53 protein-coding genes and 1 pseudogene (1 of these 54 running past the window's edge) are annotated in these 57,671 nt (G+C 62.7%); 10 read left to right on the forward strand and 44 right to left on the reverse strand.

Annotated elements, in window-relative coordinates; genetic code table 11:
• From ACK6AU_RS08565 to ACK6AU_RS08745, 37 genes and pseudogenes are all read right to left on the reverse strand, one after another.
• Positions 1-458: pseudogene (locus ACK6AU_RS08565) on the reverse strand (flagellar hook-length control protein FliK); the annotation flags it as partial.
• 97 nt (positions 459-555) lie between these two features.
• On the reverse strand, positions 556-900 hold the full coding sequence (locus ACK6AU_RS08570) for an Hpt domain-containing protein (protein WP_185700713.1): 345 nt from the start codon (positions 898-900) through the stop codon (positions 556-558).
• Between the two features lie 30 nt (positions 901-930).
• Positions 931-2,637, reverse strand: a complete 1,707-nt coding sequence (locus ACK6AU_RS08575; RefSeq protein ID WP_185700714.1) for a fused response regulator/phosphatase — start codon at positions 2,635-2,637, stop codon at positions 931-933.
• Between the two features lie 5 nt (positions 2,638-2,642).
• On the reverse strand, positions 2,643-2,948 hold the full coding sequence (locus tag ACK6AU_RS08580) for an STAS domain-containing protein (protein ID WP_022643029.1): 306 nt from the start codon (positions 2,946-2,948) through the stop codon (positions 2,643-2,645).
• Between the two features lie 87 nt (positions 2,949-3,035).
• Positions 3,036-3,485, reverse strand: a complete 450-nt coding sequence (fliJ, locus tag ACK6AU_RS08585; RefSeq protein WP_409298824.1) for a flagellar export protein FliJ — start codon at positions 3,483-3,485, stop codon at positions 3,036-3,038.
• 6 nt (positions 3,486-3,491) lie between these two features.
• Positions 3,492-4,850 carry a flagellar protein export ATPase FliI gene (gene fliI / locus ACK6AU_RS08590; RefSeq protein WP_185700716.1) on the reverse strand — a complete coding sequence of 453 codons (1,359 nt, stop codon included), beginning with the start codon at positions 4,848-4,850 and terminating at the stop codon, positions 3,492-3,494.
• Positions 4,840-5,688: a flagellar assembly protein FliH gene (gene fliH / locus ACK6AU_RS08595; RefSeq protein ID WP_185700717.1), complete on the reverse strand. Its 849-nt coding sequence runs from the start codon at positions 5,686-5,688 to the stop codon at positions 4,840-4,842. The genes fliI and fliH overlap by 11 nt, the downstream gene beginning before the upstream one ends.
• Positions 5,689-5,697: 9 nt before the next feature.
• A complete protein-coding gene (gene fliG, locus ACK6AU_RS08600; RefSeq protein ID WP_011059975.1) occupies positions 5,698-6,717 on the reverse strand; it encodes a flagellar motor switch protein FliG in 1,020 nt (339 codons plus the stop codon).
• Complete coding sequence (gene fliF / locus ACK6AU_RS08605; protein WP_409298826.1) at positions 6,710-8,500, reverse strand: flagellar basal-body MS-ring/collar protein FliF; 1,791 nt, start codon at positions 8,498-8,500, stop codon at positions 6,710-6,712. The genes fliG and fliF overlap by 8 nt, the downstream gene beginning before the upstream one ends.
• Positions 8,501-8,515: 15 nt before the next feature.
• Positions 8,516-8,842: a flagellar hook-basal body complex protein FliE gene (gene fliE, locus ACK6AU_RS08610; RefSeq protein ID WP_031321153.1), complete on the reverse strand. Its 327-nt coding sequence runs from the start codon at positions 8,840-8,842 to the stop codon at positions 8,516-8,518.
• Between the two features lie 128 nt (positions 8,843-8,970).
• Positions 8,971-10,377, reverse strand: a complete 1,407-nt coding sequence (locus ACK6AU_RS08615; protein ID WP_185700718.1) for a sigma-54 dependent transcriptional regulator — start codon at positions 10,375-10,377, stop codon at positions 8,971-8,973.
• Entirely contained in the window at positions 10,377-11,594 is a 1,218-nt protein-coding gene (locus ACK6AU_RS08620; RefSeq protein ID WP_409298829.1) for a sensor histidine kinase, read from the reverse strand. The genes ACK6AU_RS08615 and ACK6AU_RS08620 overlap by 1 nt, the downstream gene beginning before the upstream one ends.
• A 109-nt stretch (positions 11,595-11,703) precedes the next feature.
• Positions 11,704-13,179, reverse strand: a complete 1,476-nt coding sequence (locus ACK6AU_RS08625; RefSeq protein WP_185700719.1) for a sigma-54 dependent transcriptional regulator — start codon at positions 13,177-13,179, stop codon at positions 11,704-11,706.
• A 175-nt stretch (positions 13,180-13,354) separates the two neighbouring features.
• Positions 13,355-13,651 (reverse strand): flagellar protein FliT, encoded by a 297-nt coding sequence (locus ACK6AU_RS08630; protein ID WP_185700720.1) that lies wholly within the window; start codon positions 13,649-13,651, stop codon positions 13,355-13,357.
• Between the two features lie 11 nt (positions 13,652-13,662).
• Complete coding sequence (gene fliS, locus ACK6AU_RS08635) at positions 13,663-14,058, reverse strand: flagellar export chaperone FliS (RefSeq protein WP_185700721.1); 396 nt, start codon at positions 14,056-14,058, stop codon at positions 13,663-13,665.
• Between the two features lie 128 nt (positions 14,059-14,186).
• A complete protein-coding gene (gene fliD, locus ACK6AU_RS08640; RefSeq protein ID WP_185700722.1) occupies positions 14,187-15,644 on the reverse strand; it encodes a flagellar filament capping protein FliD in 1,458 nt (485 codons plus the stop codon).
• Positions 15,645-15,725: 81 nt separating this feature from the next.
• Positions 15,726-16,112, reverse strand: a complete 387-nt coding sequence (locus tag ACK6AU_RS08645; RefSeq protein ID WP_185700723.1) for a flagellar protein FlaG — start codon at positions 16,110-16,112, stop codon at positions 15,726-15,728.
• Positions 16,113-16,185: 73 nt separating this feature from the next.
• Complete coding sequence (locus ACK6AU_RS08650; RefSeq protein ID WP_409298833.1) at positions 16,186-17,037, reverse strand: flagellin domain-containing protein; 852 nt, start codon at positions 17,035-17,037, stop codon at positions 16,186-16,188.
• Between the two features lie 227 nt (positions 17,038-17,264).
• On the reverse strand, positions 17,265-17,534 hold the full coding sequence (locus tag ACK6AU_RS08655; protein WP_185700725.1) for a hypothetical protein: 270 nt from the start codon (positions 17,532-17,534) through the stop codon (positions 17,265-17,267).
• Positions 17,531-18,820: a motility associated factor glycosyltransferase family protein gene (locus ACK6AU_RS08660; protein WP_185700726.1), complete on the reverse strand. Its 1,290-nt coding sequence runs from the start codon at positions 18,818-18,820 to the stop codon at positions 17,531-17,533. The genes ACK6AU_RS08655 and ACK6AU_RS08660 overlap by 4 nt, the downstream gene beginning before the upstream one ends.
• A gap of 80 nt (positions 18,821-18,900) precedes the next feature.
• Complete coding sequence (locus tag ACK6AU_RS08665; RefSeq protein WP_185700727.1) at positions 18,901-19,827, reverse strand: ketoacyl-ACP synthase III; 927 nt, start codon at positions 19,825-19,827, stop codon at positions 18,901-18,903.
• A gap of 351 nt (positions 19,828-20,178) precedes the next feature.
• Positions 20,179-23,115: a TIGR00180 family glycosyltransferase gene (locus ACK6AU_RS08670; RefSeq protein ID WP_409298836.1), complete on the reverse strand. Its 2,937-nt coding sequence runs from the start codon at positions 23,113-23,115 to the stop codon at positions 20,179-20,181.
• Positions 23,116-23,162: 47 nt separating this feature from the next.
• Positions 23,163-23,900, reverse strand: coding sequence for a cephalosporin hydroxylase family protein (locus ACK6AU_RS08675; RefSeq protein ID WP_185700729.1), 738 nt, complete (start codon positions 23,898-23,900; stop codon positions 23,163-23,165).
• Between the two features lie 20 nt (positions 23,901-23,920).
• On the reverse strand, positions 23,921-24,991 hold the full coding sequence (locus tag ACK6AU_RS08680) for a class I SAM-dependent methyltransferase (protein ID WP_185700730.1): 1,071 nt from the start codon (positions 24,989-24,991) through the stop codon (positions 23,921-23,923).
• Entirely contained in the window at positions 24,981-25,838 is an 858-nt protein-coding gene (locus ACK6AU_RS08685) for an NAD(P)-dependent oxidoreductase (protein WP_185700744.1), read from the reverse strand. The genes ACK6AU_RS08680 and ACK6AU_RS08685 overlap by 11 nt, the downstream gene beginning before the upstream one ends.
• Positions 25,839-25,843: 5 nt before the next feature.
• Positions 25,844-27,070, reverse strand: coding sequence for a class I SAM-dependent methyltransferase (locus ACK6AU_RS08690; protein ID WP_185700731.1), 1,227 nt, complete (start codon positions 27,068-27,070; stop codon positions 25,844-25,846).
• On the reverse strand, positions 27,067-27,627 hold the full coding sequence (locus ACK6AU_RS08695) for a dTDP-4-dehydrorhamnose 3,5-epimerase family protein (protein WP_185700732.1): 561 nt from the start codon (positions 27,625-27,627) through the stop codon (positions 27,067-27,069). The genes ACK6AU_RS08690 and ACK6AU_RS08695 overlap by 4 nt, the downstream gene beginning before the upstream one ends.
• The gene (gene rfbG, locus ACK6AU_RS08700; RefSeq protein ID WP_185700733.1) at positions 27,624-28,706 is read right to left on the reverse strand and encodes a CDP-glucose 4,6-dehydratase; all 1,083 of its coding nucleotides are present in this window, start codon (positions 28,704-28,706) and stop codon (positions 27,624-27,626) included. The genes ACK6AU_RS08695 and rfbG overlap by 4 nt, the downstream gene beginning before the upstream one ends.
• Complete coding sequence (gene rfbF / locus ACK6AU_RS08705) at positions 28,688-29,461, reverse strand: glucose-1-phosphate cytidylyltransferase (protein WP_185700734.1); 774 nt, start codon at positions 29,459-29,461, stop codon at positions 28,688-28,690. Before rfbF ends, rfbG begins: the two co-directional genes overlap by 19 nt.
• A gap of 304 nt (positions 29,462-29,765) precedes the next feature.
• Positions 29,766-33,335, reverse strand: a complete 3,570-nt coding sequence (locus tag ACK6AU_RS08710; protein WP_409298840.1) for a glycosyltransferase — start codon at positions 33,333-33,335, stop codon at positions 29,766-29,768.
• Between the two features lie 120 nt (positions 33,336-33,455).
• The gene (locus ACK6AU_RS08715) at positions 33,456-35,018 is read right to left on the reverse strand and encodes a flagellar hook-associated protein 3 (RefSeq protein ID WP_409298842.1); all 1,563 of its coding nucleotides are present in this window, start codon (positions 35,016-35,018) and stop codon (positions 33,456-33,458) included.
• 13 nt (positions 35,019-35,031) lie between these two features.
• The gene (gene flgK / locus ACK6AU_RS08720; RefSeq protein WP_185700737.1) at positions 35,032-37,077 is read right to left on the reverse strand and encodes a flagellar hook-associated protein FlgK; all 2,046 of its coding nucleotides are present in this window, start codon (positions 37,075-37,077) and stop codon (positions 35,032-35,034) included.
• Positions 37,078-37,087: 10 nt separating this feature from the next.
• Positions 37,088-38,353 (reverse strand): flagellar assembly peptidoglycan hydrolase FlgJ, encoded by a 1,266-nt coding sequence (gene flgJ, locus ACK6AU_RS08725; RefSeq protein WP_185700738.1) that lies wholly within the window; start codon positions 38,351-38,353, stop codon positions 37,088-37,090.
• Between the two features lie 9 nt (positions 38,354-38,362).
• Positions 38,363-39,472, reverse strand: a complete 1,110-nt coding sequence (locus tag ACK6AU_RS08730) for a flagellar basal body P-ring protein FlgI (protein WP_185700739.1) — start codon at positions 39,470-39,472, stop codon at positions 38,363-38,365.
• Between the two features lie 7 nt (positions 39,473-39,479).
• Entirely contained in the window at positions 39,480-40,175 is a 696-nt protein-coding gene (gene flgH / locus ACK6AU_RS08735; protein WP_152896948.1) for a flagellar basal body L-ring protein FlgH, read from the reverse strand.
• Positions 40,176-40,232: 57 nt separating this feature from the next.
• Positions 40,233-41,018, reverse strand: a complete 786-nt coding sequence (flgG, locus tag ACK6AU_RS08740) for a flagellar basal-body rod protein FlgG (RefSeq protein WP_185700740.1) — start codon at positions 41,016-41,018, stop codon at positions 40,233-40,235.
• A gap of 45 nt (positions 41,019-41,063) precedes the next feature.
• Entirely contained in the window at positions 41,064-41,804 is a 741-nt protein-coding gene (locus tag ACK6AU_RS08745; RefSeq protein WP_185700741.1) for a flagellar basal body rod protein FlgF, read from the reverse strand.
• A 325-nt stretch (positions 41,805-42,129) separates the two neighbouring features.
• On the opposite strand from ACK6AU_RS08745, the gene ACK6AU_RS08750 reads away from it, so the two are divergent.
• Together ACK6AU_RS08750 and ACK6AU_RS08755 are read left to right on the forward strand one after the other, a co-directional pair.
• Positions 42,130-42,996, forward strand: a complete 867-nt coding sequence (locus tag ACK6AU_RS08750; RefSeq protein ID WP_409298846.1) for a hypothetical protein — start codon at positions 42,130-42,132, stop codon at positions 42,994-42,996.
• Complete coding sequence (locus ACK6AU_RS08755) at positions 42,993-43,715, forward strand: TylF/MycF/NovP-related O-methyltransferase (RefSeq protein ID WP_103324857.1); 723 nt, start codon at positions 42,993-42,995, stop codon at positions 43,713-43,715. The genes ACK6AU_RS08750 and ACK6AU_RS08755 overlap by 4 nt, the downstream gene beginning before the upstream one ends.
• Before the next feature lie 45 nt (positions 43,716-43,760).
• Here the strand turns inward: ACK6AU_RS08755 and ACK6AU_RS08760 are convergent, their stop codons facing one another.
• On the reverse strand, positions 43,761-45,323 hold the full coding sequence (locus ACK6AU_RS08760) for a sigma-54-dependent transcriptional regulator (RefSeq protein WP_185701947.1): 1,563 nt from the start codon (positions 45,321-45,323) through the stop codon (positions 43,761-43,763).
• A 306-nt stretch (positions 45,324-45,629) separates the two neighbouring features.
• Here ACK6AU_RS08760 and phhA point away from each other — a divergent pair, with 306 nt between their 5' ends.
• From phhA to ACK6AU_RS08790, 6 genes are all read left to right on the forward strand, one after another.
• The gene (gene phhA, locus ACK6AU_RS08765) at positions 45,630-46,421 is read left to right on the forward strand and encodes a phenylalanine 4-monooxygenase (RefSeq protein ID WP_185701946.1); all 792 of its coding nucleotides are present in this window, start codon (positions 45,630-45,632) and stop codon (positions 46,419-46,421) included.
• 210 nt (positions 46,422-46,631) lie between these two features.
• A complete protein-coding gene (locus ACK6AU_RS08770) occupies positions 46,632-46,988 on the forward strand; it encodes a 4a-hydroxytetrahydrobiopterin dehydratase (RefSeq protein WP_007930096.1) in 357 nt (118 codons plus the stop codon).
• Complete coding sequence (locus ACK6AU_RS08775) at positions 46,988-48,178, forward strand: amino acid aminotransferase (protein WP_185701945.1); 1,191 nt, start codon at positions 46,988-46,990, stop codon at positions 48,176-48,178. The genes ACK6AU_RS08770 and ACK6AU_RS08775 overlap by 1 nt, the downstream gene beginning before the upstream one ends.
• Positions 48,179-48,370: 192 nt before the next feature.
• Positions 48,371-48,502, forward strand: a complete 132-nt coding sequence (locus ACK6AU_RS08780) for a hypothetical protein (protein ID WP_260498120.1) — start codon at positions 48,371-48,373, stop codon at positions 48,500-48,502.
• 77 nt (positions 48,503-48,579) lie between these two features.
• On the forward strand, positions 48,580-48,762 hold the full coding sequence (locus ACK6AU_RS08785) for a hypothetical protein (RefSeq protein WP_185701944.1): 183 nt from the start codon (positions 48,580-48,582) through the stop codon (positions 48,760-48,762).
• A gap of 107 nt (positions 48,763-48,869) precedes the next feature.
• Positions 48,870-50,069 carry an MFS transporter gene (locus ACK6AU_RS08790; protein ID WP_409298850.1) on the forward strand — a complete coding sequence of 400 codons (1,200 nt, stop codon included), beginning with the start codon at positions 48,870-48,872 and terminating at the stop codon, positions 50,067-50,069.
• Here the strand turns inward: ACK6AU_RS08790 and arfB are convergent.
• Together arfB and ACK6AU_RS08800 are read right to left on the reverse strand one after the other, a co-directional pair.
• Positions 50,066-50,479 (reverse strand): alternative ribosome rescue aminoacyl-tRNA hydrolase ArfB, encoded by a 414-nt coding sequence (gene arfB, locus ACK6AU_RS08795; protein ID WP_185701942.1) that lies wholly within the window; start codon positions 50,477-50,479, stop codon positions 50,066-50,068. The genes ACK6AU_RS08790 and arfB overlap by 4 nt on opposite strands.
• A gap of 114 nt (positions 50,480-50,593) precedes the next feature.
• Positions 50,594-52,015, reverse strand: coding sequence for an amino acid permease (locus tag ACK6AU_RS08800; protein WP_409298853.1), 1,422 nt, complete (start codon positions 52,013-52,015; stop codon positions 50,594-50,596).
• A gap of 1,023 nt (positions 52,016-53,038) precedes the next feature.
• On the opposite strand from ACK6AU_RS08800, the gene ACK6AU_RS08805 reads away from it, so the two are divergent.
• Together ACK6AU_RS08805 and ACK6AU_RS08810 are read left to right on the forward strand one after the other, a co-directional pair.
• Entirely contained in the window at positions 53,039-53,176 is a 138-nt protein-coding gene (locus ACK6AU_RS08805; RefSeq protein ID WP_022643000.1) for a hypothetical protein, read from the forward strand.
• 63 nt (positions 53,177-53,239) lie between these two features.
• Positions 53,240-54,205: a leucyl aminopeptidase gene (locus tag ACK6AU_RS08810; RefSeq protein ID WP_185701940.1), complete on the forward strand. Its 966-nt coding sequence runs from the start codon at positions 53,240-53,242 to the stop codon at positions 54,203-54,205.
• A gap of 68 nt (positions 54,206-54,273) precedes the next feature.
• On the opposite strand, the gene rluB is transcribed toward ACK6AU_RS08810, so the two are convergent.
• The 4 genes from rluB to ACK6AU_RS08830 all read right to left on the reverse strand — a co-directional run.
• Complete coding sequence (rluB, locus tag ACK6AU_RS08815; protein WP_185701939.1) at positions 54,274-55,455, reverse strand: 23S rRNA pseudouridine(2605) synthase RluB; 1,182 nt, start codon at positions 55,453-55,455, stop codon at positions 54,274-54,276.
• A gap of 177 nt (positions 55,456-55,632) precedes the next feature.
• Entirely contained in the window at positions 55,633-56,628 is a 996-nt protein-coding gene (gene scpB / locus ACK6AU_RS08820) for an SMC-Scp complex subunit ScpB (RefSeq protein WP_409298856.1), read from the reverse strand.
• 12 nt (positions 56,629-56,640) lie between these two features.
• A complete protein-coding gene (locus ACK6AU_RS08825) occupies positions 56,641-57,339 on the reverse strand; it encodes a ScpA family protein (protein ID WP_185701948.1) in 699 nt (232 codons plus the stop codon).
• A 120-nt stretch (positions 57,340-57,459) separates the two neighbouring features.
• Positions 57,460-57,671 carry the final stretch of an L-threonylcarbamoyladenylate synthase gene (locus ACK6AU_RS08830; protein WP_185701937.1) on the reverse strand. 418 nt of this gene lie beyond the right edge of the window, so the window shows 212 of its 630 coding nt (coding positions 419-630); the start codon falls outside the window, past its right edge; its stop codon occupies positions 57,460-57,462.

A 57,671-nucleotide genomic window follows, 5' to 3' on the forward strand; every position in this document is an offset into this window, starting at 1 on the left:
CGCGCTGGCTCGCCCGCGCCCGCAGGCGGGCCTGGCACCGGGCTCGGGTCCAGCGGCGGTTGTGCGCTGGGCGGCGCTTCAGCCTGGGCGGTGTGGGCCGGCTTGGCATCATCGCTGGCCGCGGGGTTGTCGGCGCCAGTCGGTTTGTCGGCAGGCAAGGATTTGCCGCTATCGGCAACCGCTGGTTGCGGCGCGGCAGATTGATCGCTACCGACCTCCTGCTTCTGCGCGACGCCGGCGCCCTGGTCGCGCACCGGCTGCGAAGCGTTATCGGCGACGGCCTGGAACTTGCCCTGGGGCTTGCCTTGGGATTCCTTGGCATAGAGCTGGGCGAAGCTGGGCGCCTTGTCCCCAGGCTGGGCGACGTTTGCCAAAGGGCTGACAGGGACCGCTGGCGTCTTGGCCTGAGGGCTGGCCTGGGCGGTGGCCTGAAGAAGCGAATTGGGGGTAACAGCCATGGAACAGCCTCCGCTGCACTGAAATCATAGGTACAGTACGAGACTTCAATGCAAGGGCTGGGCCAGTTTCACCAGGCCACCAGTAAAAACACCGGCATCAGCAATGAAAGCGCTGCAACTCCTGCTCACACAGCTGCCGGACAATGGCGAACTCGCCGTCGATGGCGCCCACCAGCTCGCGCACGTCATCATCGCCCGAACGGGCGGCACGCAACTCCAGTTGATGGCACAGTTCGGCCAGGCGAATGGCGCCCATGTTGCTGCTGCTGCCCTTGAGGCTATGGGCGGTGGCCACCAGTTGGATGCTGTCCGCGGATTTGTGCAGCAAGCGCACTCGCTCCTCGGAATCGCAGACGAAGGTATCCAGCAGGACGGGATACTCGTCCTCCATGACTTCCTGCAATGCGTTGAGCACAGTGTGGTCCAGATGGATCTCAGCCACTTGTTCACTCCTTGATCAAGAACCGGGAAATTATGCCAGAGCCTCCCAGGAAAACTCCACGCAGACGCTACGTCCGTCGTCCGCCCACTGTGCCTGGCGGCTCATCTGCCGAATGAGGCTGACCCCGCGTCCGGACAGGCGCCCGATATCGCTGGGCCGGGCCATCACCGCCGCCACGTCGAAACCTTCGCCGCTGTCCTCGACCCGCACGGTCAGGCGCCCTCCGGTCTCCAGCGGCTCGACCCGCAGGTGGACGCGGACGAAGCCGTCGCGCAGCTCGTCCAGGCGGCAAGTGCGCTCCCGATAGTAGCGGGTGAAACCCTCGGCATCGCGCTTGAGCCGTGAGTCGAGCTTGAGTACGCCATGCTCCAGGGCGTTGGAGTAAAGCTCGGCGAGCACACTGTACAAGGCTCCGCTCTGGGAGCGCAGGCCGTGCACCTCCAGCAATAGCTGCAACAGGTAAGGCAAGGGATTGAAGCGCTTGAGAGTCTGGGCCCGGAACTCGAAACTCACCGACCAGTCCAGCGGGCACGACTGGCCGCTGTCGGAATACACCAGGGCTGGCGGCGCCAGTTCGGCCAGCTCCGGCAGGCTGACCTCGACCATACTCAGGTCATCCCGGGCCTGACCGCCGAAATCCTCCAGGGCCTGGCGGACCTCGTCGAGCAAATGCTGCGGGTGCCGGTTGGCGCCAAAGACCTGCTGCAAGCGCTGCACACCGAACAGCTCCTCGGCGGCATTGCAGGTATCGATCACCCCGTCGGAGAGCAAGAACACCCGATCGCCCGGCGCCATGGCAAACACCTCGGTACGATCCTCGAAGACCTCGGCGCTCAGCACCCCCAGCGGCAGGTGGCGGGACACCAGGGGCGTACGCCCGCCACTGGCGCATGCATAGAGATAACCCTCGGGCATGCCGCCGTTCCAGACCTCCAGGGAGCGCCGCTGGACACTCAGGCAGACCATGGTGGCGCAGCAGAACATGTCCACCGGCAGGATGCGCTTGAGCTTGGCGTTCATCTCCCGCAGGGTTTCCGGCAGGCCATAACCCTTGGCGGTCATGCCATAGAACACCTCGGCCAGGGGCATGGCGCCCACCGCCGCCGGCAGGCCGTGACCGGTGAAATCGCCGAGCAGCACATGCATGTCCCCGGCGGGGGTATAGGCGGCCAGCAGCAGGTCGCCATTGAACAGGGCATAGGGCGATTGCAGGTAGCGGATGTTCGGTGCATCCAGGCAACCGGAATGGGCGACCTTGTCGAACACCGCCTTGGCCACTCGCTGCTCGTTGAGCAGGTAGTCATGGTGACGGGTGATCTGGTCGCGCTGGCGCAGCACCGTGTCCTGCAAGCGCCGCAGGCGGTCCATGGCGTTGATCTTGGCGGCCAGGATCACCGGGTTGTAGGGTTTCGCCAGAAAATCGTCACCCCCGGCCTCCAGGCAACGAGCCAGCGCCTCCCCTTCGCTCAGGGACGTCAGGAAGATGATCGGCACCAGGGCCTCTCCAGCCAGGTCGCGAATCCGCCGAGCGGCCTCGAACCCGTCCATCACCGGCATCATCGCATCCATCAGCACGATCTGCGGACGCTCGCGCTGGAACAGTTCCAGCGCCTCGACCCCATTGCTCGCCGCCAGCACCTGATGCCCCTGGCGCCGGACGATACTGGACAGCAGCAGGCGATCGGCCGCGCCATCTTCGGCGATCAGCACGCACAAGGACTCGGTCATCGACCGCATACCGCTCAACTGATATCGAACAGCTTGTCGAAATTGGAGATGGCGAGGATCTTGCGCACGTCCGAATTGCTGTTGATCACCCGGACATCGGCATTGTCGCCACCGGCGTGGTCCCGCAGCAGCAACAGCATGCCCAAGGCCGAACTATCGAGATAGGTGGCTTCCTTGAGATCCACCACGATGGACTCCGGCGTCTTGTTGAGCCGTTCGTAGGATTCACGAAACTCCTGGTGCCGCCCGAAATCGAAACGACCCTTGATGGAAATCGTGAGCTTCTGCCCGTCCGGGGATATTTCTGTAACGACCGACATGAGACTGCTTCCTTGTCATTGACGACGTCTAGAAGGTGTAGCACCCACTAAGCGGTCGAACAACCTGCCGGGAAAAAATCCGTCGTATCAGTAGGGGGATTGCCGGGGCAAGCGCTGGGACAGCTCGTCCAGCAACTTCTGCTCGCGCTTGTCTTCCAGGGCCCGGGCCTCGTCGAGGTAGCGCTGCACCAGTTTGCGCAGGCCTTCGACGCGGGCATAGGCCTGTTGCCAGGTCTCGCGGGCGCGGTCGAGATTGTTCTGGTGCCAGGCCAGGCTCTGGCGCTGCTGGCCCACGGCAGTGTCCAGCTGGCTGAGGAAAAACTGATAGTTCAGCAGCCAATGGCCGGAAACCCCACGCTTGCCGCGTTCGACCCATTGCTCCTGGTAGTCGTTACGAAAACGCTCCAGGTCGCCCAGCTTGCTCTCCGCGACCCGCACCTGGCCGTTAAAGTATTCCAGGCGCTGGGCGGCGGTGCGCTCGGCGCTTTCCGCCATGTCCACCACTGGCGCCAGGCGCGCCGCGCGGCTATCGGCCATGATCGATTACCCGCCCGCGATCTGGGAGAACAGCATCTCCAGATGGGTCTGGCTATGGCCCAGGCTGACGTTGTCGTTCAGTCCCTGGCGCAGGTAGGTCACCATCGCCGGATGCAGGGAAATCGCGGTATCGGTATCGCGGTCGCCACCGGCGACGTAGGCCCCGACGCTGATCAGGTCGCGCGCCTGCTGGTAACGCGACCACAGTTGCTTGAAGTACTGGGCCCGTCCCATGTTTTCAGGGCTGATCACCGCCGGCATGACCCGGCTGATGGAAGCCTCGATATCGATCGCCGGGTAATGCCCCTCCTCGGCCAGACGCCGGGACAGCACGATATGCCCGTCGAGCACGCCTCGCGCCGAGTCGGCGATCGGGTCCTGCTGGTCGTCGCCTTCGGACAGCACGGTATAGAACGCGGTGATCGAGCCCCCACCGGCCTCGGCATTGCCCGCGCGCTCCACCAGCTTGGGCAGCTTGGCGAACACCGACGGCGGATAACCCTTGGTCGCCGGTGGCTCGCCGATCGCCAGGGCGATTTCCCGCTGGGCCTGGGCGAAACGGGTCAAGGAATCCATCAGCAACAGGACATTCTTGCCCTTGTCGCGAAAGTATTCGGCGATCCGCGTGCAGTACATCGCGGCCCGCAGGCGCATCAGCGGCGCGTCGTCGGCTGGCGAAGCCACCACCACCGAGCGCTTGAGCCCTTCCTCGCCGAGGATATGCTCGATGAACTCCTTGACCTCGCGGCCCCGCTCGCCGATCAGCCCGACCACGATGATGTCGGCCTCGGTGAAGCGGGTCATCATCCCCAGCAGCACACTCTTGCCCACGCCGGTACCGGCGAAGAGGCCCAGGCGCTGGCCGCGACCCACCGTCAATAAACCGTTGATGCTGCGAATGCCCACATCCAGTGGCTGGCTGATGGGATCGCGGTTGAGTGGGTTGATGGTGGGACCATCCATGGGCACCCAGTCTTCGGCGCGCATGCCGCCCTTGCCATCCAGCGCCCGGCCAGCCCCGTCCAGTACCCGGCCAAGCATGCTCATGCCCATGGGCAGGCGCCCGGTATCGGCCAAAGGCACCACGCGGGCGCCCGGGGCGATCCCGGCGACGCTGCCCACCGGCATCAGGAAGACCTTGCTCCCGGAGAAGCCCATGACCTCGGCTTCGACCTGGACCGGATGGTAGCTGTCATCGTTGATCACCAGGCAGCGGGTGCCCATGGCGGCCCGCAGGCCTTCGGCCTCCAGGGTCAGGCCGACCATGCGCAGCAGGCGCCCTTCGAGGATCGGCTGGGCCGGCAGTGCGATCGCCTCGGCGTAGCCACCCAGGCGCTTGCCGAAGCTGGTGCGCTCAAGACGCATGGTCGGGGCCTGCGGGCTCGGGTTGCCCGGCATCCGGGGCGACGTCAGGATCGACTTCCGCAGCCTGCGGCAGGTCCGGAGTGCGCGGACCGAGCTCCAGGCTCAGGTCCGCCGATGCCGGATGCAGCGATTGTTCGTGCAATTGATCGAAGAGCTGGCCCATGGCCTGGGTGATCCGGGTCTCGACGCTGGCGTCGATGCGACTGTGCTCGGTCTCGACCCGGCAACCGCCCGGCAACAGGGACTCGTCCTCGACGATGCGCCAGCTTTCTTCATGCCGGTCGCGCAGGCTCTTGACCTGCTCGAAATCCTGCGGGTTGATGTAGAGCCGCACGTTGCCAACACCCAGGGGCAGCAACTTCAGGGCCTCGCGCATCACGTGCTCGATCTGGCTGGAGTCCATCGCCAGTTCGCGCTGGATCACCTGGTGGGCGATATGCCTGACCAGGTCCACCAGGGTTTTCTCGATCTGGGTGTCTTGCTCGGCGATCGGTTCGAACAGGTTGCCCATCAACCGCTCGAGCGCCTGCAATTTGGCGTTCAGCGCGACTTCGGCTTCCTGGCGGACCTTGAGCGTGGTGCTGTGGAAGCCCTCCCGCTCACCGGTGGCGAAACCTTCGTTATAGGCTTCCTGGCGAATGCTTTCGAGTTCCTCGAGGGTCAGTGGCTGGACTTCCTCCAGCGGCACTTCCTCGATTTCTTCCTCGACCTCCTCTGGCTCCGGTTCCGGCTCGGGCTCGGGTTCCGGATCGAAGCTGGGCAACGCCCAGACGTCGAAACCCTCGACGTCCCGAGCACGGATCAGGCCGCTCTGGGTTTCATCACTGCTGGACGACATAAAGCGACCTTAGATCATTTCTTCGCCGCCCTTCCCACCGAGAACGATCTCTCCGGCTTCGGCCATACGGCGGGCAATGGTGAGGATTTCCTTCTGCGCGGTCTCCACGTCGCTGACGCGTACCGGGCCCTTGGCTTCCAGGTCGTCGCGCAGCAGCTCGGCGGCACGCTTGGACATGTTCTTGAAGATCTTTTCCTTGACCCCTTCGTCCGACCCCTTGAGGGCCAGCACCAGTACGTCGGAAGACACCTCGCGCAACAGCGCCTGGATACCGCGGTCGTCGACGTCGGCCAGGTTGTTGAAGACGAACATCAGGTCCTCGATCTGGCCGGACAGGTCCTCGTCCACTTCGCGGATCGAATCCATCAGCTGGCCTTCGATCGAGCTGTCGAGGAAGTTCATGATGTCGGCCGCACGCTTGATACCGCCCAGGGTGGTACGCGAAGCGTTGGAGTTGCCGGAGAACTGCTTCTCGAGGATCTGGTTCAGCTCTTTGAGGGCCGCGGGTTGCACGGTATTGAGCGAGGAAACGCGCAGGATGATATCCAGGCGCGCCTTATGGTCGAAATTGCCCAGCACCTCGCCCGCCTGGTCCGGATCCAGGTAGGCCACCACGATGGCCTGGATCTGCGGGTGCTCGTAGCGGATCACATCGGCCACGGCCCGCGGCTCCATCCACTTCAAGCTGTCCAGGCCACTGGTGTTGCCGCCCAGCAGGATACGGTCGATCAGGCCGTTGGCCTTGTCCTCGCCCAGGGCCTGGGTGAGCATCTTGCGCACATAGTCGTCGGAGCCCACGCCGAGGCTGGTCTGGTCGCCGACGATGTCGACGAACTCGCTCATCACCTGCTCGACCTGCTCGCGGTGCACGTTGCCCATCTGGGCCATGGCCACGCCTACCCGCTGGACCTCCTTGGGCCCCATGTGGCGCAGCACCTGCGCGGCATCGGTGGAACCCAGGGACAGCAGCAGGATCGCGGCCTTGTCGACCCGGGTCAGTTTGGCGGTAGCGGCTCGGTTATCACTCATCTGCGTTAATCCACTCTTTCACGACCTGGGCCACACGACCCGGATCTTCTGCCACCAGACTCTTGATTGCATTCAACTGAGCGTCATAACCCTCGCTCGGGCTAGGCAGCAGGATGCTTTGCGGACCACCCAGGCTGACCCGGTCGTTGGCCAGTTCGCCATCCAGGCCGCCCATGCCGCCCAGTTCGACGTCGCTGCCCAGGCCTGCCAGTTGCTTGCCCTTGCCGCCGCCGGTGATGTTGTTGAGCACCGGACGCAAGACCCCGAACACCAGCACCAGGATGAACAGCACGCCCAGCACTTGCTTGACGATGTCCCAGAACCAGGGCTGCGAGTAGAACGGAATATCGGCAACCACCTCCCCGCGGTCGGCGGAGAATGGCACGTTGATCACGCTGACGCTGTCGCCACGGCTGGCATCGAAGCCCACGGCGTCCTGGACCAGGCGAGTGAAGCGCGCCAATTCGTCGGCGCTCCACGGCGCACGGGTGGTTTCCCCATTGGCCGGGTTGACCTTGACCTGATCGTCCACCACCACGGCCACCGACAGGCGGCTCAGGCGACCTTGCTGCTGCTTGGTATGGCTGATGGAACGGTCGAGCTCGAAGTTCTTGGTGGATTGTTGACGCTTGTCCGACGGATACGGCGCCAACATCGGCTGGCCGGTGGCCGGGTCCATCACCTGCTGGCCATTGGCGTCCAGCAAAGGCTGGCCTGGCTGCACCATGCCTGCCGAGGCGGTGGCGCCACCGGTGGTCTGCGGAGCCGAAGCGGGCGACGGTGGCTGGTTGCTCAAGGCACCGGGCACGCCTTGCGGGCCATTGCTGCTGGAGCGCTGCTCGTTGACCGACTGTTCGCTGCGCAGGGCCGGCTGGTCTGGGTTGAACTGTTCGGAAGTGGACTCCACCGCACTGAAGTCGACATCGGCCGAGACTTCGGCCTTGTAGCGATCATTGCCCAGCACCGGTTGCAGGATGTTGTGCACCCGCTGGGTCAGCATGCTTTCCAGGCGGCGACTGTAGTCGAACTGCTTGCCAGCCATGGTCAGCGCGGAGTTTTCCGCCTGGTCGGACAGCAAGTTGCCCTTCTGGTCGACCACGGTGACCTGGGACTTGCTCAATTCCGGGACGCTGGTAGCCACCAGGTTGACGATGGCCATGACCTGGCCAGGCTCCAGGGAACGGCCGGCATACAACTCGACCAAAACCGAGGCGCTGGGCTTGCGTTCGTCACGGACGAATACCGAGCTTTTGGGAATCGCCAGGTGCACCCGGGCACCCTTGACGTTGTTCAGGCTGGAGATGGTCCGAGCCAGCTCGCCCTCCAGGCCACGACGATAACGGGTGGCCTCCATGAACTGGCTGGTACCCAGGCCTTGTTCTTTATCGAGGATCTCGAAGCCGACGTTGCCATCGCCCGGCGCCACGCCAGCGGCGGCCAGCTTCAGGCGCGCCCGGGGCAGGTCGTCGGCCTTGACCAGGAGAGCGCCGGAGTTGGGCTCGACGGTGTAGGGAATGTCGGCAGAGGCCAGGGTATCCATGACCTGCTTGGCATCCATCCCCGCCAGGCTGCCATACAGCGGCCGATAATCGGGCTGCTGGGACCACAACACCACGGCGAAGCCAATCGCCACGCTGGCGGCCAGGCCCACCAACAGGCCAACCTGACGCAACATGGTCATCTGGGACAGGTTTTCCAGGAACGACAAACCGAACAGCGGCGGTTTCCCGTCTACCGGCGGTGTGGTCTTGGCCGGTACGTTATCGGCGACTGCTTCTGCCATGACTCAATCTCGTCCTTAAACCGGCATCTGCATGATGTCTTGATACGCTTGAACCAGCTTGTTACGCACCTGGGTCAAGGCTTGAAAAGACACGCTGGCCTTTTGCGAGGAAATCATCACGTCCGTCAGATCGACGCCGCTCTTGCCGATCTCGAAGGCGCTGGCCAACTGATTGGACGCCTGCTGGGTGTCGTTGACCTTGTTCACGGCCTGGCCAAGCAGATCAGCGAAGCTGCTACCGCTGACCTGTGCTACTGCGGCGGATTTTGGCTGCGACATGGCGTCCATTTGCATGGCCCGCATATCCAGCATCAACCGATTAAATTCAATACCTTGGCTCATGGTCTACTCTCTCTGACGACCCGCATTTTTTTGACGCTCACTCCGCGGTTAGTGAGGTGTTAGCAACAAGGGTGCCAGCTCCATGGCCCATCCCCACAAAAGCCATCCCGGGCCTTGCAGGTCACTCTTCAAGTAGCGAACAGATAAGCCTCGACATCCATCCCGGCGTCACGCATCTGCGCCAATTTGTAACGCAAGGTGCGCGGACTGATGCCCAGGCGCTCCGCTGCTTCCTTACGCCGCCCGCGCTCGGAGCGCAGGGTATCGATGATCATCTGGAACTCCCGGCGCCGCAGGTCGTCGCCCAGGCCGCCCGGCTCCTGGAACCCGACCTCGGTTTCACCCGCCACGGCAGGCACCGCCCCCCGACTGACGGACGCCAGAGCCGGCAGCGGGGCGCACGCCACAGGGCCGGCCAGGCAGAAGTCCTGCGGACGGATCACCCCGCCCTGCTGCAGGATCAAGGCTCGCTGCAACGCGTTGTCCAGTTCCCGTACATTGCCCGGCCATGGATAACCCAACAGGCAGGCCCGGGCCTCGGCGGACAGCTTGGCGCTGGCATGCTTCATTTTATTGACGTGTTTGACCAACAAGCGCTCGGCCAGCGGCAAGATATCGGCAGGCCGCTCGCGCAATGGACGCCAGGCCAGAGGGAAAACCGACAGGCGGTAATAGAGGTCTTCACGGAAGCGACCAGCGGCCACTTCTGCGGCCAAGTCACGGTTGGTGGTGGCCACCACCCTGATATCCAGGTTGATCGGCTTGCGCGCCCCTACCCGCTCCACCTCGCGCTCCTGCAGAACCCGCAGCAACTTGGCCTGCAGCCCCAGGGGCATCTCGGAAATCTCGTCGAGCAGGAGGGTGCCGCCGTCAGCCTGCTCGAACTTGCCAGGCTGGGCCGCGATGGCGCCGGTGAACGAGCCCTTTTCATGCCCGAACAGGGTGGCCTCGAGCATGTTGTCGGGGATCGCCGCGCAGTTGATGGCGATGAACGGTTGCCCGGCACGATGGGAATGCTGGTGGATATAACGCGCCAACACCTCCTTGCCCGTGCCGGACTCGCCGGAAATCAGCACAGTGGAATCGCTGCGCGCCACCCGTGTCGCCAACTCCAGCAACTGTACGCTGGCAGGCTCGAAGGCTACCGGCCCCTCCTCCTCGACCGCCCCCAGGCAACCCAGGGCATGGCGCGCCACCAGGTCGAGCAGCGCCTTGGGCTCGAAAGGCTTGACCAGGTAGTCGACAGCCCCCTGGCGCATGGCGTCCACCGCACGCTCCACCGCGCCATGGGCGGTCATCAGCAACACCGGCAGTTGTGGCTGGCGTGCACGCAACAGGCCAAGCAACTGATGGCCGTCCATGCCCGGCATGTTGACATCACTGACCACCAGGCTGAAGGACTCGGCCGACGTGGCCTCCAGAGCCGCCTCCGCACTACCCACGGCCTTGTAGTCATGACCGGCCAGCAAGAGCGTGTCTGCGAGGGCCTCGCGCAGGGCACGATCGTCTTCAACCAGTAGAACCTTGATTGCCATTACCTTGCCTCCATACCAGGGGCACTGGAAAACAGAGGCAGGGTCACCAGTGCACAAGTACCGCGCCCGGGACGCGAGCGCAGCGACAATTCTCCCTGATGGGCACGCGCCACTGCCTTGACCACCGTCAGGCCGAGCCCGGTACCGTTGGCCTTGGTGGTGAAAAACGGTTCACCCAGACGCTCCAGCACCTCGGCCTCGATACCGCTGCCACTGTCGCTGACGCACAGGCGCAAGGTGTCGTCCCGGCGATACAGGTGCACCTTCAGCCGCGCAGTACCGGCACTGGCCTGGACCGCGTTTTCGATCAGGTTGAGCAAGGCCCCCACCAGGGTGTCGCGATTGCACAGCAGCTCACCCTCATGGCTGTCGCACTGCCAGCGTACGGCAACGTCCTGGACATGGGTCTGGGCGGCGGCCTGCAGGGATTGCAACAGCGATCTGGGCGTCAGGCGATCGGTGAGCGGCAGCTCGCCGCGGGCGAATACCAGCATGTCGCGTACCTGGTGTTCGAGCTCATGCAGGCGCTCCTTGAGCCGTCCGGCAAAACGCTGGTGGGTGGCCGCCGGCAGTTGCTGCTCGGTCAGGTGACTGGCGTACAGCAATGCCGCGGACAGCGGTGTACGAATCTGGTGGGCCAGGGAGGCGACCATCTTGCCCAGTGAGGACAGCCGCTCGTGGCGCGCCAGCTGGTCTTGCAGGTGACGGGTTTCAGTCAGGTCGTTGAGCAGCACGAGCTGCCCAGGCTCGGCATCCAGCGAACGGGTGGAGATGGACAGGCGCCGACCGTCGCGCAGGGAAATCTCATGACCGTCATCCTCGCGGGGAGCGAAGCTACGGGCGATGATGCTGCGCCACAACTGCCCCTCCAGAGGCAAGCCCAGCAACTCGCAGGCCGCCGGATTGGCTTCGCTGACGATGCCATGGCCGTCGATGACGATGACCCCGCCCGGCAGCAGGTCCAGCAGGTTCTGCAGACGATTGGCCAAGCGTTCTTTTTCCGCCAGCTCCTGCATGCGCTGGGCACTGACCACCGCCAACTCGCCCTTGAGCTCGGTGACCCGGGCTTCGAGCATGCTGTAGGAGTCAGTAAGTTGGCTCGACATCTGGTTGAACAGGGCGAAGGCCTGCTCGAGGCCAAGCCGGCTCGCCTGCTCTACGGACGACGATTGCCCCTGGGTATCGGGGGCAGGAGACATCTGGGCGGCTTGGGACATGGGACTCTCTCGCGTGGCTGACCGTCAGTTAAACGGAACGTTGCGAGAGACTTAGCAATACCCGTGCCGAAAAAAACCGCCCGGATTTCAGCGATCTGGAAAACAGGCGTCAATCATCCGCCTGCTCATCCCCTTCACGACGGCTCATCCCGTACTTGCGCATCTTTTCCACCAGGGTGGTACGACGAATGCGCAAGCGCTCGGCGGCCCGCGCCACGATGCCATTGGCATCATCCAGCGCCTGCTGGATCAGGCCCTGCTCCAGGCTGCCAAGGTAATCCTTGAGGTCAAGGCCCTCTGGCGGCAGCATGGCAGTGGCGGAGAAGTCCGGCGCATGGCCGTTGATCGCCACCCGCTCTTCCAGATCGCTGCGCAGGCTATCCACCAGTTGCTCGTCTTCGTCATCGACGTAGCGAAACTTCTTCGGCAGCTCGACCACGCCGATCACCCCATAGGGATGCATGATCGCCATGCGCTCCACCAGGTTGGCCAACTCGCGGACGTTGCCCGGCCAGCCATGGCGGCACAGGGACATGATGGCGGCCGAATTGAAACGGATCGAACCGCGCTTTTCGTGCTCCATGCGCGAAATCAGCTCATTCATCAGCAGCGGAATATCTTCTACCCGCTCACGCAACGGCGCCATTTCGATGGGGAACACATTGAGGCGGTAGTACAGGTCCTCACGGAAACTGCCCACCTCGATCATGCTTTCCAGGTTCTTGTGGGTGGCCGCGATGATGCGCACGTCGACGCCCTGGGTCTTGTTGCTGCCCACGCGCTCGAAGGTGCGCTCCTGCAGCACGCGCAGCAGCTTGACCTGCATCGGCAGCGGCATATCGCCGATCTCGTCGAGAAACAGGGTCCCGCCGTTGGCCAGTTCGAAACGCCCGGCCCGGCTGGTGATGGCCCCGGTGAAGGCCCCCTTCTCATGACCGAACAGCTCGCTCTCCAGCAACTCGGCAGGGATCGCCCCGCAATTGACTGGCACGAAAGGCGCGTCGCGGCGCTTGGAGTGATAGTGCAAGTTGCGCGCAACCACTTCCTTGCCAGTACCCGATTCACCCAGGATCAATACGCTGGCATCGGTATCCGCCACCTGCTGCATCATCTGCCGCACGTGCTGGATCGCCCGACTGGTGCCGACCAGGCTGCGGAACAGATTGGGTTCGCGATGACGCCCGCGCTCGCGCGCCTGGTCGTACATCTCGCGGTAGACCTGGGCCCGGTGCAGGGAATCGAGCAACTTGCTATAGCTGGGAGGCATCTCCAGGGTAGACAACACCCGGCGACGCTGGTCTTCCGGCAGCTCGACAGAAGAATTTTCGCCCATTAGCAAAACTGGAAGGAACTCATCCCAGGTCGAGAGTGTCTTTAACAAGCCCAGCAGTGCACCAGGAGCGTTTACAGTCCCGATGAGGACACAGATCACTTCCCGACTAGACGACAAAGAGCCGACAGCCTGCTGCCAGTCATGGCTAGCGCAGGGCAAATTTTCTTCACCGAGAAAATTTAAAATCACCGCCAAGTCGCGGCGGCGAACGCTATCGTCATCGATCAGCAGAATTTTGGTTTCACGCCACATGCAATAGCAACTTCCCTAGTCAACTCAATGCCCGGAAATTAAGGGGCAAGCTAGACGCGCTTGAAGACATTTACCTGCCTTCATAGACGCCTGAAATCTGAAAACAGCCACTAGTTAAGTCAAAAAAGCGTGCACAGTCAAATTTATGGCGCGCAGTGTTCGGATCAACTCGACATTAACCGAACAAATGGTAAACCTTTGCCGCGTTCTGCGCTTGATGGATCTGCGACATCTCGTCGAATATCGCCTGGCGCTCACCGGTCGCCACTTCCAGCAACTGCCGGTAGACCCCCAGCAATTCTTCAAGATTGCTCCGGAGGGCAACCTCGTCGACCCCGACCTCCCCGAGCACGTCCTCCATGCATGAACGACAAGCCAGGTCCAGTTCACCTATAGCCTGCCAATTACGCTCGGCCAAGGCGTCAACCAGGGCCACGCGCGTTTCTTCAATGCGTTGCAGGACAGCACTCATGGTGTTTCTCCTTAAAACTGCGGGCCTGGAGCCGCAATGGCATCCCAGCCCTCTTTGACCGTACGCAGCAGACCTGCCACCTCGTCGAGGATCTTCGGATCGGTCTTGATATTGGCCTCGGCCAGGCGCTTCATCATGTAGGTGTACAGACCGTCCAGGTCCGCCAGGCTGTCCATGGAGTTCTCCAGGTCCAGGCCTTCGCGCAAGCCCCCCACAATGCCAATGGCCTTAGTGATGAAGATGCCCTTGTTGGCGATATCACCGCGCTCCATCGCGCCCTTGGCCTGAGCGATACGGTCCAGGCCACCTTCCATCAGCATTTGCACCAGGCGATGCGGGCTGGCCTCGGAAGTCTGTGCCTGTCCACCCACCTTTTGATATTGCCGAAGGGCTAACATCGGATTCATGTGGTACCTCTTCAAAACTCAAGGGTTCGTATAAACAGCGTATCGACGTAACGTCAAAAAACTTTAGATCAAATGCAAAAGCCCGGAGCGCTGGAAAACGCTGCCGGGCTTTTGGCGCAGATTATATATCAGCCTTTCTTCTGCGCGTTCATGGCCTCGAACATGGAAGTGATATTGCTGGCGGTAGCCTTCAGCTTGCCCACCAGCGTATCCATGTCATTGTACTTCTTGGTCAATACAGCGGTCAGGGTGGCAACACGACGATCCAGCGATGCCTGTTGGTCAGCGAGCTTCTTCTTGGTGACATCCAGGTTCTTGGTTCGAGTGACCAGGATCCCCTCGGTCGAACCCACACCCTGAGTGAAGGGCTTGATCGCGGTGGTCATGCGATCCAGCAAACCCGGACTGGTGCCATCGCCGGTAAACAGCTTCTGCACTTCGCCACCAAGCTTCTTATCGTTCAACGCTGCCGTGAACTTTTTCTCGTCGAAGTCCAATGCACCGGTTTTCTGGTTGGTAGTGATACCCAACTGCGACAGCACGGTGAGCTTGTCGCCGGCACCGACTTCTGACAGTGGCGCTCGAATAGCCGACAAGATCGAACGTGGTAGCGGATCACCCGTCAGCTGCGCCGGCACGGTCAACTTGCCATTATCGTCCAGGGACGGCTTGGTCAGGGAACTGATACCGTTGACCACCGAATTGTAGGACTCGATGAACTTCTGGATCGAAGCCTTGAGACCGTCGGTGTTGGTCTTCACTTCCACGGTGATCGGAGCAGTGGTGACCGCCACCAGGTTCAGTTTCAAGCCGGAAACAGCCTGGGTGACGGTATTGCTCTTGCTGGTCAACGGCATGCCGTCGACGGTGAACATTGCATCCTTGGCCAAACCACCAATGGCGCCGGAAGAGTCGGCTTTCATGGGATCGGTAGGGCTGCCAGTCGGCATCGGCTTGGTGCCATCGATCTCCAGCCCGGCAATGCCGCTCACGGAGATATCCGAACCAGCCCCGGTCTTGTCCGAACCGATCACCAGGCGCGAACCGAAGGAATCGGTAACGATGTTGGCGTTGAACCCCGCCAAGGACAACTTGGAGTCGGCGTTGATCGCATCCCGCACCGATTGCAGGGTCGCATTGGCACCGATGGCCAGCGAGTAGCTAGTGCCATTTTGAGTGATGTTCAAGGTACCACTCGGAATAGCACTGGAAGCACCGCCGGCAAAAGCTGCGGTGGCCACCTTTGATGAAGTTGCAAGTTGCGAAACACTGACACTGTACTTACCGGCTACCGCAGCATTGGTTGCGGTGGCATCAACAAACTTGGCATCGCTGGAAGTGGCGGCAAAACCAGCAAAGGCAGGACTTACAGCGCTGCCCAAGCCAGTGACCGAAAGAGTGCTCTGGAAGGAGGACAACAACGACTGCAAAGTACCGATGCCGGAGATACTCGCGCTGTTGGTCTCGGTCGCACGGTCGATCTGGCCCTGCTTGGCTGCCTTGTCGGCATTCACCAACGCCTTGACGATAGCACCGGTGTCGAGACCAGAACCCAGACCGGTACCCGGTAGAATTGGACTTGCCATGTGTATCTCCCTTCAGTATGCCGCCGGTCTTTTGACCACCACAGCGATCAAAAGATTAAAAAACAAAATTCGTGCCAGCTATCAAGCCTTGGCGCTAAACAGCAGGCTGCTGGCATCGTTCAAGCTATTGGCCAACTTCAGGACTTCTTCGTTGGGGATCTGACGAACCACCTCTCCCGAATCGCTGGCAATGACCTTGACTACAACCTTCCCGGAGGGCTCGTCGATGGAGAACTCCAGGTTGCGCTTGACCGACTGGACAAACTTCTCGATCTCCTGGACGGCCATCTTCAGTTTTTCCTGTTCGGCTTGCGCCTCTTTCTTGCTGTCCTGCGTGGACACCGCCACTTCTGCAATGGCAGGAACCGCAGAAACGTCATCTCGAGGCTTCTCCACGGGCTTGTCGGCAACCGGAATCGCGGACTTGGCCACAGGATAAGACAAGTTCAGCTTCACGCTCATATCCATGTCCACCACCTCTCAAAGTAAAAAAGCGAGAGAGCACGACCAGCGCACTCCCCCGCCAAAGCTTAGCCAGCTATTACTGAAGCAGCTTCAGTACAGCGGATGGCAGTTGGTTGGCCTGGGCCAGAACTGCGGTCGAAGCTTGTTGCAGAGTTTGCTGCTTGGTCAGCTGGGCAGTTTCAGCAGCGAAGTCGGTATCTTGTACGCGACCCAGTGCAGCACTGGCGTTTTCGTTGATGTTCTGCAGGTTGGAGATAGTGCTGGTCAGACGGTTCTGAGCGGCACCGAGGTCGGCACGGCTGGAGTTGATGGTCTGCAGCGCCTTGTCGATAGCGACCATGGCAGCGCTGGTGCTGGCTTCAGCGGTGGTGCTGTCGGTACCGGTAATGGCGATGGCGCCGGAGTTAACGCCCAGGGTCGAAGCGTCGAAGCCGCTGGCCAGGGTGATGGTGATCTGGTTGTCAGAACCGGTGTTGGAACCGACCTGGAAGGTCATGGTGCCGGCGGAACCGTCGATCAGGTTCTTGCCGTTCAGGTTGGTCGACTTGGCGATACGGGTCAGTTCGTCCGACATCTGAGCAAATTCTTTGTTCAGAGCGGCGCGGTCTGCAGTGCCGTTGGAATCGTTACGGGACTGAACGGCCAGTTCACGCATACGCTGCAGGATGTTGGTGGATTCTTGCATCGCGCCTTCAGCGGTCTGGGCGATGGAGATACCGTCGTTGGCGTTCTTGATCGCCATGGTCTGGCCACGGATCTGCGAGGTCATACGGGTAGCGATCTGCAGGCCGGCGGCGTCGTCTTTAGCGCTGTTGATCTTCAGGCCGGAAGACAGGCGAGTCATCGAAGTCGACAGAGCGTCGGAAGCGCGGTTCAGGTTTTTCTGAACGTTCAGCGACGTAACGTTGGTGTTTACTGTTAAAGCCATGACGAATTCCTCGTTGGTTGGGTACTGCGGCTTCCGGCCCTGGCAACCGCCGGGTAATGGCCTAGAGAACCTTCGTAATAGTTATCGTCGCGGATGCAAGTTGCTTTAGGGCTTTTTCAAAAAAAATTGCCATCACCCTGCCACCCCTTTAAATACAAGGGCTTAAGCCCCGACCGAACGAAAAACTGACGTCAGAAAAAGCGCCCTCCCAACCCCACGAGCAAAGCTCACCCTGCAAACGAGGCCTGCAACCACTCCACCAGTTCGTACTCCAGATAATCTGCCAGGCCCAACCAGTCCTGTGCTTCCTGACAGGCCAGCAGCAGGCCCAGCAAGTGGGCCCACTCCTGTTGCATCGATGCGACAGCGGTATCCACCAGGACCTGGACAGACTCGAACAGCTCCACCATCTCCATCGCCGCCTCGACATCACGTCCTAGCCGAAACAGTTCGGCAACGTTCCTGGCACGGCTCAGCAAAGGCTCAAGTCGACTCATTGGACAAAATCCGCATGGAAAGTAGTTCCGGCGATCATCGCGCCATCACGACTGGTATTGAAGAAAGCCACCTCAGGCTGACTGCCGATGTAACGCTCCAGCTCGCACAGATAACTGCGGAAGTTGAGCTGGGTCTTCACCCGCCGGCCATGGCCATCCAGAACCCAATGCCTGGCAGCACCGAGCTGTGGCCCCAAATCACCATCCTGCCAGCCGGCATGGGTGCGGTTCATTGGAAAGGCGAAGTCCGCACCGAACAAGGTGACACGCTTGCCACCCATCTTCACCGCCAGATCCACCGCCGGGTGAATCACACTGCCTCCTGCATGCAGCAAGGCCCGCGGCAAGCGCTGGCGTAGCTGTTGAAAAAGCGGGCTGGTGGAATACCCCACATAACGCGGCCCACGCCAACCTTCCAGGACCTGCGGATCGGCCAACGGCAAGTAGACCAAGGCCGTGCCTTCACTCCCCAAGGACGGCAGGTGCCGGCTGGAGATACGCTGATCGATGCTCAACACCAGGTCGGGCCGGATCCCCTGCCTGAGCAGCGGCTGGTAGGCCGTGTCGACACAGATCAACAGCGGTCGTCGTGCTTGTCCAGCCAACGCGCGCAGCGCAGGAAAATGACGCTCCAGGCTCGGCCCGGTGGCAATCACGAAGACCTCCTGCCCGGTGCAGGTGTCGAACAACTGGGCTACATCGCGATCGCACGCCACCCAAGGCTCGACAGCTGCCAAGCGCTCGTTGATCGAGGTTGTATCGAAATTGAACGATCGGTTGTTGAACTCCAGATGAGTCTCGCTGATCAGCCGATCGCGAATCTTCGCATTGTAATCGTCCGCCAGCACCAACTCGGCAGGAAGCGCGAAGAATGGCAGCCGGATCTCGTGCAAATCGCCGGCATACAGCAACTCCACCCGCGGATCGGCCAACCAGGCATCCTGCTCCAGCAATTGCAGCACCAGCTTGAACACCGCACCGTTGAGAATATGCACATACAGGCGCTGCAACCCGGGGCGCTCCAATAGCACCTGCTGCAGATCGCCCAGTCCACAGCCATACACATGCAGGACAGGCTCATCGGGCATGTTGTCGGCCTGCAGCCGGGCCTCGTGCGCACGATCATGGCGACTGGTGAGCTGGATGCCGGCGATGCTCAGCGTCGAGCCCAGCCCCTCCACCAGGTTTGCCTGCAGCGAAGCGCTATCCTCTGTCACCACCCGCGCCAGCAGCGCTGGCCAGCGCCTTTGCAGTACCGCCGCGTTGCGTTCAAAGCTGTCGCTCATGTTGCCTCGCTTATCCTTCATGCAAAAAAAAGCGCTCAAGATACACCTCGAGCGCTTGTTATGCCGCCGCGGGCCGGGTATCAGGCGCGATAAATGATCGCCGACCCCCAGGACAAGCCGACGCCAAAGCCACTCAGGGCCACTCGCTGCCAGCTGGAGTCGAACATATGTTTCTCCAGCAACAGGGGGATGCTCGAGGAAACGGTATTGCCAGTCTCCACCATATCCTTGACGAACTTGTCCGGATCGCCCTCGAAACGCCGGGCCACGGCGTCGACGATGGCCGCACTGCCCTGGTGGATGCAGAACGCGTCGATATCCCCAGGCTCAAGGTTAGACTCCTCCAGCAATTCATGCAGGTGGGCTGGAACCTTGAGCAGCGCGAAGTTGAACACCTGGCGGCCGTTCATGAAGAACACACCGTCAGTGACCTTCAGGTGCGGCGCCCCGGAACCATCGGTGCCGAACTTGGCCTTGCCCAGCTGCCAGGTCGCATCCTCGCCCAGCCAGGTGGCGGTGGCGGCATCGCCGAACAGCATGGTGGTATTGCGATCCTCGGGATCGACGATCTTCGAATAAGGGTCCGCGGTCACCAGCAGGCCGTTCTTCAGCCCCGCGGCCTCCATGAAGCCCTTGATGGCATAGATGCCATAGACGTAGCCGGAGCAGCCCAGGGAGATATCGAACGCCGCCACGTTGGTCGGCAGGCCGAGCTTGTCCTGGACGATCGCCGCCGTATGGGGCAAGCCTTCTTCGTCGCCGTTCTGGGTAACGACGATCAGCGCATCGACAGCTTCGCGCTTCAGTTCGGGGTTGGCGGCGAACAATGCATTGACAGCTTCGACACACAGATCGGAGGTCTCTTGCGTAGCCTCCTTGCGCGGCAGGAAGGCCGAACCGATCTTGCCCAGGATGAACTCCTCATCCTTGCCGAATTTTGCACCTTGTGCGTAATTGTCCAGGCCGGCTACAGGCACGTAGCTCGCAATGCTTTTTATGCCAATCATCACGGCTTCCCAATAAAAAACAGCTCAATACCCCCGCTCAGTCGCCTGGCAGGGGCTGCCGAAAAAACACGGATACTTCCGTCGAGCACAGCATCATCGGGAAGAACCAAGGGCTATCACGGACCTGGCACGCAGCGCTGGCGCCATCTTCCCGGGCCATACATTACAGTGAAGATGCACGTTCTGACCCGCAGGTCACGCCATTTTGCCAATCTGTCACATAAAGACCGGCCAGCAGGATCGTCAACCGTGCCCGTTGCGCCAGCCATCGGGAATCGAAACTTGTGTCCCACCCCGGATTCGCAACCTGGTAGCACAGGCTGCGAATCCGGCCAGGGGCTCAGGGAGGGGTCAGCCGGCAATCAGTTGTTGCCAGTCCACCTGGCGACCAGCGTCCAGGACGAACCCCTTGCCAGCCAGTGTGAGGTTCTCGTTGTAATTGGCGTCATGGGCAAAGCGTTCCGCCCACTTGTCCCGCAACGCCGCCGCGGCTTGCGAATCATCGGCCAGGGTGCCCGGATGCAGGATCTGCGCCTGTGGCGTGAGCACGGTGAGATAACCGGCATCAGCGCTTTTCAGGCACAGGTCGACATCGGCGAAAGCCTGGTCGAAGTGCCCTTCGTCCAGCCCGCCCACAGCCTCGTAGAGCGCCTTGGCGATCATCAGGCAAGCACCGGACACCGCCGAGTAGTTCTTCTCCACCCATAGGCTCTTCATGTAACCCTGGCTATCCCTGGCGGCCCCGGCGAATGCCGCGCCCAGGTGGCCATCGAGCCCCAGCACCAGGCCGGCCTGGGTCGTCGCGCCCCGTTCGTCCACCAACCGTGCACCGACCACCCCGACTTCCGGGCGCTGGGCCTGGTTGAGCAGGCTTTCCATCCAGTTGGCGTTGACCACCTCAGCCTCGGAGGACAACAGCACCAGGTACTCGCCCTTGGCCTCCCGAGAAGCGGTGTTGTAAAGCGCCGACTGGCTCACGCGCTGCTTGCTGCGCAACACGCGGATACGCTCGCCACGGCTCTCGAGGCTGGCCAGCCAGCCGTCGAGTTCGGCGTCCTGGCTGTGGTTCTCGGCGATCAATACTTCGTAGCGCTGGTAGCGGGTACGTTGCAGCACGCTGACCAGGCAGCGTTGCAACTGGGCGAAGTTGTCCTGACTGGCGAGGATGATGGACACCAGAGGACGCTCGGCATGTTGGTAATCGATCTGGTAGGTGCCCGGCTGCGCCGAAGAGACCTGGGCTCGATAGCCCCGCGCCGCAAGGCTGCGCGTCAGTACCTGGCGCTCCTCGGCATGGGCTTCCTCGCCCGGAACGCGGCAGATCAGCAGCGGTTCGGCCAGGTGCGCCAGACCACCCAGGCCGCCTTGCTGGATCAGGCGCAGCAACACATCGAACTCCAGCGCCTGCTTGAGCTCAGTGGAGAAACCGCCGATCTCCAGCAGGGCTTCGCGCTGCAGCAGCCAATGCCGCGCCATCAACGATGGCGCGCCCTGCAACTGATCCAGATTGATCCCGGGGCGCCATACCATCTCCAGCGTCGAGTCGCCGCGCCGTTGGATCTCATCCATGGCCACTGCGCGAATACCCTCGGCGCCGGCCAACTCCAGGCTGGCCCGCAACAAGCCGCTGGCAGTGAACTGATCGCCCGCCTCGGCCAACAGTACCCAGTCCGCGCGGGACTGCGCCAGCACCTGGTTGAGGCGCTCCACATGGTTACCCTGGGTGACCCTGACGAAATGCAGGGTATCCTGGGCGCTGGTGGTGGCCGGCAAGTCGCCGGTGGTGAAGACCACCAGCTTGAACGCCTTGTAGTGACAGGCGACCAGGCTGTCGAGGGTGGCCTGCAACTTGACCATGTCGGCATCCAGGTCCAGCAACAGGATCTGCACCTGGGGCACGTCCCCCTGGCGAGCCTGGTACGCGGCGATGGCGCTCAGTTGTGCCGGCTGCGGGACACGCCCCTCGAGCCAGGCGAGCAGTCGCCCCGACTCGGTCGCAGCGAGCAACTCGTGGCTGTCCGGCCCCGGCACCGAGTCCAGGCGCTCGGCCCAGGCTTGCAACTTGCGCGCCTCCTCGGGCTCATCGCTGTCCTGCATCGATTCGGCCAGGCGCTTGACGACCTGGCGGTTGAACAGGTTCAGCCCCAGGGCTTCCCACAACCGGCTGCGCAGGGAACGCGGCGTATCGTTGGGCTGCACCCGCATCAGCTCTTGCTGGCGCAACAGGACGCCTTCAAGTTCCTGCAGTTGCAGGCGTCCGGCGGGCATGGCATGCAACAGGAATTCGAACTCGGTCAACAGGTCGAACATCGGCTTGTTGTAGAACGGCATCTCGACGAACTGTTCCGGCCCGAAGGAACGCACCGGCTCCTCCCCTACCTGGGTCCAGGCCGAACTGATGATCGCAGTCATCTTGAGCGAACGCCCGCTGAGCAGGCACTCGGCCATGGCGGCGAAGCTGTCCAGGGCAATCTGCTTGACCAGTGCCGGATCCCGGCCGCTGAAATCGGTGGGCAGCGAAGCGAGGAACTCGGCGAACGCTTCTCGTTGCGCCACCGACCGGGCATCCTTGAACGTCAAGACCGTCAACACGTTGGTATTGTGCTCGGAAGCCCCATAGGCGACCTCGCGCACGGCAGAGGGGATCGGCAGGATCCGCGCCTTGGCACAGGCCAGCAAGTAGAAACTGTGGCCGATTTCCTGCCATTCGAAACTGGTGCCGGCCGGCAACTGGCTGTACCAGCGCTGCAGCAACTGGGTACGAGTCACCGCGTAGAACGGCGGCAGGAAGTGCCCCAGGAAGTCCATGACCCGCTCCTTCGGGTCGGCGCTGGCATAGTCCTCGGGTACCCGGCGGTCGCGGCGGTAGTAATTGGTCTGCGTGGCCCTGGCCAGGTACATCATCCCGTAGCCGTGGCACAGCCCGTAGTCGGGATGCTCTTCGAGGAACTCCACCGATGCGGTCAACGCATCATGGATCAGGAAATCGTCATCGGCGGCGAACGCCATGTAGGGCGTGGTCACCAGGTTCACGCCGAAGGTCAGCTTGTCCTGCAGGCCGCTGTAGGCGTATTGCGGCAAGTGCCGGTAATCCACCCGCGGATAGCGCTGGGCGATGGACTCATCCACCTCGGGCGAGGAGTCCAGCACCAGGATCGAGCACGGGTAGCTGCTGTAGAACTGCAAGGCGCGCCGCATGAACGCTTGGCGGTTGTGGGACAACAACACCAGGGTGAAACGTTGATCGAGCGGTACTGTGTCATTCATTTCTTTATCTTCAACCCACATAGGTATTTCCCCACAACCGGCCGACAGCCTGCTGCAACCATTGATGTTCAGCGAACCCGGCGCAGGTAGCCGTCCGGCGCCACGGTCAGCAGCAGCTTGTTCTGCATCTGCTGGTCGATCTCGAAATCGCGATTCTCTTCCAGGTAGGCCCAGACCGCGGTCTTCGGGTTGTCGCCCGGGCCCCATGGACGATCCGGGAAGAAATCCGCCGGCATGTCCTCGACCACGGTATCCATCACCACGCAGTAGCTGTCCACCGACACCAGCGGCGCATACAGGCGCAGCTCTTCGAGCACGTGCTCATGGGTGTGGTTGGAGTCCAGCACCAGGATCACCTTCTTGCCGGCTGCCGCGGCCCGCACCTGTTCGGCGATGGCCGGATCGATGCTCGAGCCCTCGATCATGCGGATACGCTTGCTCATCGGGTGCTGCTCGATGGCCTCACGGTTGTGCGGACGGATATCCAGGTCGATGCCCAGCACCTCGCCATGGCCCTGCAACTCCAGCAGCGAGGCGTAGTAGATGATCGACCCGCCGTGGGCGATACCGCACTCGATCACCAGGTCCGGCTTGACCCGCCAGATGATCTCCTGCATCGCCAGCATGTCCTGGGGCAGCTGGATGATCGGCCGGCCCATCCAGGAGAAGTGGTAGCTGTACTTGTGCTGCGCGGACTGGTTGAAGAAGTCCCGGGCCAGCCCCTTGAGCTTCTCATCCTGGCCCTGGGCGCTGACCTGCGCCTGGCACTCTTGTTCGAAGGCTTGAATGACGTTGTTCTCGCTCATGTTCGGTTTCTCGAGGCAAATTATCGGAACGACGCGCTGTCGACGGCGTGATAGACATAACGGCCATCGGTCATGCGCTTGATTTCTTCTAGGTAGTTGGAGTTCATCACGAACAGGTTGGCCTGCGCCGGCAGCGCCTCCATGGCCTCCTGCGGTGAGGACACGCGCATGCCGCTCAGCGGCAGGTAGCGGCCCTGCTTGGCGGGGTTGATATCCACCACCTGGTCCACTGTCACCCCGGCTCGTTGCAGGAACAGCGAATAGATCACGCCCTTGGAGGACGCGCCCCAGATGCCGGCGCCGGTCCCCGGCGCCGACTCGATGATGCGCTTGGCCCGCTCGAGGCTGGCGGTGAAACCAGCCGGCATCTGCAAGGGTCGCTCGGGCGCTTGCAGGCGCGCCTTGAGGCTGCCCAGGTCTGCCACCACATACAGGTACTGGCCGCCGAACAGATGCCCGGCCTCGTGCACGGTGCCGAACATCCGCTGCAAGTCTTCGAGGCGGAAATAGTTCACATGCTCGTAGAACACGTCGAACCAGGCCTGGTGCTCGAGGATCCAGTCGAAACAGGGCACCTCGATGTAGATCTGCCCACCCTGGTTGGCTTCGGCGATGGCCTGCAGGAAAGCCAGCGGATCGGCGATGTGCTCCAGCACGTGACGCAACACGATGGCCTCGGCGGACAACCCCAGCTGGCGCGTGAAAGGCGCCTTGATCACCTGCGGATTATCGCCCTCGTAAGCGGGGTCGATGCCGGTGATCGAGTAGCCCAGGCCGCGCAGCAGTTCGAGGAAGTAGCCCTTGCCGCAACCGACTTCGATCAGTTGCCGGTCCTTGAAATGACGAGCGACGATGCCCTCGACAGCCATCAGGTGTTGCTGGAACTGCGCCGAATGCGCCTGTTCGTTCTGATAGTCGCTGTCATAGCTGAGCTTGTCGGCATCGAAGGCCTGGTTGTAGATCAGCCCGCTCTCAAGGTCCTGCACCAGGATCATGTCCGCGCTGGCAGACTGCCGGGCACTGCGGGCATCGGCGAAAGTCCGGTTCTGCAAGACCGGCAGGTCGGCGACCCGATACAACTCATGCGCCATGTTCGGCTCCTGTCAATTGCAGCAGGCGCTGGTTCAAGCCCCAGAACGCCATGGGTTCGTAGTCGGGATAGGGGTAGTGACCCAAGTTCGGGCGGATCGCCGAGCGGCGCTCGGCAATGCGCTGCTCCACCAGCGCACGCACGGATATCGGCCGTCCGCTGGAACAGTTGACCACCCCGGAAAAATCCCGCCGTTGGAGCAATGCCGCCAGGTGACCGGCGGCCTCCTCGATGGCCAGGTAGTCGCGCAGTTGCTCGCCACCGGACATGTCGAAGACCGGATCGCCGGCATCGATGGCGCGGTCCAGCGCCGCCAGCAGGCTCCTGGGGTTCTGCCCCGGGCCGTGCAGGTAGAACAGCCGGGCCCATTGCAGATTGAACGGCAACTGCTGGCGCAGGGCCTGGAGGAACAGATGCAGGCTGTGCTTGGCCAGGCCATAGGGATTGTCTGGCCGGGCCTCGGCCTGCTCGTCCAGCGGCCCGCTCTGCATGCCGTATTCGAAGCAGGTGCCGGTGACCAGCACCTGGGGCACTCCCGCCTCGACCACTGCCTTGATGAAGCGGTAGTCGGCCATCAGGTTGTGCTCCAGGTGGAACAGCGCCCGGTAGTCGGGCAACCCGGGCCAGGCCAGGTGGGCCAGGGCATCGACCCCATCCACCAGCGCCGCCATGTCGAGGCTCGCGTCATGCACGTCCTGCGCACGAAACTCCACGGCATCGAACCATGGCAACCGCTGCGCCTTGTCCAGGTTCCGGGCCACGGCACGTACCCGGCAACCCCGGGCCAGCAGCGCCGTGACCAGATGCTGGCCGACGAAACCCGTGGCACCGGTGACCAGGACCGTCATGGCGCTCACAGCAGCTTCAACTCGGGTACGGCGATCACGAAGCGCGCGCCCCACTGGCGAACCTGGGCCAGTTGCTCGCTGACCTCGGCGAGCAGGTTCCATGGCAGCACCAGCACATAGTCCGGCCGCTCCTGGTCGATGCGCTCGGGGGCGACGACCGGAATCCGGCTGCCGGGCAGGAACTTGCCCTGCTTGTGCGGGCTGGCATCGGCAACCCAGGCCAGCAGGTCGGAACGGACCCCGGCGTAGTTGAGCAAGGTGTTGCCCTTGGCCGCCGCGCCATAGCCCACCACGCGCTTGCCCTCGGCCTTGGCCTGGAGCAGGAAGCGCAGCAGCTCATGCTTGATCCGCTCGGCGGCCGGCGCCAGGGTCCCGTAGTAACCGGCAGTGTCGACCCCGGCCTCGCGCTCCAACCGCAGTTGCTGGGCGACACTGTCGTGCACCGGCCGGCGCGAGGCCTCCTGGCGCTGGACGAAGACCCGCAGCGAACCGCCGTGGGTCGCCAGGGTCTGCACATCGAAGACTTCCAGGCCATTGCGCTGGCACAACGCCTGGACCGCGATCAGCGACAGGTAGGAATAGTGTTCGTGGTACAGGGTGTCGAATTGCTGCCCGGCCATCAGGCTCAGCAGTTGCGGGAATTCGAAGGTAGCCACGCCCGCTGGCTTGAGCAAGGCGGCGAATCCGGCCAGGAAGTCGTTGATGTCCGGGACATGGGCCAAGACGTTATTGGCCGCCATCAGGTCCGCGGCCCAGCCCTCCTCCACCAATTGGCGGGCGGTGTCCAGGCCGAAGAACGATTCACGAATCAGCAAGCCCTTGTCCCGCGCCGCCTGGGCGGTACTGCGAGTCGGCTCGACCCCCAGGCAGGGAATGCCGCGCTCGGCCACGTACTGCAACAGGTAGCCATCGTTCGCCGCGACCTCGACCACCCGGCTCTGCGCATCGAGCCCGAAACGCTCGACCATCTGCGCCACGTAGCCCTGGGCATGCTTGAGCCAGGTGCTGGAGAACGAGCTGAAGTAAGCGTAGTCGGCGTCGAACAGATGGTCGGCGCGGGTGTAATCCTCGGTCTGCACCAACCAGCACCGCTGGCAGACCTGGACCTTGAGCGGCACCCATTGCTCGGCCTGGTCCAGTTGTCCCTCGCGCAAGTAGGCATTGGACGGCGGCGACGTGCCCAGGTCGATCAGGGGCAGGCTCAGGCAGGCGCCACAACCGCGGCAATTCATAGTTTCACTCCAGCGAAGGCGGCATCGAGCAACGGATGGCTGGCATCACGGCTCGACAGATTATTGACAGGCAGTGGCCAATCGATCGCCAGCCTCGGATCCAGTACCGACAAACCCGCCTCATGGTCCGGGGCATAGTCGGCGCTGTGCAGGTACAGCAACTCGGCATCGTCGCTCAGGGTCTGGAAGCCATGGGCGAAACCGGCAGGCAACAACAGGCTGCGACCGTCACCCGCGCGCAGGTGTTCGGCATGCCAGTGCAGGAAGGTCGGCGAGTCGCTACGCAGGTCCACCGCCACGTCCCAGACCTCGCCACGCAGGCAGGTGATGAGCTTGGCCTCGGGCCGGGCCGCGGTCTGGTAATGCAAGCCCCGCACACTGCCTCGTTCGCGGGTGCAGGAATGGTTGATCTGGCGGATGTGGAACGGCTGGCCGAACGCGCTCAAGCTGCCTTCGCAGAACAGTCGGGAGAAATGCCCACGCTGGTCCTCGAAACGCTTGTGGCGCACTTCATACAGTCCGGGCAATGGCAGGGCCAGGACCTGGAATTCGCTCACAGCACACCTCGGTACAGATCCAGTTGCCCCAGGGTAACGGCGCGCATGTCGGCACCGCTCTTCCACGCCAGGTGCCAATCCAGGGTCTGTGCCAGGCACTGCTCCAGGCTCCAGCGCGGCTGCCAGCCCAGCACCTGGCGCGCGCGACTGCTGTCCAGGCGCAACAGCCCGGCTTCGTGCAACTCGCTGGGTTCGATACGCAGGCCCGGCGCGGCCGGCCAACGCCGGGCCAACAACTCCACCACGTCGCCGACACTGCACATGTCCTGTTCGCCGGGTCCGAAGTTCCAGGCCCCGGCGAACTCCGGCCCCTGCTGGTACAGCCTGGCGGCCAGTTGCAGGTAACCGGCCAGCGGCTCCAGGGCATGCTGCCAGGGGCGCACCGCCTGGGGATAACGCAAGATCACCGGCTCATCGGCGGACCAGGCCTTGAGTACATCGGGGATCAACCGCTCGGGCGCGAAATCACCGCCGCCCAGGACATTGCCCGCACGCGCCGTAGCCAAGGCCAGGCCGTGCTCCTCATAGCGCTGGACAGAAAAGAACGATGACGCGTAGGACTGGGCCAGCAACTCGCAGCAAGCCTTGCTGCTGCTGTAGGGATCGTGCCCGCCCAGGGGCTCGTTTTCCCGGTAGGGCCACAGCCACTCCTGGTTGGCGTAGACCTTGTCGGTGGTCACCAGCACACAAGCCCGCACCCCACCGACCTGGCGGATCGCCTCCAGCAGGTTCAGGGTTCCCATGACGTTGCTCGAATAAGTCCCCAACGGGTCACGATAGGCTTCGCGTACCAGCGGCTGGGCGGCCAGGTGCAGGACGATTTCCGGCTCTACCCGGGCCATCAGTTCCAGCAGGCGGCCCAGGTCGCGCAGGTCACCACGATGGTCCTCGATGCCCTCGGCCACTCGAGCCAGCTCGAACAGGCTCGGCTCGGTCCCCGGATCCAGGGCGAAGCCGCTGACCTGGGCCCCCATGCCTTGCAGCCACAGGCTCAGCCAACTGCCCTTGAAGCCGGTATGGCCGGTGAGCAGGACACGCTTGCCCCGCCAGAATTGCGCACTCAGTCCCACTGCTTCCACGGGGCCTCCCCGCTTTGCCAGAGTTGCTCAAGGTGGTTCTTGTCACGCAGGGTATCCATCGGCTGCCAGAAACCGTTGTGCTCGAAGGCCCGCAATTGCTGGTCCCGGGCCAATTGCATCAGCGGCTCCGCTTCCCAGGTGGTGCTGTCGCCCTGGATGTAGGGCAGCACCTTGGGTGAAAGGACGAAAAACCCGCCGTTGATCCAGCCACCGTCGCCACGGGGTTTCTCGACGAAGCCCCGGACCTGGTCGCCATCGCGCTCCAAGGCACCGTAGCGGCCGGGCGGCTGCACCGCGGTGACCGTAGCCAGCTTGCCGTGGGCCTTGTGGAACTGCACCAGCGCACCGATATCCAGATCCGATACGCCATCGCCGTAGGTGAAGCAGAACGCCTCTTCATCCTGCAGGTAGCGTCCGGCCCGGCGTAGGCGTCCGCCGGTCATGGTCTCCTCGCCGGTGTCGATCAGCGTCACGCTCCAGGGCTCGCTGTAGTTCTGGTGCACGTCCATGCGGTTGTTGCGCATGTCGAAGGTCACATCCGAGGTGTGCAGGAAGTAGTTGGCAAAGAAGTCCTTGATCGCGTAGCCCTTGTAGCCCAGGCAAATCACGAAATCATGGATCCCATGGGCGGAATACTGCTTCATGATGTGCCAAAGAATTGGCTTGCCACCGATCTCGATCATGGGCTTGGGCTTGAGGTGGGATTCCTCGCTGATACGCGTGCCCAATCCACCTGCCAGAATTACTGCCTTCATTTTCCCCCCTTCTGACTCATCTGCACCCATCGCCGGATCGAAGCGGCCCGGCGGGGCCCCGAATGAGATGCCCAAGGCATGCTCTGCACTGACGAACGAGCCGGAAACGCTCGTTTTATGGCGATTGCCATGGGGGCTTGCAGGAAACGCGCCAGCTATTCGTCCAGGCTGCACCGGGCCTGCCCGACAAGAGCCGGGAGGAGAACATGCCCAGAGCCGGTATTCGAACCGGAACCCAGGCCACCCCAAAAAAACGGGCGAAAAAAAACCAGGCCGACATGGCCTGGTTTCTTCGACTAGCGGGTCAGTCCGGCAGCCAGCCCCACAGCCAGTGCTGCAGGTTATCGCTGCGCAGCATGAAATCGCGATGCACCGCTTCGCGCAGCTCATCGCCCATGCGATAGCTGGCGGCCGGGTCGGCCAGGTGCATGCGGATCGCCTGCAACCACTCCTCGGTGCTGTTGCTGTAGACCCTGGTGCACGGCAGGAAACCGCGATAGGCCTCGGTGTCGGTGCAGATCACCGGGTAGCCGCAAGCACCGTACTCCAGGAGCCGCAGGTTGCTCTTGCAGTCGTTGAAGATATGGAACTCCAGGGGCGCCAGGGCCAGGTCCAGGTTCAGGCTGGCCAGCTTGTACGGATAATTCTGCAAGTTGATCGCCGGATAGAACTCATGCACATACGGACGCAGCTCATCAGGGCACATCCCGAAGAACACCCACTCCACGTCGTTGGCCAGCTCGCGCACCACATCGGCGATGATTTCCAGATCGCCGGTATGGCTGGTGCCACCGCCCCAGCCCACCCGTGGCTTGCTGGAAGTAGCCCGGCGACTGGTCAGGGTCGCCCAGGGGTCCGGTGCGAGCATGTTGGGCACCACCCGGATATCGCTGTGCATGCTGGACAACGCGTCGGCCAGGGGTTGGGTGGTCACCACCACCCGATCGCACAAGGCGATGCCATCACGCACCATTTGCTCGGTATTGGCAGGCTTGTTGCGGGTGTGGCTGTTCTTCTTCGGCGCACTGATCACATAGTCGTCAAGCTCGTAGATCCGCAGCGCGCTGGAATACTTTTTCATGCGCAGGATGTCGTTGACTGCCCCCTCGCTGTAGCGTCCTTGAAGCACGATGGTATCGGGAGACAGACGCTCGATCTCGACCGTCGAGGGCGACTCGTAGGACACCCGGGCGATCACCCGGCCGGACTCCTCCAGGGCACTGAGCGGCCCAGTGACCCGGTAATGACCGGCTGCGGTGCTGTTGACCGGCAATCCCAGGATCAGGGGCAGGTCACGACTGCTGAACGGGTTCCAGTTGTTGCGCAACGTCGGCTCCAGGCTGAAGCTGGAGAACCCCAGGCTCAGGGCCGGATTGTAGGCCGGATCACGGGCGATCCTCGGCAACCAGCGGCTATGGAAGATCTCCTGGTCGACCACCTGCGCCTGCTGCGCCACAGACCTCTCGACCTCCGAGGCGGCCCCCCACATCAAGGTGGCATAGGGAGTCCAGACCACCAGGTAGCCACTACGGTCGATTCGCAGGCACAAATCGGCAGCCCCCAGAGCCCCAGTGAAATCCTCCTGGTCCAGGCCACCAACACTGTCGAAGACCTCCTTTCGCACCATCAGGCAATCGGCACTGACCGCACTCCAGTTCTGTACCACCTGCAAACGCTGCATGTAGCCACGGGCACCGAAGGCTTCCCCGACGAAGGGCGAGCCCACCGGGCCGGCCAGCCCCAGTACCTGCCCGGCATGCAGGATGGAGCCATCGTCCGCCAGGATCCGCGCTCCCACCACCCCTACTTCCGGACGCTGGGCCTGGTTGAGTAGCTCGTCCAGCCAGTCGCCGCTACAGATCCGCGCATCATGGCTGAGCAACAGCAGGTACTCGCCACGGGCCTGGGTCGCGACGGCGTTGATCAAGGCCGCCTGCCCGGCGGGGCCGTCGTAGGGCAGCACGCGCAGCAAGGAAGCCCCCAACTGCGCCATGGCCGTCAGCCAGCCGGCCATGGCCGGATCGCGACTACCGGAATCCACCAGCAGAATCTCGTAGTGGTTGTAGGCCGTCTGCTCGACCAGGCTTTCGACGCAACGCTGCAAGGTGGCCAAGGAATCACCACAAGTAACGATGATCGACACCAGCGGACGTTTGCCATGCAAGTAATCGATGCGATTGAGCAATGGCAGATCATCGTGGCAGATCCGGTGCTCCACGCCGATACGCTGCAAGTGGGCACTCACCAACCCCTCGCTGGCCTCTATCACCTGTGGCCGCGACAACCATTGGGCGAAGGAAAACTCCGACTCCAACTGGATCTCGGCGATATGCTCGATGGCCTGCGGCCCTGCGGCTTCCACCAGGCGCCAGAGCAGATCGTGGGCAGCCAGCTCGCCGCGAACCGGATCGAACCCGCCCTCGGCGAGGAAACGCTCACGGGAGAAAGCCAGGGCACGCCCGACATAGGGATAGGAACGCATGAGGTCGAGGTTGAAATCAGGCTTGAATACCGGCTCGGTGGACTCCCCTTCCACCAGAGCTCCCTCGTCGCTGTAGGCGCAAAGCATTGCCGGGTCATGGGCAATGCGCTCGGCCAGCACCAGCAACGCCGAGGCCGACAGGCGATCACCGGCCTGCAGCAAGTAGAACCAGTCACAGCCTTCCAATTGCGGCACCAGCTCATTGAGCTGCCGGGACCAATCGCTGCGCAGGGGTTGCTGGAGTAGCCATGGCCGCTCCGGGCAATCGGCCCCGGACAGCAACAGCACCGCCCGGGGCGGATACAACTGGGCATCCAGGCTGTCCAGGGTACGCTCGAGCGCCTTAGCGGAACCCTCGACATCGAGGATCACCGGCACGATGCGCACCTGCCGCGGCCAGCTCTCGATACGCTGGGGCAGGTGTCGCCGCTCGGGTTTGGACAAGCAGCGATTCGCCAGCCACTCGCGATAGAACTCCTCGTAGCTCTGGCTCGCACCACCGACCCGCCCATGGATCACGGTCTCGCGATTGCCCAGCACCCGGGTCACGCACAGCTCTTGCCACTGGCGTGGCTGCACATGGGCCCGAACCAGGTCCACATAGCGCACCCAGCCGGAAGCCGGCGCCGATTCGCCGGCCCGCGCGGCCAGCATCTGCTTCAACCAGCCCCATTCGGTGCTGGCCAGCTTGAGCATTTCCGGAGTTCCGCTGAGGCGGCCAGGATAAAGCCGCTCACTGCTCAAGACGGTATTGAGCGCCACCAGATTGCCACGCCGCAACAGGCAGATGAACAAGGCCGTATCCAGCAGAGCGACAAAGCCGGCGCCTTCCTGGATCAATGCCGGCAGCAACTCCAGCACATCGGCACGGCGCATCAACGATGAACTGAAATTACCCAGGTAGCTACTCTGCCAAGCCTCGAGGATCGCCAGCATATCGTCGCCCTTGAACAGCGAGTCGCAGAGGGAAAAACAACTGTTTTCCACACGCGAGGGCAGGGCCGAGCTCCCGGCATCACTGAATATCCGCAGCCCGCACACCAGGCTGACCTCCGGATGCTCGGCCAGCGCCGGGGCTTGCAAGGCGATACTCGGGGCGAACAGACGATCGTCGTCGCAAAGAATCTTGAGCAGCTCTCCCCGGGCCTCTTCCACGCACCGCAGGATGTTGCGCTGCAACCCCAGGCGTCGCGGGTTGCGCAGGTAGCGCACCGGATGCGCCGGCTCCACCAGACCTTCGACGATACGCTGGATGTCATCGCCGGCGCTGTCGTCGCACACGACGATTTCCAGGGGGTGGTAGCTCTGCGCCAGGGCACTTTCCAGGGCCTGGGCGAAAAAACGCGAATTGAAGGCGGGGATGACGATGCTAACGAGGGGCGCTTGGTTCACGGCGGGAAACTCTCGAGCGGCGAGCCTGGGCAGCAAGGCCAGGACTGCGGAACCGCTTGTAGAAAGACGGTTGGTGGCTCGACGGCCGTGGCGCCCCGCTCAGGGCGCCACGGGCCGGGCTCAGCCCTGGTTGAACAGGCCGAGTTGGCTGATCTTGCTGAAGGCCAGCTGCGAGGCCTGCAGCATGGTCTGTTGCAGGGTCAGGCGCGTCATCACCTCGGCAGGATCGGAATCGGCGATCGCCGAGCGGGTAGTGGTGTTGGCCGCCGCCAGGTTGGTATTGATCTCGACCTGGGTATCCAGGGCCGAACCACGGCCGCCCACCGAACTGATGCCGACCGTCAGCTGGTCGGTACCGCTGGCCAGGTTGGCCATGCCCGAAGCCAGGTCGGCCAGTTGTTTCTGGGTGGCCACGGCGTTGCCGTCGGTCGGAGTATTCAAGGCGCTTTTCAACTGGCTCACGGTATCCAGGATGTTCTGGGTCTCGTGGGTGTTGACCGCGACGCTGAACTGGTCGTTGGCCGCCGGGGTACCGCTCAGGTTGAAGCTCACACCCGCCGCGGTAGCCACGTTGCCTGCCAGGGTGCCGGAAGATACCGGCTTGCTGTCGGCGGTCAGCGGCGCGGCATACAGATCGAAATCGGTTGCGCTGGTGAACTTCAGCACCGCCGAACCGCTGGGGAAGGTCGAATTGTAGTTCGCCTGGTTGGTCACGCTGGCGCTGGAGACCTGGGCGGTGCTGGGGTTAGCCGGGCCACGCGCGACGTTGAAGCTATCGGGCTTGGAACCCAGGCTGAAGGAGTACTGCGGCAGCAGCACGGCAGCATTGTCACCCGTCTTGAGGTTGACGTTCAGGTTCAGGTCGACACCACGGAAGCTCACCGACTGGTTCGGAGTGTTGCCGATCACGCCGCCCTGGCTGGCCTCGGCAGTCACGTCGTTGCCAGCGGCATCGGTGATCTTCAGCTGGGTGGCACTGACGAACGATATGCTGTAGGGCTCGCCCTTGCGGAAATCGGTGTTGTACTTGCCGGCGTTGGACATCTGGCCGTTGGACAGGAATACCGTGCCATTGTCAGGAACCGGCGCGGTCTGGGTGGTGACCTGGGTACGGCTGGTGTTGGGCGCCTTCTGGAACACGTCCCAGCCGGTGCTGTTGGCGGCCATCAGCATGGTATCGCCTACCGGCAGCATCAGGCTGCTCTGGTCGCCGTTGTAGCTGTAGGTGCCGTCGGAGTTGCGAGTGAACGGCGGCACGTCGTCCTTGGAGCCGCCGAAGATGTACTTGCCGTTGGCGTCCTGGGTATTCATCAGACTCAGCAACTGCTCTTCGATCTGCCCCAGCTCCGAAGCATTGGCCTGGCGGTCCTTGTCGGTATAACCAGCGTTGCCGGCACCGGCGGCCAGTTCCTTGGCGCGGGTCAGGACGTTGTTGATGCTGGTCATCACCGATTCGGTCTGGCCCAGGGAGGCCTTGATCGAAGTGGTATTGGTCTTGTACTGGCCTAGCAGCGAAGCCTGCTGATCCAGTTGCAGCAGGCGCGCCGCGCCTACCGGGTCGTCGGCCGCGGTATTGATCCGCACCAGGCTGCTGGCCTCTTCGCTGCTCTTGACCACGTTGGAGAAGTTGCGCTGGTAGTTGGAAGCCGAAGTCTCGAAGAACTGAGCAGTGGAAATACGCATGGGCTACGGCTCCTTAAAGGCTGCTGATCAGCGTGCTGAAGATGGTTTGCGCGGCCTTGATGATCTGCGAAGACGCGGTGTAGTACTGCTGGTACTTGACCAGGTTGCCGGTCTCGTCATCCAGGTTGACCCCCGACAGCGAATCACGCGCGCCCTTGGCGTTGCTCAGGATCACCCCGTTGGCGGCCGAATCGAGCTTGGCCTGGCTGGCCTTGGCGCCGACGTTCTCGATCAGCTTGCCGTAGGCATCCACCAGGGTGATGCCCTTGCTCGCCGAACCGGTATCGACGGTCTGCTTGCTCTGCAAGCCGGCCAGCGCCAAGCCGTTGCGGTTGTCCGAAGAGCCGGCGCCGTTGACCGAGATGTTCATGCTGTCGCCGGAGTTCGGCGCACCCGCCACATCCATCTTCACCGCGAAGGTTTTCTGCACACCGGCGCCATCGAGGATCGGCGCACCGCTGGCATCGACCATCTTGATGTTCAGGTTGAGGGTATTGGTCTGCCCGGGAACGATGGTGCCACTGCCCATCTTCGTGCCCTTGGCATCGAAATAGTCGTAGGTCTGGCTGCCGCCGGCAGGTGCGTTGAACACCACTTTCACCGGACCGGAGTTCTTCAGTGCGGTCTGCATTTCCAGCTTGGCGGCCGCGTCGTAGTTGTCGATCGGCGTTACCAGCGATGGCTGCGAGCCGATGCTCAGCGAGCTCTTGACCCCGGCGGCGATCTCGGCCTTGAGCGGCGCGGCGATCGCCAGGCGCTTGGCATCGGTCATCTCGGTCTGGATCGCGTTCGCAGCATTGCGGGTCGGGGTGATCTTGAAACTGTCGCCCACGGCAGCGCTGCCATTGAGCTTCAACGCGAAGCCATCGATGACCGGCGGTGGGTTGGTGGTGGTGCTGAAGGAGCCCAGGTCAGTGCCATCGGAACGCTTGACGCTGTAGTCGGTCGGGCTACTGAAGGTCACCGTGTAGTCGCTGGTGGTCAGCTTGCCGGAATCCTTGATGGTGACATCGAAGTTGCCCGAAGCGGTGTTGTTACCGGCGCTGGCGATGCTGCGCTGGCTGATCAGGCGAGCGCTGTTGATGTCATTGAACAGATTGCCACCGAACTCACCGTTCTTGTCGATGCCCTGGGCCATCTGGCTGTTCATCTGGTCGGCAACCACCAGGGCCACGCGCCCCAGCTCGTTCATCGCCGGGTCCAGCACCTCGCTGCGATAACGCAGCAGGCCGCCGATCTCGCCACCGGTGGTGAGATTAGTGATGTCCACGGTGCTGCTACCGCGGTTGATCTGCAACATGGAGCGGGTCGGGTCGTTCTTGCCCGGCACCACTTCCAGGGAGTTGGCGCTGTTGCCCATCACCAGCGGCTGGCCGCTGCCCAGGTACAGGTCGACGCTGGAGCCACGCTCGGACACTTGCACACCGATGAAGGTGGACAGCTGGCGCACGGTCTCGTTACGGGCGTCGAGCAGGTCGTTGGGCATGCCCTTGCCGTCGCTCGACAGCTCGGAAATCTTCTGGTTTAGCTGGGCCACGGTGGTGGCGAGCTTGTTGACCTGGTCGGCCATGGTCGACAGGTTGCCGTTGATCGTGTTGTTCTGCTCTTTGAGCTGGCTGGAAACCGAGTTGAAGCGATTGCTCAGCGCCTGGGCATCGCTGAGCAGCAGCTGCCGGGAGGCTTCATCGGTAGGCTTGGCATTGAGGTTCTGCACCGAGGCGAAGAACTTGGTCAACGCGCCAGTCATGCCGGTACCGGTCTCGGAGAGCAGCTTGTCGATCGGCGTGATCTGCTGCTGGTAAGCCGCCACGTCGCTATTGAGCGAGGTCGCGGTACGCAGCTGGGCGTCGAGGAAGCTGTTGTACACCCGGCGCACGTCAGCCAGGGTGGTGCCGGTGCCGATGAAGACGTTGCCGAACTGGCTGGAGGCCTTGGTGCCCTGTACGGTCTGCTGCCGCGAATACCCGGCGGTATCAGCGTTGGCGATGTTGTTACCCGTGGTCATCAAAGACGATTGGCTGGCAGCCAGCCCGGACATCCCGATATTGAGCAAACTCATGATTCAGACCTTATAAATTCGTGGGAGCGCCTGCCGCAGCGTAGTTCTGGTAACTCTTCATCTGCTTGGCTATCTGCGAAATCTTGCTTGCGTAATCCGGGTCGGTTGCATACCCGGCTTTTTGCAACTCGCGAACAAACTGTTCTGGTTTATCGGCCACCTTCAGCACTTCTTGATAGCGATTATTGCTCTGCAGCAAGGTCACCAGATCGTGGAAGCTGTCCTGGTACGAATCGTAGGAACGGAACGCCGCCGTCTCCTTGACCATCTGACCGTTGCGAAACTCGCTGGTGATCGCCCGGGCCTGGGCGCCCTGCCAACTGCTGCCGGCCTTGATCCCGAACAGGTTATGACTGCTGCGACCATCCTGCTGGCGCATGACCGACTTGCCCCAACCGGTTTCCAGGGCCGCCTGGGCCACCAGGTAGCGTGGATCCACACCAATACGCCTGGCCGCCTGCTCCGCCATCGGCAGCATGGTGGCGACGAACTCATCGGACGATCCGAAGGCACGCTTGGCCGGCGCCAATGGTGGCTGGGCCACGGCCCGGCCATGGATGCGCATCTTGCCCTGGGACGCGGCATACCCTTGGTTGACCCGCCACTCACCCCGCAACACCGCATCGGCGGCCGCGCTATTGCGGGTAGGCGCGGCGTTCTGCGCAGTGGCTTCCACACCTCCCGCCGAAGGCACGATGCCGGCCAGCAGGCGATCGGTGAGCTTGCTCGGCAGCGATAAGCGCCGCTGGTTGAGCAAGGCCATGTCGTTGTGGGCCAGGCTGGTACGTACCGGATCGGCAGTACGCGAGGCCCACAACGGCCGCTGGCCGTTGAGCCGGCTCAGCGGACCATCCTGGGCTGCGGTACCGGCGGCGATCGGCGTCGGCGTGGCGACTGGCGCAGCGACCGGCGGTGCCGAGGTCAGCCCGGTGGGCGCCGCCCTTGGCTTGTTCTGCATCATCTGGCGCACCAGCACGTTGGCCAGGCCGATACCGCCACCCTCGCGGGACAAGGACACCGCCAACTGCTGGTCGTACATGTCCTGGTACTGCTTGGTGGTCGGGGTATTGAGCGGGTTGTCCTGGGCCAGCACATCGGTGGCCTTGCGCATGGACTTGAGCATTTCGTTGAGGAACAGCGACTCGAACTCCTGCGCCACCTTGCGCACGTTGGCCTCGCTGTTCGTGTCGCCAACCTTCAGTTGCTGCAGGCGATTGAGGTCGGAATAGGCTCCGGAGTCACCACTGGCGACCAGACCGCTCTTATGTATATCCATGGCCACCCCTCAAATCACGATCAGGTCGGCCTGCAAGGCGCCGGCCTGTTTCAGGGCTTCGAGAATCGCCATCAGGTCGCCTGGCGCCGCCCCCACCTGATTCACCGCCCGCACGATCTCGTCGAGGGTAGTGCCCGGGCCGAACTTGAACATCGGCTTGGCCTCCTGCTGGGCATTGACCCGCGAGCGCGGCACCACGGCGGTCTGGCCATTGGACAGGGGACCAGGCTGGCTGACGATCGGATCCTCGGTGATGGTCACCGTCAGGCTGCCGTGGGTCACCGCCGCAGGCGAGACCTTGACGTTCTGGCCGATCACGATGGTGCCGGTGCGGGAATTGATGATGACCTTGGCCACCGCCTGGCCCGGATCGATCTCCAGGTTCTCCAGGATCGACAGGTAGTCCACCCGCTGGCTCGGGTCCAGCGGTGCAGTCACGCGGATCGAACCGCCATCGATGGCCTGGGCCACGCCCGGGCCGAGCATGTCGTTGATCTTGTCGACGATGCGCTTGGCGGTGGTGAAGTCCGAACGATTGAGGTTCAGGGTCAGGCTGTTGCCCTGGTTGAAGCCACTGGGCACCGCGCGTTCCACCGAGGCCCCGCCCGGGATTCGCCCCGCCGACGGCACGTTGACGGTGATCTTGGAACCATCCCGGCCTTCGGCATCGAAACCACCCACCACCAGGTTGCCCTGGGCGATGGCGTAGACGTTGCCGTCGATCCCCTTGAGGGGGGTCAGCAACAGGGTGCCACCACGCAGGCTCTTGGCGTTACCGATGGACGAAACCGTGATATCCACTTGCTGGCCCGGCTTGGCGAACGCCGGCAGGTCGGCACTGACCGACACTGCCGCGACGTTCTTGAGCTGCACGTTGCCCGATCCAGGCGGGACCTTGATGCCGAACTGCGACAGCATGTTGTTGAAGGTCTGCAAGGTGAACGGCGTCTGGGTGGTCTGGTCACCCGAGCCATTGAGCCCGACCACCAGGCCATAGCCGATCAATTGGTTGGAGCGCACGCCGGAAATACTGGCGATGTCCTTGAGCCGTTCGGCCTGGGCGCCGAGGGACATGGACAGCAACAAGGCGGCCGCCATCAGGTGCTTGAAATTCAACATAGTGCGCCTAGAAAGGGAACAGCGGGCTGAGGAAGAAACGATCGAACCAGCCTGGCTGGTTGGCGTCGGCGAACGACCCGGTTCCCGAATAGGTGATACGTGCATCCGCCACCCGGGTCGAAGACACGGTGTTGTCCGTGGCGATATCGTCCGCACGGATCAAGCCGGCAATGCGCACCAGCTCATCACCGGTATTGAGGGTCATCCACTTCTCGCCACGCACGGCGAGGATACCGTTGGGCAGCACATCGGCCACGGTGACGGTGATCGAACCGGTCAGGCTGTTGCTTTGCGCCGCCTTGCTATCGCCCTTGGTAGAGCGATCACCCTTGTAGCCGGCATTCAAGCTCAGGTCGCCATCGCCGAACGGGTTGTTGGTGTTGGGCACCGCGCCGAACAACGACGTCAGGCCGATGCTGTTGCTGCTGTTCTTGCTCGACGCCGAGTTGGCGCCCTTGCTGGCCGCGGTCCGCTCGTTCAGGGTGATGGTGATGATGTCGCCGACCCGGAACGCCTTGCGATCGGTATACAGGCTCTGCTCGAAGCCGGCCTGGTAGATCGAACCGTTGTTGGAGGCCGAAGGCAGCGGCGTGCGCGGCAACACTGGCGCGTAGTAAGGGTCATTGGGCTTGGGTGGCGGGGCGACACAGCCCGCGAGCACGGCACTCCCACTCAGCGCTAACACACAGATAAACCGATTCATGACCTTCCTCACGATGTTACCGGCACGTCATCGACTCATGACGGCCTCAAGACTTGATTACAGCTTCTGCGTTACGAACGACAGCATCTGGTCGGCGGTGGAGATCACCTTGGAGTTCATCTCGTAGGCCCGCTGGGTGGTGATCATGTTGACCATCTCTTCCACGGTGCTGACGTTGGAGGCTTCCAGGGTGTTCTGCAGCGTGGTGCCGAAGCCGTTCAAGCCCGGGGTGCCGATCTGTGGCGCACCACTGGCAGCGGTCTCCAGGAACAGGTTGTTGCCCAGCGCTTGCAGGCCGGCCGGGTTGATGAAGTCGGCGGTCTGCAGGTTGCCGATCACCTGGGACGCGGGGTTGCCGGCCACGGTGATGGAGACGGTGCCGTCGTTGCCCACGGTGAAGGTCTGCGCGTTGTCAGGTACGACGATCGCCGGCTCCAGGGCGAAACCATTGGCGGTGACGATCTGGCCATTGGAATTGAGGTGGAAAGTGCCGTCGCGGGTATAGGAAGTCGTGCCATCGGGCTGCAGGATCTGGAAGAAGCCACGGCCGTTGATCGCCAGGTCCAACGGCTGCTGGGTGGTCTGCAAGCTACCGGCACTGAAGTTCTTCTGGGTGCCGACGATGCGCACACCGGTACCGACCTGCAGGCCGGAAGGCAGTTCGCTGTCCTGGGTCGACTGGGCACCCGGCTGGCGCTTGATCTGGTACAGCAGGTCCTGGAACTCGGCACGGTCACGCTTGAAACCCGTGGTCGAAACGTTCGCCAGGTTGTTGGAAATAACACTCAGGTTGGTGTCCTGGGCGGACAGGCCGGTTTTGGCAACCCATAGAGCCGGAAGCATTCGATTCTCCTCGTGCGCCTGTTTTACGGCGCTAGGTACTGGTAATTAGCTGATCTGCAAGACCCGAGCCATGGCCTGGTCGTCTTCTTTGGCGCTGTTCATCATCTTGACGTGCAACTCGAACTGCCGGGACAGGGCCAGCACCGCGGTCATTTCTTCCACCGCATTGACGTTGCTCGACTCGAGGAAACCCGAGACCAACTGCACGCTGGCATCGGCCGCGGCGGGCTGGCCGTCCTTGGTCTTGATCGAGCCATCCAGGCCTTTGGCCAGGTTGCGGGTATCGGGGTTGACCAGCTTGATGCGGTCGACCTCGGCCAGCACCCGCGGACCTTCGCCCATGGCACGGATGGTGATGGTGCCATCCTGGCCGACTTCGATCTTCTGCTCGGGCGGCACGGCGATAGGACCACCGTTACCCATCACCGGCATGCCGTTGCCGGCACGCAGAACCCCCAGGGCGTCGACATTCAAGCTGCCGGTGCGCACATAGCTTTCGCTGCCGTCGGGACTCTGCACGGCGATCCAGCCCCGGCCGCTGACGGCCACGTCCAGGTCACGACCGGTCTCGACCAGCGAACCCTGGGAGAAATCCGTCGCCGGGCGCTCGCTCATGGCAAACGCCCGCGCCGGAAAACTGTCACCAAACACCGGCATCGCACGAGCCTGCTCCAGGTCCCGCTGAAAACCGTTGGTGGAGATGTTCGCCAAATTGTTGGCATGGGCCTTTTGCGCCAGGGCGTTCTGGCTGGCGCCGGTCATCGCCACATAAAGGTACTTGTCCACTGTCGTTCCTCATCTGCCGGACGTTTGCCGCCCGCCGCTGTACTGGGCATGGCCTAAGCAATTTCTGCACCAACTTTCATTTTCGCCAGCACACACCATGCCAGGCGGGACTTTGGCGCAAGTCAGTTGATTTCAAGGAGGAACCCAGAGACGAAAAAACGGCGGACTTATGCCGCTACCGGCAAGTCCGGGTCGCGCCTCGGACAATTCCATGGCCGCGGGGCTTTGAGAACGGATCTTGCTAGGGACAGCGTCCGGCCATTGCGACTTCAGTTTGCGCAGGGGTGGCCGACACTCTAGCCAGTGACCGCCAAGGAGAACCGCTTTGAACCTGCACCTCAATCAGCTGAGAAAGAAAGCTGACTTCAAGGAAGCCATCTATTCAGGAGACATTTTCCTGGATACCCAACTGGCTACCGCCAAGGAACTATGCGAATTCGCCAAGGAAAACATCACCGCGGCCTTCGACGGCGAAAAGAATCACCAGGCCCTGCACACCCTGATGCCGGTGGAAGAATTCGTCACCCGGGTCACACGCCTCAAGGGCCAGTTCACCAATAGCCAGCGCGTCAAGGAATTGATCCTCGGCTTCATCCACGAAGTCGGCCTCGATCCGCACGAGTACATCTTCGACGTGCCACGCCTGCGTGTCGTGCCCAACTACGACTACCTGCACGCCGGCGTCAGCTACGCCTACAAACCCCATCGTGACAGCTGGTACGGCAGCGTCGACTGCCAGATCAACACCTGGATGCCGGTCTACAGCATCACCCCGGACCAGACCATGATGATCAACCCGAGCTATTTCGATAAGCCGGTCCCCAACACCTCCAAGGACTGGAGCCTAAAGGACTGGATCAGCAACCAGCGCCACAAGGCCAAGGACAACCTGACCGAGGAAGTACGGGTCCACCCCGTCCCCCTGGGTGAGATCGATGCCTCATCGGAGATCCGTATCGCCGGCAACTGCGGCGAGATGCTGGTCTTCTCCGGCTCGCACCTGCACGGCACCGTCGCCAACCACACCGATCGCACGCGCTTCAGCGTGGATTTCCGCCTGATGCACCTGGACGACCTGAAACACAATCGCGGAGCCCCCAACGTCGACAGCGCCTGCCCAGACGTCGGCTCCGGCTTCAAAGACTATTTCCACGCCCACGACTTCTCGAATTTCCAAGGATTGCATCCATGACCAAACGTCGCCTCACCCCTGCCGAAGCCGAATACAACGCCACCCGTGCCGGGGTGCTCAAACGGGTCGACGCCGAATACGTCGCCGACGCGCCGTTCGTGTTCGCCAACCGCATCAACGTCACTGCGGCATTGTCGCGCATGGAACTGTTCAAGAAAGTCATGGATGTCCCCGGCGCGATCATCGAGTGCGGCGTGTACAAGGGCAACTCGCTGATGCTCTACATGCACCTGTCGATGATCCTCGAGCCCTATGCGATCAACCGCTCCATCGTCGGCTTCGACACTTTCGAAGGCTTCACCAGCATCAACAAGGATGAAGACCCGGCCGACATCAACGAAACCATGTTCTCCGACACCGACCAATCGCTGATCCAGGACATGATCGACGCCAACGACCTGCTGCGCCCGGTCAACCGCATTCCCCGCTGCGAACTGGTCAAGGGCGACATCTGCAAGACCGCGCCGGAATTCGTCAAGTCGCGTCCAGACCTGGTGGTGGCCATGCTGATCCTCGACACCGACCTGTACGAGCCGACCAAGGTCGCCCTGGAGACGTTCCTGCCCTACATGCCCAAGGGCGCCATCGTGGTTCTCGACGAAGTCGCCTATCGCAACTTCCCGGGTGAAACCAAGGCCCTGCGCGAAGTGTTCGACATGAACAAGATCGAACTCAAGCGCCTGCCGTTCGACTCCTGCGTCGGCTACTTCCACATCTGAAGCCCGACCCGCCCCATGAAAAAGCCCCGCTGCAGCGGGGCTTTTTCATTCCTGGGACTCCTTGCCGACCTCGTACTGGCGCAGCTTGTTGGCGATGGTGGTATGGGACACCCCCAGGCGCTTGCCCAACTGGCGGCTGCTGGGAAATTCGGCATAGAGGCTTTCGAGCACGGCTTTCTCGAAGCGCCCGACGATCTGCTCCAGCCCGCCTTCCAGGGAAAACTCGCCAAGGGGTTGGCGCGCACCATAGTCCGGCAAGCGGATATGCTCGGCCTTGACCATGCCGCCATCGCACAACGACACCGCCTGGAACAGCACGTTTTCCAACTGCCGGACGTTGCCCGGCCAATGGTAGTGGCTAAGCCGCTCCATGGCTGCCGGGGCCAGCTGCGGCAAGGGGCAGCCGATCTGCCGACTGGCCTGGTCGAGAAAATGCTCCACCAGGGGCGCGAGGCCATCCAGGCACTCGCGCAGCGGCGGAATGTGCAGGGACAGCACATTGAGCCGGTGGTAGAGATCCTGGCGGAACTCGCCCCGGGCACAGAGCTCGGACAGATCCAGCTGGGTGGCGCAAATCACCCGCACATCCAGGTACACCTCTTCGTCGCTGCCGACCCGGCGGAAACAGCCGTCCTGCAAAAAGCGCAGCAACTTGACCTGCAGCCGCGGGCTCATTTCCCCCACGCCATCGAGGAACAGGGTGCCGCCCGCCGTCAACTCCAGCAGGCCCAGCTTGCCTTCCGCCCGGGCGCCTTCGAACGCCCCGGGGCCGTAACCGAACAGTTCGGTTTCGGCCATTGACTCGGGTAGCCCGGCGCAGTTCAACGCCATCAACGGCGACTGGCCGCGCGGGCTGGCCAAATGACAGGCGCGGGCCAGCAGCTCCTTGCCGGTGCCAGTTTCCCCTTCGATCAATAGTGGTGCGTCCAGGGGCGCCATGCGCCGCGCCTCGCGCACCACCGCCGCCATCACCTTGGAGCTCTGGAAGATACTGTCGAAGCCACGTAGTTCCTGCTTGCGTACGTTGTAGATACGCTCGCCGACCCGGTCCGCGCGATGCAGGGTCAGCACCGCGCCAGCCATGGCCTCGCTATCGTCATGCTCGGACTGCAAGGGTGCGATATCCGCCAGGAATACGTCACCCTTGACCTTGACCCGCAACCCGTTGATCCGCGACTTGTTGGCCCGCACCAACTCCGGCAGGTCGAAATCCTCGGCATAGCGCGACAGCGGAATGCCCGGCACCTCGTCGACCCGCACCCCCAGCAATTGGGCGGCGGCACGGTTGGCGGCGACGATGGAACCGCCCATATCGATGGACAGCACAGGAAAGTCCAGGGCCCCCAGCAGCGCGTTGAGCTCCATGTGCCGGCGCTCGCTGGGCATCAAGCCGACGCGCTTGACCCCGAACACCCCGGTGATGGATTCGAACTTGGGCCGCAGGGCCTGGAACTGCAGGTTGATCAGGTTCGGGCAGTGCAGGTAGATGGCGTTGCCATGCTCCCCCCCCACCTCGCCCCGGGCAACGTTGATGCCGTACTCCACCAGCAGGTTGAGGATGTCCCGCAGGATGCCGATGCGGTTCTGGCAGTGAACTTTGATGCGCATGGAATAAAGGCCCGAAAGGAAATATAGGGGGCATAAACGCCGACTGACGACGCTTTTGGCGTCATGACCAGCAAAGTTTCTGCTGGAGGCCGCAGATAATCGTCAAGATTATGTGACAGCTTCCGCTATTTTCAAATCGTTCATCCCCAGTGGTGCAGGGCTTGCGCCAATTTCGTAACGAAAATTTTACAGAAAAGTCACTCAAAGGCGTCCTTACAACCACCGCCAGCTGCTGCAAAGCATCGCACCCTGGCGTATCACTGGGGTCATTCATAACAAGAACGCATCCCCTGGCAGGAGAGCAGCATGAAGCAGACGCAGTACGTGGCCCGCGAGCCCGACGCGCAAGGTTTTATCGACTATCCACCCGAAGAACACGCGGTGTGGAACACCCTGATCACTCGCCAGTTGAAAGTGATCGAGGGCCGTGCATGCCAGGAGTACGTGGATGGCATCGAGAAGCTGGGTCTGCCCCACGATCGCATTCCGCAGCTCGGCGAAATCAACAAGGTCCTGGGCGAAACCACCGGCTGGCAAGTGGCCCGGGTCCCGGCGCTGATTCCCTTCCAGACCTTTTTCGAACTGCTGGCCAGCAAGCGCTTCCCAGTGGCGACCTTCATCCGCACCCGCGAAGAACTGGACTACCTGCAAGAACCGGACATTTTCCACGAGATCTTCGGCCACTGCCCGCTGCTGACCAACCCCTGGTTCGCCGAGTTCACCCACACCTACGGCAAGCTCGGCTTGCAAGCCACCAAGGAAGAACGGGTATACCTGGCCCGCCTGTACTGGATGACCATCGAGTTCGGCCTGGTGGAGACCCCAGCCGGCCGGCGCATCTATGGCGGCGGCATCCTGTCTTCGCCCAAGGAAACCGTCTACAGCCTCTCCGAAGAGCCGGAGCACCAGGCCTTCGACCCGCTGGAAGCCATGCGCACGCCGTATCGCATCGACATCCTGCAGCCGATCTACTTCGTCCTGCCCGAGCTCAAGCGCCTGTTCGACCTGGCCCATGAAGACATCATGGCCCTGGTCCACCAAGGCATGCAGCTGGGCCTGCACGCACCCAAGTTTCCGCCAAAACCCAAGGCGGCCTGAGCGGCCCGCACTCGCGAGCCGCTGCGAAAGATAGTAACGTCCACGGGCTGCGCGAAATCTCACGAGCGCAGGCAATCCCGCCTGGGACAGGTGACAAATGGCGGCCCGGCCACGTCGGACCGACATTTTTCGCCGATACCCGGAAGAGATTGCCCAGCGCAGCAGTTTTCCCCAGCCTGCCCCAACAAGAATCGATTTCGGGAATACACCATGACCGCTCTGAACCAAGCCCATTGCGAAGCCTGCCGCGCCGATGCCCCCCAGGTCAGCGACGAAGAACTGCCGGTGCTGATCAAGCAGATCCCTGACTGGAACATCGAAGTTCGCGACGGCGTGATGCAGCTGGAAAAAGTCTTCCTGTTCAAGAACTTCAAGTTCGCCCTGGCCTTCACCAACGCCATGGGCGAGATCTCCGAGGCCGAAGGCCATCACCCGGGCCTGCTGACCGAATGGGGCAAGGTGACCGTGACCTGGTGGAGCCACTCCATCAAGGGCCTGCACCGCAACGACTTCATCATGGCCGCCCGCACCGACGAAGTGGCCAAGACCGCAGAAGGACGCAAGTAATGCATTTCGACGCCATCGGTCGTGTGCCTGGCGACCCGATTCTCGGCCTGATGGGGGCCTACGCCAGCGACCCCAACCCGCGCAAGTTCGACCTGGGCGTGGGGGTCTACAAGGACGCCCAGGGCCTGACGCCGATCCCGCGCTCGGTAAAACTGGCCGAACAGCGCCTGCTGGAAAGCCAGGACACCAAGATCTACATCGGTGGCCACGGCGACGCGGCCTTCGGCAAGGTGATCAATGAACTGGTGCTGGGCAGCGCTTCGCCGCTCATCGCCCAGCAACGCGCCGGGGCTACCCAGACCCCAGGCGGTACCGGTGCCCTGCGCCTGAGCGCCGACTTCATCGCCCACTGCCTACCGGGCCGTGGCGTGTGGCTGAGCGATCCGACCTGGCCGATCCACGAGACCATCTTCGCCGCGGCCGGGATCAAGGTCAGCCACTACCCCTACGTGGGCAGTGACAACCGCCTGGACGTCGAAGCCATGCTGGCGACCCTGAACCAGGTGCCGGAAGGCGACGTGGTGCTGCTGCACGCCTGTTGCCACAACCCCACCGGCTTCGACCTGAGCCAGGCCGACTGGCAACGGGTGCTGGAGGTGGTGCGCAGCCGCAAACTGCTGCCGCTGATCGACTTCGCCTACCAGGGCTTCGGTGATGGCCTGGAGCAGGATGCCTGGGCCGTCCGGCTGTTCGCCGCCCAGCTGCCGGAACTGCTGATCACCAGCTCCTGCTCGAAGAACTTCGGCCTGTATCGCGACCGCACCGGCGCCCTGATCGTCTGCACCCAGGATGCCGAGAAACTGCTGGACGTACGCAGCCAACTGGCGCACATCGCCCGCAACCTGTGGTCCACGCCACCGGACCACGGCGCCGCCGTGGTAGCGACCATCCTCGGCGATGCGCAGCTCAAGAGCCTCTGGAGCGACGAAGTGGAAGCCATGCGCCTGCGCATCGCGCAACTGCGTGCCGGCCTGGTGGAAGCCCTGCAGCCCTATGGCCTGGCCGAGCGCTTCGCCCATATCGGCGTACAACGCGGGATGTTCTCCTACACCGGCCTGAGCCCCGCCCAGGTCCAGGAACTGCGTGAACACCACAGCGTGTACATGGTCAGCTCGGGCCGGGCCAACGTGGCCGGGATCGACGCCAGCCGCCTGGATCAGCTGGCCGAAGCCATCGCCCGGGTCATCTAGCCAAGGGCTTGCCGGCGAGGATGGCCCCTGGCGCCTCCTCGTCGGCGATCGGTCCTCGATGAACCGCCTTTCATCCTGAAAAGTGCGATAAAAATCTTTTTGTCATTTCCAGTGCTGTATCCTGCCCAGGCTTTTTTAAAAGCGCGGACCTACCCAGCGATTTAAAAAACAGACTTTGCGAGGAGCAACGATATGCACGAGATCCCGAATCTCCCCTTCCCGAGCCTGCACGAAACTGAGCAGACAACCCCGCCGCAAACCAGTGCCGAACAGCCTGCTGCGAAAGAAGCCGCCGACAGCCGCAAGGCTGACCGCGAAGAGTGAAGAAGCTCTAGCCAGACCGTGTGGAAAGCGCTACTCAAGCGCTTTCCACACCGCCTGAATCCTCTCCCGAGCCCTCGATGACCAACACCTTCGACGAAACCCAGGCCAACGTACTGATTGGCGCCACGCAGCAGATGATCGAGATGTGGAACCGCCTCGCCCCGGAGAAACAGGCCGCCCTGCTGGCTCGTTTCGGCACCCGGGAAAACGCCCTTGCCGCCCTGGTCACCACCCGCCTGCTGGACAACCAGGACACCTGAGCCTGTACTCGAGCCCATGGGGCACATCGATTTCTTCCCCTGCCCCCGCCCTCACACCGGTATCATGAGCAGCCTATCTATCTAGCTGCAGTAGCGGACCCCTTCCCATGCCAGATACCCAGCGCCCCTTGGCGGTCACGCTGCAAGTCGTTTCCATCGTCCTGTTCACCTTCATCGGCTACCTGAATATCGGCATACCCCTGGCGGTGCTTCCCGGCTACGTCCATAGCGACCTGGGCTTCGGCGCGGTGATCGCCGGCCTGGTGATCAGCGTGCAATACCTGGCCACCCTCCTCAGCCGCCCTTACGCCGGGCGCATCATCGACAACCAGGGCAGCAAGCGCGCGGTGATGTACGGCCTGGCGGGCTGCGGCCTGAGCGGCGTGTTCATGCTGGCTTCGGCCTGGCTGCAAGCATGGCCGGTGCTGAGCCTGGCCAGCCTGCTGCTGGGGCGCCTGGTACTGGGCAGCGCGGAAAGCCTGGTGGGCTCGGGCTCCATCGGCTGGGGCATCGGCCGCGTCGGGGCGCAGAATACCGCCAAGGTAATCTCCTGGAATGGCATCGCCAGCTACGGCGCGCTGGCCATCGGCGCGCCCCTGGGCGTGATGCTGGTCGACCGCCTGGGACTGTGGAGCATGGGCGCGGGCATCATCCTGCTGGCCGTGCTGGGCCTGCTGCTGGCCTGGCCCAAGCTCGCCGCGCCCATCGTCGCCGGTGAACGCCTGCCATTCATCCACGTGCTGGGCAAGGTCTTCCCCCACGGCTGCGGGCTGGCCCTGGGCTCCATCGGCTTCGGCACCATCGCCACCTTCATCACCCTCTACTACGCCACCCGTGACTGGTCCAACGCGGTGCTGGCCCTGAGCCTGTTCGGCGCCAGCTTCATCGGTGCGCGACTGCTGTTCGGCAACCTGATCAATCGTCTCGGCGGCTTTCGCGTGGCGATCGCCTGCCTGTCGGTGGAGACCCTGGGACTGTTGCTGCTGTGGCTGGCCAGCGACGCCCACTGGGCCCTGGCCGGCGCGGCGCTGAGCGGTTTCGGGTTTTCCCTGGTATTCCCGGCCCTGGGCGTCGAGGCGGTGAACCTGGTGCCCGCCTCCAGCCGAGGCGCGGCGGTAGGGGCCTATTCGCTGTTCGTCGACCTGTCGCTGGGCATCACCGGGCCGCTGGCCGGGGCGATCGCCGCCAGCGCAGGCTTCGCCTCGATCTTCCTGTTCGCCGCCCTGGCCTCTTGCAGCGGGCTGCTGCTGAGCCTGTACCTGTATCGCCAGGCACCACGACAGCGCCAGGACCGTAGCGCGACCTAGAAATCCACCTTGCCGCGCCCGGCCTTGATGCTGCCCCGCTTGGCCTTGCCTTCCAGGCGACGCTTCTGCGAACCCAGGGTCGGCTTGGTCGGGCGGCGCTTCTTCTGCACCTTGACGGCGCCCTGGATCAACTCCACCAGGCGCAACAGTGCATCGGCGCGGTTCTGCTCCTGGGTGCGGTATTGCTGGGCCTTGAGAATCACCACCCCATCGCTGGTGATCCGGCTGTCACGCAGCGCCAACAGGCGTTCCTGGTAGAAAGGCGGCAGGGATGAGGCGCGAATGTCGAAGCGCAGGTGCACGGCGCTGGAGACCTTGTTGACGTTCTGCCCACCGGCGCCCTGGGCGCGAATGGCGGTCAGCTCGATCTCGGCATCGGGCAGATGCACGTTGTTGGAAATCACCAGCATGGAACAGCAATCCTTTTTAGCGGCCCACAGGATACGCCCATTCCCCTGCCATTACGCCAGGGCCAGAAATGACAAACCCGGCCGAAGCCGGGTCTGTCGAGGCAGCGAGCGCGCTTATTTCAGCACGGAGCCGGCGGCCTGCAGCGGCTGCTGGGCGGCACGCTTGTTCTTGATGCTGTAGCAGACCCACATGAAGACCAGCCACACCGGAATCGCGTACACCGAAACCTGGATGCCGGGGATCATCAGCATGATGCCCAGGATGAACACCACGAACGCCAGGCAGATGTAGTTGCCATAGGGGTACCACAGGGCCTTGAACAGCGAGGTCTGGCCAGTGCGGTCCATGTGCTGGCGGAACTTGAAGTGCGAGTAGCTGATCATCGCCCAGTTGATCACCAGGGTCGCCACCACCAAGGACATCAGCAGCTCCAGGGCATGCTGCGGGATCAGGTAGTTGAGCACCACCGCGACGAAGGTCACCACCGCCGAGGCGAGGATCGAACGCACCGGCACGCCGCGCTTGTCGATCTTGGCCAGGCCCCGCGGGGCATCGCCCTGCTCGGCCATGCCCAGCAGCATGCGGCTGTTGCAATAGGTGCCGCTGTTGTACACCGACAGCGCCGCGGTCAGGACCACGAAGTTGAGGATGTGCGCCGCGGTGTTGCTACCCAGCATCGAGAACACCTGGACGAACGGGCTGCCGCTATAGGCATCGCCGGAAGCGTTGAGGGTAGTCAGCAGGGTGTCCCAGGGAGTCAGCGACAGCAGCACCACCAGGGCACCGATGTAGAAGATCAGGATGCGATAGATCACCTGGTTGATCGCCTTGGGGATCACGGTCTTCGGCTTGTCGGCCTCGGCCGCTGTGAAACCGAGCATCTCCAGGCCACCGAAGGAGAACATGATGATCGCCATGGCCATGACCAGGCCGCTGACACCATTGGGAAAGAAGCCGCCATGGGACCACAGGTTGCTCACCGACGCCTGCGGGCCGCCATGACCGCTGACCAGCAGGTAGCTGCCCAGGGCGATCATGCCGACGATCGCCGCCACCTTGATGATGGCGAACCAGAACTCGGCTTCGCCGAAGACCTTGACGTTGGCCAGGTTGATGGCGTTGATCAGTACGAAGAACGCGGCCGCCGAGGCCCAGGTCGGGACGTCCGGCCACCAGTAGTGGATGTACTTGCCGACCGCAGTCAGCTCCGACATGCCCACCAGGATATACAGGATCCAGCAGTTCCAGCCCGAGAGGAAACCGGCGAAGCCGCCCCAGTATTTGTGGGCGAAGTGGCTGAAAGAGCCGGCTACCGGCTCCTCGACGATCATCTCGCCCAGTTGGCGCATGATCATGAAGGCGATGAAGCCGCAAATGGCGTAGCCGAGGATCATCGCCGGGCCGGCGGACTTGAGCACCCCGGCCGACCCCAGGAACAAACCGGTACCGATTGCGCCACCCAGGGCGATCAATTGGATATGGCGATTTTTCAGGCCGCGTTTCAGCTCGCCTGACTGCGAGTTTTGTCCACTCATAAAAACTTTCTCACGCAAGGTTTGATGATATTTGCAGACGTTGCCGCCCGGTGAAGGCTTAAGCGGCGCGGATCAAACCCCAGCGCAAGCACCAGAAGTTCAGCGTTTTTTTAACGGTCATGCGTCACCTGTTTGTTTTTATCTGTGACTAAATCGAACCCATCGCGCTCGTGACGCGACGGAATGAACAAGGTGGATAACCTTGAGTTATTGGTTCTGTGCAGGTGTTTCCAGGGCTATGCAGGCAGGCTGGAAACCGCTGTCCAGACGCAAAATGCGCGGGTACGCAGTGGGGTCACAGTTAAAACGCCGGGCATTGTACACCCCTGCCCCCCTGCCGCCAGACATCGCTGTATCAGCGTGCCGGTAACCGGGATCTTGCGTGGCCTGCTCGATGCTCGGCATCGGCGGCGAAAAATGAGACGGACCGAGTGGGGTCGTCGATGGAAAAGCGACGGTCGACGCTCTTCGAAGGGGATCGATGGAAGTCGGTTACGGCGTTCATTGCGCCTCCTTCTTGTTATGCACCTGTACGCAGGCAGGTGTACATCTCACCTGCCCGGACGGCCTGGAACAAGCGGGCCAGAGCCTTTGGCAGCCGATGGCGAGCGGTCCTGCGGAAAATTTTCCTTACAGATAAAAAACGAGCGTCCATCCACGGGGCAAAGCGCCATATTTCGTAAACATGCCTTTACACGCCGTAACGTAGATTTGCCATTCCGCTACCAGGCCTGGACCGCCTGCAAATTGACGCTAGCGTGCCCCAGCTCGCAGAAGCTGCCTAGGATTCTGTTTTATGAGGTGAATTTCCCCAACCAAAATAGAAAATAAAGTTCATAAAAAAATATTCTAATTATTTTTTTGCACTTCAAAACACCCTGGTCTAGGTTTCCAGCCACTTGCCGGCTCAGTCACCCGGCAAGCTCGAGGAACGAATGGGCGGCTTCGGCAACCCTCCGTTCACGGCTGTCGATCCGTTCCGCCAATGGACTGCCAAGCGCAATGTCATTCAGGAGAAGCACCATGCAAGCACTGGAACAAGAGCTGGAAACCGAACTGCAACTGGACGACTGGTTCGAAGCTGCAACCCACGATGCGGCCGTGGAAATGATGCAAGCCGATGCCGTGGTGCCATTCGGCACCGCCATGTGGCCGATGTAAGACGCCCGCGGACCGGGGCAGGCCCTGCCTGTTCCGGTCATCTTTGTCCTACAGGGAGGTTTTATGGACCAGACTCGCGCCATCCGTCATTTCCTGTACTACCTGGAACGGCACCCGGCCCTCGACGGCCTGGCAACCGCCCAGGTGCTGATCGGCCATACCGCCGAGTACCAGGCCATGACCCTGGCCATCATCGAACAAGCCCGCCAGGCCACGCCGCTGACCATCAGTGCCCTGCGCCTGGACCTGGAGCCGGCCGAGAACCTCGTCCGGGCCATCACCGAATGCGACCTGTACATTTTTTTCTACGATTCCTCGACCCTGCCCCAGCCGCGCCCCGACGGTCCGGAATTCCTCCGCCCGCTCCATGGGCTGATGGCCGAGCACTGGAAGAAATCCTTGCTGTTCAAGGACTACGGCGAGTACTTCTACGACACCTTCAGCGTCGAGCCCCAGCGCATCGCCGACCTCAACGCAACCCTGATCCGCCGCCTGTCCCAGGCCAGCACCCTGAGCTTCAGCGATCCCCTGGGGTCGTACTTCGAGGCGCCACTGCACACGGTGAAGAAGTGGACCGATATCAACGGCGTGGGCAACTACGACCTGGCGCCGGGCGAGATCGCTACCCACAGCGACGAAATCAATGGCCATGTGAAGTTCCTCGGCACCTTCCTCAGTACCATTCCCTTCGCCCGCAAATACGGGGTCCTGCAGGTGCCGCTGGAGCTGTGGATCGAGAACTCGAGCATCCGCCAGGTAGCGAGCCAGGTGCCCGGCCTGGTCAACGACTTCAACAAGTACCTGGATGCCAACCCGTCGAACCGGCGCATCGAGGAACTGGGCATCGGCACCAATGAAGGCATCAAGTCGCTCTACGGACGCAACTCCGGCTTCGAAGAACGCCATTGCGGGCTGCATCTGGGGCTGGGCGGGGGCGCCAAGGGTAGCCACCATCTGGACCTGATCTTCAGCTCCGGGGTACTGGCAGCGGACCGCAAGCCGGTATTCGACGGCCGGTTCGCCTTCTAGCCCGGCCAGGATGGCCGGCAAAAAAAACGCCAACCCGAAGGTTGGCGTTGTTTCATCCCAGGAGGGGCTTATTCCGGCTTGCGTCGACCGAAGCCCGGACGCTGGCCGCTACCGGCCGGAGCGCCACGGCGCTTGCCCGACGGTGCATCCTGGTCCAGGCCCGGGCTTGGGCGCTTGGATTTCGGCGCAGGGCGCTTGGTATCCGCCGGACGTTCGGCTACCGGGGTTCCACGGCTCGCTGCCGGGCGCGGGGTCCGTGGAGCGCGCTCGCCATCCTGGCGGCCAGCCGGCTTGCGGCCAGGGCGTTCGGCTTCCAGTTGCGGCTCGCGCGGGGCTCGCGGGGCGACCGGGGCACCATTGGCCGGGCGCAGGGTGCGCACACGCTCGCCCTTGGCCATCGGCCGCGAGGATTTGCGCTGCATGCGTTCCAGGCGGTCCTTGGACTTGGCATTGAGCTGCGGCATCGCCACCGGCGCCAGGCCGACTTCGGCGCTGAGCACATCGACTTCGTACTGGCTCATTTCGCGCCAGCGGCCCATGGGCAGGTCGGAGTTGAGGAACACCGGGCCGAAACGCACGCGCTTCAGGCGGCTGACCACCAGGCCCTGGGATTCCCACAGGCGGCGCACTTCACGGTTGCGACCTTCCATCACCACGCAGTGGTACCAGTGGTTGAAACCTTCGCCGCCGGGAGCTTGCTGGATATCGGTGAACTTGGCCGGACCGTCTTCGAGCATGACGCCCGCCTTGAGGCGCTCGATCATCTGGTCATCCACCTCGCCACGCACACGTACCGCGTACTCGCGGTCCATCTCGAAGGAAGGGTGCATCAGGCGGTTGGCCAACTCGCCGTCGGTGGTGAACATCAGCAGGCCGGTGGTGTTGATGTCGAGGCGGCCGATATTGATCCAGCGGCCTTCGCGCGGGCGTGGCAACTTGTCGAATACGGTGGGGCGGCCTTCCGGGTCGTCGCGGGTGCAGATCTCGCCGTCGGGCTTGTTGTACATGATCACGCGGCGCACCGACTCGGCGGCCTCTTCGCGCTTGACCACCTTGCCATCGATGGAAATGGCATCGTGCAGGTCGACACGCAGGCCCAGGGTGGCCTCCACGCCGTTGACCTTGATCCGGCCCTGGCTGATCCAGGCCTCGACGTCGCGGCGCGAGCCGACGCCGATGCGGGCGAGGACTTTCTGCAGTTTCTCGCCGGCTGGACGGATTTCCTGGTCGTTCTGGTCTTTGTCGCTCATCTGGGCACCTCCCGGTGTGGCGCTTCAGGCCGAGCCGCCTGAAGGCATGGAAACAGGTTCTATGGCAATGGGCTCGCCAAAAGGTGGCGAATCATACGCTGATGGCGGCGGTTGCGCATCACAGACTAGTCGATCATCGGCCATCGTGGCGCTTTTCCGCTGGCCGGCGGCCGCGTGTCAATCCTCCAGCAGGCGCCGCTCTTGCTCGATCGCCTCGGCCAGGGCCTGGGCCTCGGCTTCTTCCTCGCTCAGATGCGGTTCCAGGGACGCCACGGCGGCCAACAGCTTGGCCCGGGCCTCGGCGACACCCAGCACATCGTCCCCCGGCGCCTCGGGCGACTCGTCCGCCGGGAAGTCCGCCAGAGGCTCCAACGGCTCGCCGCTGGCAGGTTCAGGCGGCTCGCCAGCAACGGTTGCACTGGGCTCCTGCGCCTCGTGAAGCTCGTCCTGTTCGGGGTCGTCACGGTGCAGATCGTCGAAATCGGTCTTGAGCCCTTCTTCCATGGAGTCCAGCTCCAGCAACAAGGTATGGAAGCTGGTTTCCTCCTTGGGCGGCTCGGGCTCGGCGCTGGCGTCGGCCAGTTGTTGCAGATGCTCGGGCACCGGCGCATCGTCGAACTCCAGCACCGGCTCGGCCTCCATCTCGCGCAGTTCGGCCAGCGGCGGCAGCTCGTCGAGGCTCTTGAGGTTGAAGTGATCGAGAAAGGCCTTGGTGGTGGCGAACATGGCCGGCTTGCCGGGCACGTCGCGATACCCCACCACTCGAATCCACTCGCGCTCGATCAGGGTCTTGACGATGTTGCTGTTGACCGCCACGCCGCGCACATCCTCGATCTCGCCACGGGTGATGGGCTGGCGGTAGGCGATCAGCGCCATGGTTTCCAGCAACGCACGGGAATAGCGCTGGGGCCGCTCCTCCCAGAGACGGCCGACCCAGGGAGCGAACTTCTCGCGGATCTGCAGGCGATAGCCGGAGGCTACTTCCTTGAGCTCGAAGGCACGCCCCTCGCAGGATTTGCCCAATAACGCCAGGGCCTTCTTGAAGACCGCCGGGCCAGGCCGCTCGGCCTCCTCGAACAGTTCGTAGAGGCGCTCCAGGGACTGGGGCTTTCCCGAGGCCAACAGGAAGGCTTCGAGCAGGGAGGCCAGCTCGCGGGGTTCATTCAGGTTCATGATTTAAGCTCGTTATTCGGCTCGCGCCCGTACGTGGATGGCCGCAAAGGGCTCGTTCTGCACCAGCTCGACCAGGGACTCCTTGACCAGTTCGAGGATCGCCATGAAGGTCACCACCACCCCCAGGCGCCCTTCATCGGCGCTGAACAGCTCGACGAAGGGCACGAAACCGCCGCCCTTGAGGCGCTCCAGCACATCGCTCATGCGTTCCCGGGTGGACAGGGCCTCGCGGCTGACCTGGTGGCTTTCGAACATGTCGCCTCGGCGCAAGACCTCGGCCATGGACATCAGCACCTCTTCCAGCGCCACGTCCGGTAACAGCTTGCGCACCTGGGCCTGGGGCGCATCGAGCTTGGGCACCAGCACCTCGCGACCGACCCGGCTCAACTCGTCGATGCCTTCGGCGGCGGCCTTGAAGCGCTCGTACTCCTGCAGGCGACGGATCAGCTCGGCCCGGGGGTCCTGCTCTTCTTCCTCGATCTCGGCCGAACGCGGCAAGAGCATGCGCGACTTGATCTCGGCCAGCATGGCCGCCATCACCAGGTACTCGGCCGCCAGCTCCAGGCGCACCGACTGCATCAACTCCACGTAGCCCATGTACTGGCGGGTGATCTCCGCCACCGGGATATCGAGGATGTCGATGTTCTGCTTGCGAATCAGGTACAGCAGCAAGTCCAGCGGGCCCTCGAAGGCTTCGAGGAAGACCTCCAGGGCATCGGGCGGGATGTACAGGTCCAGGGGCATTTCCATGACCGCCTGGCCGTAGACCATGGCGAATGGCAGCTCCTGCTGGGCGCCGGCCTGCTCGTCGACGGTTTCCACTGCGGACATCTAGGCCTCGGCCATGAAGGGCGCTGGATCGCCGCAACCGACGCGGATCACTTGCGGCTCGCCATCGGCGAGGCTGATCACCGTGGAGGGTTCGGTGCTGCCGAAACCGCCGTCGATGATCAGGTCCACCTGGTGCTCCAGCAACTGGCGCATCTCATGCGGGTCGCTCAAGGCCTCGGTATCGCCGGGCATGATCAGGCTGACGCTCATCA

Source organism: Pseudomonas sp. KCJK8993 (genome assembly GCF_046230915.1).
Classification (GTDB): domain Bacteria; phylum Pseudomonadota; class Gammaproteobacteria; order Pseudomonadales; family Pseudomonadaceae; genus Aquipseudomonas; species Aquipseudomonas piscis.

Coding starts and splice junctions, on each gene's coding strand:
- ACK6AU_RS08575 (WP_185700714.1), bottom strand. CDS start 2,637: ATGCGGTCGATGACCGAGTCCTTGTGCGTGCTGATCGCCGAAGATGGC.
- ACK6AU_RS08580 (WP_022643029.1), bottom strand. CDS start 2,948: ATGTCGGTCGTTACAGAAATATCCCCGGACGGGCAGAAGCTCACGATT.
- fliJ (WP_409298824.1), bottom strand. CDS start 3,485: ATGGCCGATAGCCGCGCGGCGCGCCTGGCGCCAGTGGTGGACATGGCG.
- fliI (WP_185700716.1), bottom strand. CDS start 4,850: ATGCGTCTTGAGCGCACCAGCTTCGGCAAGCGCCTGGGTGGCTACGCC.
- fliH (WP_185700717.1), bottom strand. CDS start 5,688: ATGTCGTCCAGCAGTGATGAAACCCAGAGCGGCCTGATCCGTGCTCGG.
- fliG (WP_011059975.1), bottom strand. CDS start 6,717: ATGAGTGATAACCGAGCCGCTACCGCCAAACTGACCCGGGTCGACAAG.
- fliF (WP_409298826.1), bottom strand. CDS start 8,500: ATGGCAGAAGCAGTCGCCGATAACGTACCGGCCAAGACCACACCGCCG.
- fliE (WP_031321153.1), bottom strand. CDS start 8,842: ATGAGCCAAGGTATTGAATTTAATCGGTTGATGCTGGATATGCGGGCC.
- ACK6AU_RS08615 (WP_185700718.1), bottom strand. CDS start 10,377: ATGGCAATCAAGGTTCTACTGGTTGAAGACGATCGTGCCCTGCGCGAG.
- ACK6AU_RS08620 (WP_409298829.1), bottom strand. CDS start 11,594: ATGTCCCAAGCCGCCCAGATGTCTCCTGCCCCCGATACCCAGGGGCAA.
- ACK6AU_RS08625 (WP_185700719.1), bottom strand. CDS start 13,179: ATGTGGCGTGAAACCAAAATTCTGCTGATCGATGACGATAGCGTTCGC.
- ACK6AU_RS08630 (WP_185700720.1), bottom strand. CDS start 13,651: ATGAGTGCTGTCCTGCAACGCATTGAAGAAACGCGCGTGGCCCTGGTT.
- fliS (WP_185700721.1), bottom strand. CDS start 14,058: ATGAATCCGATGTTAGCCCTTCGGCAATATCAAAAGGTGGGTGGACAG.
- fliD (WP_185700722.1), bottom strand. CDS start 15,644: ATGGCAAGTCCAATTCTACCGGGTACCGGTCTGGGTTCTGGTCTCGAC.
- ACK6AU_RS08645 (WP_185700723.1), bottom strand. CDS start 16,112: ATGGATATGAGCGTGAAGCTGAACTTGTCTTATCCTGTGGCCAAGTCC.
- ACK6AU_RS08650 (WP_409298833.1), bottom strand. CDS start 17,037: ATGGCTTTAACAGTAAACACCAACGTTACGTCGCTGAACGTTCAGAAA.
- ACK6AU_RS08655 (WP_185700725.1), bottom strand. CDS start 17,534: ATGAGTCGACTTGAGCCTTTGCTGAGCCGTGCCAGGAACGTTGCCGAA.
- ACK6AU_RS08660 (WP_185700726.1), bottom strand. CDS start 18,820: ATGAGCGACAGCTTTGAACGCAACGCGGCGGTACTGCAAAGGCGCTGG.
- ACK6AU_RS08665 (WP_185700727.1), bottom strand. CDS start 19,827: ATGATTGGCATAAAAAGCATTGCGAGCTACGTGCCTGTAGCCGGCCTG.
- ACK6AU_RS08670 (WP_409298836.1), bottom strand. CDS start 23,115: ATGTGGGTTGAAGATAAAGAAATGAATGACACAGTACCGCTCGATCAA.
- ACK6AU_RS08675 (WP_185700729.1), bottom strand. CDS start 23,900: ATGAGCGAGAACAACGTCATTCAAGCCTTCGAACAAGAGTGCCAGGCG.
- ACK6AU_RS08680 (WP_185700730.1), bottom strand. CDS start 24,991: ATGGCGCATGAGTTGTATCGGGTCGCCGACCTGCCGGTCTTGCAGAAC.
- ACK6AU_RS08685 (WP_185700744.1), bottom strand. CDS start 25,838: ATGACGGTCCTGGTCACCGGTGCCACGGGTTTCGTCGGCCAGCATCTG.
- ACK6AU_RS08690 (WP_185700731.1), bottom strand. CDS start 27,070: ATGAATTGCCGCGGTTGTGGCGCCTGCCTGAGCCTGCCCCTGATCGAC.
- rfbF (WP_185700734.1), bottom strand. CDS start 29,461: ATGAAGGCAGTAATTCTGGCAGGTGGATTGGGCACGCGTATCAGCGAG.
- ACK6AU_RS08715 (WP_409298842.1), bottom strand. CDS start 35,018: ATGCGTATTTCCACTGCTCAGTTCTTCGAGACTTCGGCTTCCAACTAC.
- flgK (WP_185700737.1), bottom strand. CDS start 37,077: ATGAGTTTGCTCAATATCGGGATGTCCGGGCTGGCTGCCAGCCAATCG.
- flgJ (WP_185700738.1), bottom strand. CDS start 38,353: ATGGATATACATAAGAGCGGTCTGGTCGCCAGTGGTGACTCCGGAGCC.
- ACK6AU_RS08730 (WP_185700739.1), bottom strand. CDS start 39,472: ATGTTGAATTTCAAGCACCTGATGGCGGCCGCCTTGTTGCTGTCCATG.
- flgH (WP_152896948.1), bottom strand. CDS start 40,175: ATGAATCGGTTTATCTGTGTGTTAGCGCTGAGTGGGAGTGCCGTGCTC.
- flgG (WP_185700740.1), bottom strand. CDS start 41,018: ATGCTTCCGGCTCTATGGGTTGCCAAAACCGGCCTGTCCGCCCAGGAC.
- ACK6AU_RS08755 (WP_103324857.1), top strand. CDS start 42,993: ATGACCAAACGTCGCCTCACCCCTGCCGAAGCCGAATACAACGCCACC.
- ACK6AU_RS08760 (WP_185701947.1), bottom strand. CDS start 45,323: ATGCGCATCAAAGTTCACTGCCAGAACCGCATCGGCATCCTGCGGGAC.
- phhA (WP_185701946.1), top strand. CDS start 45,630: ATGAAGCAGACGCAGTACGTGGCCCGCGAGCCCGACGCGCAAGGTTTT.
- ACK6AU_RS08770 (WP_007930096.1), top strand. CDS start 46,632: ATGACCGCTCTGAACCAAGCCCATTGCGAAGCCTGCCGCGCCGATGCC.
- ACK6AU_RS08775 (WP_185701945.1), top strand. CDS start 46,988: ATGCATTTCGACGCCATCGGTCGTGTGCCTGGCGACCCGATTCTCGGC.
- ACK6AU_RS08780 (WP_260498120.1), top strand. CDS start 48,371: ATGCACGAGATCCCGAATCTCCCCTTCCCGAGCCTGCACGAAACTGAG.
- ACK6AU_RS08785 (WP_185701944.1), top strand. CDS start 48,580: ATGACCAACACCTTCGACGAAACCCAGGCCAACGTACTGATTGGCGCC.
- ACK6AU_RS08790 (WP_409298850.1), top strand. CDS start 48,870: ATGCCAGATACCCAGCGCCCCTTGGCGGTCACGCTGCAAGTCGTTTCC.
- arfB (WP_185701942.1), bottom strand. CDS start 50,479: ATGCTGGTGATTTCCAACAACGTGCATCTGCCCGATGCCGAGATCGAG.
- ACK6AU_RS08800 (WP_409298853.1), bottom strand. CDS start 52,015: ATGAGTGGACAAAACTCGCAGTCAGGCGAGCTGAAACGCGGCCTGAAA.
- ACK6AU_RS08805 (WP_022643000.1), top strand. CDS start 53,039: ATGCAAGCACTGGAACAAGAGCTGGAAACCGAACTGCAACTGGACGAC.
- ACK6AU_RS08810 (WP_185701940.1), top strand. CDS start 53,240: ATGGACCAGACTCGCGCCATCCGTCATTTCCTGTACTACCTGGAACGG.
- rluB (WP_185701939.1), bottom strand. CDS start 55,455: ATGAGCGACAAAGACCAGAACGACCAGGAAATCCGTCCAGCCGGCGAG.
- scpB (WP_409298856.1), bottom strand. CDS start 56,628: ATGAACCTGAATGAACCCCGCGAGCTGGCCTCCCTGCTCGAAGCCTTC.